The sequence below is a fragment of the Devosia yakushimensis genome (assembly GCF_030159855.1).
GTDB classification, from domain to species: domain Bacteria; phylum Pseudomonadota; class Alphaproteobacteria; order Rhizobiales; family Devosiaceae; genus Devosia; species Devosia yakushimensis.
In genome coordinates this window covers 1,190,105-1,245,662 of record NZ_BSNG01000001.1, presented here as the reverse complement: position 1 = coordinate 1,245,662, position 55,558 = coordinate 1,190,105, and the positions used below count along the sequence as shown (strand labels likewise).

General features: G+C 62.7%; 59 protein-coding genes and 2 tRNA genes (1 of these 61 only partly in view). 24 read left to right on the top strand and 37 right to left on the bottom strand.

Features of this window, described 5'->3' with window-relative positions:
- Both QQL79_RS06130 and QQL79_RS06125 read left to right on the top strand, forming a co-directional pair.
- Positions 1-476 carry the final stretch of a glycosyltransferase gene (locus QQL79_RS06130; RefSeq protein WP_284388925.1) on the top strand. It extends 520 nt beyond the left edge of the window, so 476 of the gene's 996 nt are visible here — the last part of the coding sequence; the start codon falls outside the window, past its left edge; it ends in the stop codon at positions 474-476.
- Positions 477-525: 49 nt separating this feature from the next.
- Positions 526-2,019, top strand: coding sequence for a lipopolysaccharide biosynthesis protein (locus QQL79_RS06125; protein ID WP_284388922.1), 1,494 nt, complete (start codon positions 526-528; stop codon positions 2,017-2,019).
- An 80-nt stretch (positions 2,020-2,099) separates the two neighbouring features.
- On the opposite strand, the gene QQL79_RS06120 is transcribed toward QQL79_RS06125, so the two are convergent.
- From QQL79_RS06120 to QQL79_RS06110, 3 genes are read right to left on the bottom strand one after another with little or no spacing between them, the layout of a single operon-like run.
- A complete protein-coding gene (locus tag QQL79_RS06120; protein WP_284388920.1) occupies positions 2,100-2,993 on the bottom strand; it encodes a polysaccharide pyruvyl transferase family protein in 894 nt (297 codons plus the stop codon).
- Between the two features lie 34 nt (positions 2,994-3,027).
- On the bottom strand, positions 3,028-3,807 hold the full coding sequence (locus QQL79_RS06115; protein WP_284388918.1) for a family 16 glycosylhydrolase: 780 nt from the start codon (positions 3,805-3,807) through the stop codon (positions 3,028-3,030).
- Positions 3,808-3,857: 50 nt separating this feature from the next.
- Positions 3,858-5,093 (bottom strand): polysaccharide biosynthesis/export family protein, encoded by a 1,236-nt coding sequence (locus tag QQL79_RS06110; RefSeq protein WP_284388916.1) that lies wholly within the window; start codon positions 5,091-5,093, stop codon positions 3,858-3,860.
- Between the two features lie 383 nt (positions 5,094-5,476).
- Between QQL79_RS06110 and QQL79_RS06105 the strand changes: the two genes are divergently transcribed.
- From QQL79_RS06105 to QQL79_RS06010, 20 genes are all read left to right on the top strand, one after another.
- A complete protein-coding gene (locus tag QQL79_RS06105; protein WP_284388913.1) occupies positions 5,477-6,421 on the top strand; it encodes a PAN domain-containing protein in 945 nt (314 codons plus the stop codon).
- A gap of 105 nt (positions 6,422-6,526) precedes the next feature.
- Positions 6,527-6,600, top strand: a tRNA-Gly gene (locus QQL79_RS06100).
- 168 nt (positions 6,601-6,768) lie between these two features.
- Positions 6,769-7,116 (top strand): hypothetical protein, encoded by a 348-nt coding sequence (locus QQL79_RS06095; RefSeq protein ID WP_284388911.1) that lies wholly within the window; start codon positions 6,769-6,771, stop codon positions 7,114-7,116.
- 77 nt (positions 7,117-7,193) lie between these two features.
- Positions 7,194-8,045, top strand: coding sequence for a sugar phosphate isomerase/epimerase family protein (locus QQL79_RS06090; protein WP_284388909.1), 852 nt, complete (start codon positions 7,194-7,196; stop codon positions 8,043-8,045).
- Between the two features lie 157 nt (positions 8,046-8,202).
- Positions 8,203-8,287: transfer RNA gene (locus QQL79_RS06085), tRNA-Tyr, on the top strand.
- Between the two features lie 108 nt (positions 8,288-8,395).
- On the top strand, positions 8,396-8,752 hold the full coding sequence (locus QQL79_RS06080) for a hypothetical protein (RefSeq protein ID WP_284388907.1): 357 nt from the start codon (positions 8,396-8,398) through the stop codon (positions 8,750-8,752).
- Positions 8,749-9,486, top strand: coding sequence for a hypothetical protein (locus QQL79_RS06075; protein ID WP_284388905.1), 738 nt, complete (start codon positions 8,749-8,751; stop codon positions 9,484-9,486). The genes QQL79_RS06080 and QQL79_RS06075 overlap by 4 nt, the downstream gene beginning before the upstream one ends.
- A complete protein-coding gene (locus QQL79_RS06070) occupies positions 9,483-10,709 on the top strand; it encodes a phosphoadenosine phosphosulfate reductase domain-containing protein (RefSeq protein ID WP_284388903.1) in 1,227 nt (408 codons plus the stop codon). The genes QQL79_RS06075 and QQL79_RS06070 overlap by 4 nt, the downstream gene beginning before the upstream one ends.
- Complete coding sequence (locus QQL79_RS06065; protein ID WP_284388901.1) at positions 10,706-11,401, top strand: hypothetical protein; 696 nt, start codon at positions 10,706-10,708, stop codon at positions 11,399-11,401. Before QQL79_RS06070 ends, QQL79_RS06065 begins: the two co-directional genes overlap by 4 nt.
- Positions 11,398-11,703 (top strand): P-loop NTPase family protein, encoded by a 306-nt coding sequence (locus QQL79_RS06060; RefSeq protein WP_284388899.1) that lies wholly within the window; start codon positions 11,398-11,400, stop codon positions 11,701-11,703. The genes QQL79_RS06065 and QQL79_RS06060 overlap by 4 nt, the downstream gene beginning before the upstream one ends.
- Positions 11,700-12,020 (top strand): hypothetical protein, encoded by a 321-nt coding sequence (locus QQL79_RS06055; protein WP_284388896.1) that lies wholly within the window; start codon positions 11,700-11,702, stop codon positions 12,018-12,020. The genes QQL79_RS06060 and QQL79_RS06055 overlap by 4 nt, the downstream gene beginning before the upstream one ends.
- Complete coding sequence (locus QQL79_RS06050) at positions 12,020-12,538, top strand: hypothetical protein (RefSeq protein WP_284388895.1); 519 nt, start codon at positions 12,020-12,022, stop codon at positions 12,536-12,538. The genes QQL79_RS06055 and QQL79_RS06050 overlap by 1 nt, the downstream gene beginning before the upstream one ends.
- Positions 12,535-14,142, top strand: coding sequence for an ATP-binding protein (locus tag QQL79_RS06045; RefSeq protein ID WP_284388893.1), 1,608 nt, complete (start codon positions 12,535-12,537; stop codon positions 14,140-14,142). The genes QQL79_RS06050 and QQL79_RS06045 overlap by 4 nt, the downstream gene beginning before the upstream one ends.
- Positions 14,143-14,173: 31 nt before the next feature.
- Positions 14,174-14,584, top strand: a complete 411-nt coding sequence (locus QQL79_RS06040; protein WP_284388891.1) for a Ros/MucR family transcriptional regulator — start codon at positions 14,174-14,176, stop codon at positions 14,582-14,584.
- Between the two features lie 9 nt (positions 14,585-14,593).
- Complete coding sequence (locus QQL79_RS06035; protein ID WP_284388889.1) at positions 14,594-14,833, top strand: hypothetical protein; 240 nt, start codon at positions 14,594-14,596, stop codon at positions 14,831-14,833.
- Positions 14,826-15,776: a hypothetical protein gene (locus tag QQL79_RS06030; RefSeq protein ID WP_284388887.1), complete on the top strand. Its 951-nt coding sequence runs from the start codon at positions 14,826-14,828 to the stop codon at positions 15,774-15,776. The genes QQL79_RS06035 and QQL79_RS06030 overlap by 8 nt, the downstream gene beginning before the upstream one ends.
- A gap of 296 nt (positions 15,777-16,072) precedes the next feature.
- Positions 16,073-16,345, top strand: coding sequence for a hypothetical protein (locus tag QQL79_RS06025; RefSeq protein ID WP_284388885.1), 273 nt, complete (start codon positions 16,073-16,075; stop codon positions 16,343-16,345).
- A gap of 462 nt (positions 16,346-16,807) precedes the next feature.
- Complete coding sequence (locus QQL79_RS06020; RefSeq protein ID WP_284388883.1) at positions 16,808-17,224, top strand: hypothetical protein; 417 nt, start codon at positions 16,808-16,810, stop codon at positions 17,222-17,224.
- Positions 17,217-17,627 carry a DUF7694 domain-containing protein gene (locus QQL79_RS06015; RefSeq protein WP_284388880.1) on the top strand — a complete coding sequence of 137 codons (411 nt, stop codon included), beginning with the start codon at positions 17,217-17,219 and terminating at the stop codon, positions 17,625-17,627. The genes QQL79_RS06020 and QQL79_RS06015 overlap by 8 nt, the downstream gene beginning before the upstream one ends.
- Positions 17,628-17,631: 4 nt before the next feature.
- The gene (locus QQL79_RS06010; RefSeq protein WP_284388878.1) at positions 17,632-17,832 is read left to right on the top strand and encodes a hypothetical protein; all 201 of its coding nucleotides are present in this window, start codon (positions 17,632-17,634) and stop codon (positions 17,830-17,832) included.
- 11 nt (positions 17,833-17,843) lie between these two features.
- Here QQL79_RS06010 and QQL79_RS06005 read toward each other — a convergent pair whose 3' ends face one another.
- Complete coding sequence (locus QQL79_RS06005; protein ID WP_284388875.1) at positions 17,844-18,374, bottom strand: hypothetical protein; 531 nt, start codon at positions 18,372-18,374, stop codon at positions 17,844-17,846.
- Between the two features lie 147 nt (positions 18,375-18,521).
- Here QQL79_RS06005 and QQL79_RS06000 point away from each other — a divergent pair, with 147 nt between their 5' ends.
- Entirely contained in the window at positions 18,522-19,397 is an 876-nt protein-coding gene (locus QQL79_RS06000) for a glycosyltransferase family 8 protein (protein ID WP_284388873.1), read from the top strand.
- On the opposite strand, the gene QQL79_RS05995 is transcribed toward QQL79_RS06000, so the two are convergent.
- The 22 genes from QQL79_RS05995 to QQL79_RS05890 all read right to left on the bottom strand — a co-directional run bounded on the left by QQL79_RS05995 (position 19,394) and on the right by QQL79_RS05890 (position 46,459).
- Positions 19,394-19,531: a hypothetical protein gene (locus tag QQL79_RS05995; protein ID WP_284388872.1), complete on the bottom strand. Its 138-nt coding sequence runs from the start codon at positions 19,529-19,531 to the stop codon at positions 19,394-19,396. The genes QQL79_RS06000 and QQL79_RS05995 overlap by 4 nt on opposite strands.
- 31 nt (positions 19,532-19,562) lie before the next feature.
- The gene (locus tag QQL79_RS05990; RefSeq protein WP_284388870.1) at positions 19,563-19,940 is read right to left on the bottom strand and encodes a DUF6107 family protein; all 378 of its coding nucleotides are present in this window, start codon (positions 19,938-19,940) and stop codon (positions 19,563-19,565) included.
- Between the two features lie 17 nt (positions 19,941-19,957).
- Complete coding sequence (locus tag QQL79_RS05985) at positions 19,958-20,458, bottom strand: hypothetical protein (protein ID WP_284388868.1); 501 nt, start codon at positions 20,456-20,458, stop codon at positions 19,958-19,960.
- Between the two features lie 2 nt (positions 20,459-20,460).
- Positions 20,461-21,540, bottom strand: a complete 1,080-nt coding sequence (locus QQL79_RS05980; protein WP_284388866.1) for an N-acetylmuramidase domain-containing protein — start codon at positions 21,538-21,540, stop codon at positions 20,461-20,463.
- An 88-nt stretch (positions 21,541-21,628) separates the two neighbouring features.
- Positions 21,629-22,315, bottom strand: coding sequence for a hypothetical protein (locus QQL79_RS05975; RefSeq protein WP_284388865.1), 687 nt, complete (start codon positions 22,313-22,315; stop codon positions 21,629-21,631).
- A gap of 62 nt (positions 22,316-22,377) precedes the next feature.
- Positions 22,378-30,432 (bottom strand): PLxRFG domain-containing protein, encoded by an 8,055-nt coding sequence (locus QQL79_RS05970; RefSeq protein ID WP_284388864.1) that lies wholly within the window; start codon positions 30,430-30,432, stop codon positions 22,378-22,380.
- A 99-nt stretch (positions 30,433-30,531) separates the two neighbouring features.
- On the bottom strand, positions 30,532-31,887 hold the full coding sequence (locus QQL79_RS05965; RefSeq protein WP_284388863.1) for a hypothetical protein: 1,356 nt from the start codon (positions 31,885-31,887) through the stop codon (positions 30,532-30,534).
- A gap of 11 nt (positions 31,888-31,898) precedes the next feature.
- Positions 31,899-33,311, bottom strand: coding sequence for a tail fiber domain-containing protein (locus QQL79_RS05960; protein ID WP_284388862.1), 1,413 nt, complete (start codon positions 33,309-33,311; stop codon positions 31,899-31,901).
- A 45-nt stretch (positions 33,312-33,356) separates the two neighbouring features.
- On the bottom strand, positions 33,357-33,818 hold the full coding sequence (locus QQL79_RS05955) for a GNAT family N-acetyltransferase (RefSeq protein WP_284388861.1): 462 nt from the start codon (positions 33,816-33,818) through the stop codon (positions 33,357-33,359).
- Positions 33,815-34,069, bottom strand: coding sequence for a hypothetical protein (locus QQL79_RS05950; protein WP_284388859.1), 255 nt, complete (start codon positions 34,067-34,069; stop codon positions 33,815-33,817). Before QQL79_RS05950 ends, QQL79_RS05955 begins: the two co-directional genes overlap by 4 nt.
- 1 nt (position 34,070) lies before the next feature.
- Positions 34,071-35,816, bottom strand: a complete 1,746-nt coding sequence (locus QQL79_RS05945) for a hypothetical protein (RefSeq protein WP_284388857.1) — start codon at positions 35,814-35,816, stop codon at positions 34,071-34,073.
- Complete coding sequence (locus QQL79_RS05940) at positions 35,816-36,046, bottom strand: hypothetical protein (RefSeq protein WP_284388855.1); 231 nt, start codon at positions 36,044-36,046, stop codon at positions 35,816-35,818. Before QQL79_RS05940 ends, QQL79_RS05945 begins: the two co-directional genes overlap by 1 nt.
- A 1-nt stretch (position 36,047) precedes the next feature.
- Entirely contained in the window at positions 36,048-36,683 is a 636-nt protein-coding gene (locus tag QQL79_RS05935; RefSeq protein WP_284388853.1) for a DUF4376 domain-containing protein, read from the bottom strand.
- A 3-nt stretch (positions 36,684-36,686) separates the two neighbouring features.
- Positions 36,687-38,018: a phage tail protein gene (locus tag QQL79_RS05930; RefSeq protein ID WP_284388851.1), complete on the bottom strand. Its 1,332-nt coding sequence runs from the start codon at positions 38,016-38,018 to the stop codon at positions 36,687-36,689.
- Positions 38,018-38,641, bottom strand: a complete 624-nt coding sequence (locus QQL79_RS05925) for a phage adaptor protein (RefSeq protein WP_284388849.1) — start codon at positions 38,639-38,641, stop codon at positions 38,018-38,020. Before QQL79_RS05925 ends, QQL79_RS05930 begins: the two co-directional genes overlap by 1 nt.
- The gene (locus QQL79_RS05920) at positions 38,641-39,348 is read right to left on the bottom strand and encodes a phage adaptor protein (protein WP_284388847.1); all 708 of its coding nucleotides are present in this window, start codon (positions 39,346-39,348) and stop codon (positions 38,641-38,643) included. Before QQL79_RS05920 ends, QQL79_RS05925 begins: the two co-directional genes overlap by 1 nt.
- 6 nt (positions 39,349-39,354) lie before the next feature.
- Positions 39,355-40,002: a helix-hairpin-helix domain-containing protein gene (locus QQL79_RS05915; protein WP_284388845.1), complete on the bottom strand. Its 648-nt coding sequence runs from the start codon at positions 40,000-40,002 to the stop codon at positions 39,355-39,357.
- A gap of 96 nt (positions 40,003-40,098) precedes the next feature.
- A complete protein-coding gene (locus QQL79_RS05910) occupies positions 40,099-40,566 on the bottom strand; it encodes a hypothetical protein (protein WP_284388844.1) in 468 nt (155 codons plus the stop codon).
- 68 nt (positions 40,567-40,634) lie between these two features.
- Positions 40,635-41,738 (bottom strand): N4-gp56 family major capsid protein, encoded by a 1,104-nt coding sequence (locus QQL79_RS05905; protein WP_284388840.1) that lies wholly within the window; start codon positions 41,736-41,738, stop codon positions 40,635-40,637.
- Positions 41,739-41,843: 105 nt separating this feature from the next.
- Entirely contained in the window at positions 41,844-44,066 is a 2,223-nt protein-coding gene (locus tag QQL79_RS05900; RefSeq protein WP_284388838.1) for a fibronectin type III domain-containing protein, read from the bottom strand.
- Positions 44,066-44,458, bottom strand: coding sequence for a hypothetical protein (locus QQL79_RS05895; RefSeq protein ID WP_284388837.1), 393 nt, complete (start codon positions 44,456-44,458; stop codon positions 44,066-44,068). Before QQL79_RS05895 ends, QQL79_RS05900 begins: the two co-directional genes overlap by 1 nt.
- A 75-nt stretch (positions 44,459-44,533) precedes the next feature.
- On the bottom strand, positions 44,534-46,459 hold the full coding sequence (locus QQL79_RS05890; RefSeq protein WP_284388836.1) for a cell wall hydrolase: 1,926 nt from the start codon (positions 46,457-46,459) through the stop codon (positions 44,534-44,536).
- A gap of 81 nt (positions 46,460-46,540) precedes the next feature.
- On the opposite strand from QQL79_RS05890, the gene QQL79_RS05885 reads away from it, so the two are divergent.
- Positions 46,541-46,882, top strand: coding sequence for a hypothetical protein (locus QQL79_RS05885; protein ID WP_284388834.1), 342 nt, complete (start codon positions 46,541-46,543; stop codon positions 46,880-46,882).
- A 2-nt stretch (positions 46,883-46,884) separates the two neighbouring features.
- Here the strand turns inward: QQL79_RS05885 and QQL79_RS05880 are convergent, their stop codons facing one another.
- The 11 genes from QQL79_RS05880 to QQL79_RS05830 form a co-directional block, all read right to left on the bottom strand.
- The gene (locus tag QQL79_RS05880; RefSeq protein WP_284388832.1) at positions 46,885-47,208 is read right to left on the bottom strand and encodes a hypothetical protein; all 324 of its coding nucleotides are present in this window, start codon (positions 47,206-47,208) and stop codon (positions 46,885-46,887) included.
- A gap of 63 nt (positions 47,209-47,271) precedes the next feature.
- Entirely contained in the window at positions 47,272-47,556 is a 285-nt protein-coding gene (locus QQL79_RS05875) for a hypothetical protein (protein WP_284388830.1), read from the bottom strand.
- 64 nt (positions 47,557-47,620) lie between these two features.
- The gene (locus tag QQL79_RS05870; protein ID WP_284388828.1) at positions 47,621-47,842 is read right to left on the bottom strand and encodes a hypothetical protein; all 222 of its coding nucleotides are present in this window, start codon (positions 47,840-47,842) and stop codon (positions 47,621-47,623) included.
- A gap of 9 nt (positions 47,843-47,851) precedes the next feature.
- Positions 47,852-48,793: a hypothetical protein gene (locus QQL79_RS05865; protein ID WP_284388826.1), complete on the bottom strand. Its 942-nt coding sequence runs from the start codon at positions 48,791-48,793 to the stop codon at positions 47,852-47,854.
- A 9-nt stretch (positions 48,794-48,802) separates the two neighbouring features.
- Positions 48,803-51,040, bottom strand: a complete 2,238-nt coding sequence (locus tag QQL79_RS05860; RefSeq protein WP_284388824.1) for a portal protein — start codon at positions 51,038-51,040, stop codon at positions 48,803-48,805.
- 3 nt (positions 51,041-51,043) lie between these two features.
- Positions 51,044-51,472, bottom strand: coding sequence for a hypothetical protein (locus QQL79_RS05855; protein WP_284388822.1), 429 nt, complete (start codon positions 51,470-51,472; stop codon positions 51,044-51,046).
- Between the two features lie 391 nt (positions 51,473-51,863).
- Positions 51,864-52,499, bottom strand: a complete 636-nt coding sequence (locus QQL79_RS05850) for a hypothetical protein (protein WP_284388820.1) — start codon at positions 52,497-52,499, stop codon at positions 51,864-51,866.
- Complete coding sequence (locus QQL79_RS05845) at positions 52,496-54,079, bottom strand: terminase large subunit (protein ID WP_284388818.1); 1,584 nt, start codon at positions 54,077-54,079, stop codon at positions 52,496-52,498. Before QQL79_RS05845 ends, QQL79_RS05850 begins: the two co-directional genes overlap by 4 nt.
- Positions 54,072-54,827 carry a terminase small subunit gene (locus tag QQL79_RS05840; RefSeq protein ID WP_284388816.1) on the bottom strand — a complete coding sequence of 252 codons (756 nt, stop codon included), beginning with the start codon at positions 54,825-54,827 and terminating at the stop codon, positions 54,072-54,074. The genes QQL79_RS05845 and QQL79_RS05840 overlap by 8 nt, the downstream gene beginning before the upstream one ends.
- Positions 54,824-55,135 carry a hypothetical protein gene (locus QQL79_RS05835; protein ID WP_284388814.1) on the bottom strand — a complete coding sequence of 104 codons (312 nt, stop codon included), beginning with the start codon at positions 55,133-55,135 and terminating at the stop codon, positions 54,824-54,826. The genes QQL79_RS05840 and QQL79_RS05835 overlap by 4 nt, the downstream gene beginning before the upstream one ends.
- Before the next feature lie 124 nt (positions 55,136-55,259).
- Entirely contained in the window at positions 55,260-55,526 is a 267-nt protein-coding gene (locus QQL79_RS05830; RefSeq protein WP_284388812.1) for a hypothetical protein, read from the bottom strand.
- Positions 55,527-55,558: the final 32 nt, after the last annotated feature.

Below are 55,558 nucleotides of genomic sequence, written 5' to 3'. Positions count from 1 at the left end.
TCTGGTCGCGCGATACGGCATGCCAGCTTGAAATCGGCTTTGGCTGCACCGCGACGCTACAGGAATATATGCGCTCCTTTTCCATCGTCGAGCCGATCTATGTGGCCATGACACCGCTGGCCGTCTGGGCGGAGAATGCCGAACAGACGACGCGCAATGCCGAGCTCAAGGCTTCCTATCTGCGGCGGGAGCTCGACCTCAAGCGGTCGGTGCAGGAATTGCAACGGCTGGCTTGGCGGAGCGCCCCCAAAGGGCTGCGCGATGGCTTCATGACCAACCCCAAATGGGCGCCAGAGGCCCCTGCCCGGGCGCGCGGCCTGGCCAAGGCCCTGATCATGGATGGCGCATCGTCGGCCATCGCTTTCACTGACGCGCTGCGCCTGCGGGCGCGCGGCCTTGCCATTCGCCTCTTCGGCCGGACAACGCCGGATTTCCACGCTTTCGTACAATCACGGCTACCGGCCGTGCAGCGTTGAGTATTCTCTACCCAACGGGCAGCAGTAAACCGGCCCGTATCGAGTAAACATGAGTGTTGCCAATGAGACCGGTCCGGGCCCTGTGCTCGACCATGTGCGCACCAACCGCTCCGGCGCGGCCATTCGTGGCGTGTTGTGGTCGGTGGTCAACAGCTTCGCGCCGGCGGCCCTCGGCATTCTCGTCTTCATGGCGACGTCGCGCGTACTCTCGCCGGCCGAATTCGGCATCGTCTCCTACGCCGCCAGCATCGCCATGCTCGGCACGGCCATCGCGCCCGCCGGGTTCAGCGAAGCCATCATCCAGCGCAGCAGGATCGAGCCGCGTCACCTCGATACCGTCTTCTGGCTCTGCACCGGAGCAGCGCTGCTGATCTATGCCGCACTGTGCCTGGTCTCATTGCCTTTGGCCGGCCGGCTCAACGAACCCATCCTGACAGCCCTGCTGCCGTTCATCGGCATAAGAGTGATCTTCGACATGGCCGCCGCCGTGCCCAATGCGCTGCTGGTCCGCTCCATGTCGTTCAAGAAACTGGCAATGCGGACCACGATCGCCTCGGTTGTCGCAGCCCTGCTGTGCCTGGCGCTACTCTGGATGGGATTCGGCCTCTGGGCGCTGGCATTTTCCCAATTGGCCACCGCCATCACCACCTGTATCGGTGCGCTGGTTTCGGTGCGCTGGTTACCTAGATTCCGCTTTAGTTTCCACGCGTTGGGCGAGCTGGGCAGCTTTGGTCTTTTCGCCTCCGGCAATCGCATCATCACTTTGGTCAGCGTCGATCAACTGCTGATCGGCACCCTGCTCGGCCCCGCAGGTCTTGGCATTTACAGCTTTGCCCGCCGCATCTTCCAGATCCTCACCGATCTCATTACCGGAGCGCTCAGCTCGGTATCCTATGCACTCCTCTCTTCGTTGCAGAACGAGCGCGAAAAACTGCGCGACGCCTATTTCCTCGGCACTTTCGCCTCATCGGTCCTGTCATTTCCGGTCTTCATGGGGCTGGCGCTGATCGCCGACGACTTCGTGCCGCTGGCCTTTGGGCACAATTGGGTCGAGGCGGTTCCGGCCGTACAGGCCTTCTGCCTGCTGGGTCTCATCACCAGCATCGGCGTGTTGCAGTCCTCGCTGGTCAAGAGCCAGGGCCAGGCCGATCTCTGGTTTTACTACCTCATCGGCAAACAGGTGACGACGGTGCTCTATGTGGTGCTGTTCTATAAATGGGGCGTCAACGCGCTGACGCTGGCCATCGTCATCCAGAACTTCATCATGTGGCCGCCATCCGTCCACATGGTCATCCGCATCCTGCGGGTGTCGGCCTGGGCCTATCTGGGAACATTCGCGACACCCGTGCTGGCGACAGCACTGATGATCGGCGCAGGGATTTTCGTGAAAATGGAACTGGCCGATGCCGATCCGGTGCTGCGGCTGGCGGCGACTATCGGCGTCTGCGCAGTGGTCTATGGCGGGGCGATCCTGATCCTGGCACGCAAGCGCCTGCTGGCCGTCAAGGGCATGGTGCTGAAGAAGCGCAAGGCGACGGCTTAGCCCGCTGAGTCAAAGGAAGGCTGGTGGGAGCCTTAAGTCCAGGCTCCCACTGTGTTTGGGTGCAATTCAAGTAGGTAAAGCTAGCTCACCGCCAGCCTTGACCGCACAAACCCGTCCACTGCCGCTGTGGCCTTCTCCGTCACCTCGGCAATCTTCGCATCGCTGCTGAGTTGCGGCTCATAGGTCGCCATTTTCTGCAAATGCCGGGCCGCGGAATGCGTCAACAACGCATTGGGGATAGCGGCAAGCGGGCTGCGGCTGAGGGCACCGATCTTGCCGGCGGGACCGCCGCGGCCGGTGCGGCCGATATAATATTCGAGCACGCTGGATGGCTTGAGTTCATGCATGCGTAGCTCGATATCGAGCGCACCGGACCAATCGAGCCATTTCATGTGGTGCCCGGCAAAGATCGGCTTGGCGCCGATCCAGGGGGTACGAAGGGCATCGGCGACGATGGCGCCGTGCATGGCCTCGGTGATCAGCACGCGAGCGCCCTTGATCTCGGCAATGACCTTTTCCAGCGGGTCGGTAGCGTCGATCAGCTTGATCCCCGCCAGCCGGCAGGCTTCATCCCAGGGGCCGCGCTCGAGGCTTTCGTAATGCGGCATGAAGGCAACATCGATGCCGGCGGCCGGCTTGGGCAGCTCCATCTGGCGCAGCAGGATGGCGCTGTCGCAAATCGCCAGATCTGGCGAGATCTTGAGTTTTTCCGCCGTCTTGGGGCCGCGCACGAAGCGGATATCCCAGCTGCCGTCATGCACATCGGGCAAGCCCATATAGCCGGCATAACCCGAGCCCATCACGAATTTGCGGGCCGTTTCGGGCAGATGGGTGCCGATGATGGATCCGATGCCGACGAATAGCTCGCTCTCGTCTTCATCGAGAAACCCCTCGGGGAGAATCTCGGGCCAGACATATGTGTTGAGCTCGTCACCGAAATTCGGCACCTCGCCGCGGAAGAACACCAGCTTCATTCAAAATCCCTTCGTCTGATTGGCCGGCGGCCAGCTATTGCAGCGTGCAGAGCACCGATTGCGGGAATGCACAGCTCTCGCCCTGCGCGGTAAAGGCAACCCAATCCACATCCATGGCGATCGGACCACTGGGCGGGGCAAAGGCCCCCATCCAGTCGCTGAGCGTATCGGTGCCCCACAGGCTGAAGAAAATACGCATGGGATTATTGGGCACCTGGTAGCTTTCGGTCATGGTGCGAACGAGCTGATTGTTGATGTAATAATCCAGCCGACCCGGCGTCCATGTGACAGCGAAATTGGTGAAGTCGGAATCCGATGGATAGGGAAGCTGGTGTGACATGCCGCTGCCCACTTCGCCGTCGCCACTGACGCCGTTGACGAAGCTGGTGGTTTCCATGTGGGTGGTGTCCTTGAGCAGGATTTCAAAATCCAGCTCGTCATGCGGCTTGCCCTGCTGCTGGCCGATATAGGTGAAAAAGGCCGCGTTGAGCCCCGAACCGGTGGGGGTCTTGAGCCGGGCCTCGAACGTGCCATAGCCGAAGGCCACCTTGGTCTGGATTTCCCCGCAGGCATAGCTGCGCCCACCGCCGCTGCCCGGCGCGAAACCGACCTTAAGCATGCCGTCCTGCGCCTTCACCTGCCCAGCCGACCAGGTGCAGTTCTGGTGCGCGCCATTGGCCCAGCCATCCGAGACATACCAGCGCTGACCGTTTAGCGTGTCGAAATCGTCAAAAAAGCTCGCGCTTTGCGCCATGGCCGGCGCGGCAAGACAGGAAAAGGCGATGGCGGAGACGGCAAGGCGGACGCTAGACATAGGCTTACTCCAATCAACAAACGCAAAAACACACGGCAGACGTCAAAAACTTACTCGGCAACAACCAGGCGAACCTGGACAACATCCCCGGACAGAACCGGGGTCGACATATCGGCGGCAATTTCCTCGCCATTCCGGATAATGCTGTAGGTGTAGCTTGCCAAAGAGCCCGCCGTGCCGGGGGCGATACCCGAATAGGCCACTGCCTCGCGCACCAGCCCTTGCTGGGTGGCAAGCTTGAGATTGACCTCGGCCAGCTTCGCCTCGACTTCCTGGCGTTCGACCGAAAGCTCCGCGGCGTGGCTATCGGCCAGGTCCGTGCGCCGGATTTCAGCATCGCCGATGGCCTGTTGCGCTTGCAGCTGGGCCATATCGATGTCGAGGAGACGGGTTTCGTAGTCGGCAACGCTGGTCTCGAGCGAGGCGACCCGCGAGACCACCGCCAGACCATCCTCGGCAAGCGAGCGCACATTGGTCAGCTGCTCCTGGGCAACGGACAATTGCCGCTCGGTGGCGGTGCGCTTCTGCGAAAAGGTCTCGATCTGGCGTTGCAGGACGGTGGTCTGGCTATCGAGTGCGGAACTCTGCGAATTGAGCGCCTTGAGATTTGCCACCAGCACGGCATGCTCGTCGGAAAGCAGGGGCTCGACGCCCTCGACGCCGGCGAATTGCTCGGGCGGTGTGATCGTCTCTTGCCCGGCCAGTTCGGCATCGATACGGGCGCGCTTGGCCAATAGCCGCAATTGTTCGTCCTGCAGCACCTGATAGGCGCCGGTAACGGTGACAACGTCGCGCTCGGCGCGAGAATTGGCATCGGCGCCACGGCGTTCGCCGCCGGCCAGGCTGAGTGCCTTGATCAGGGTCAGCCCGGGCAGAAACTTGTATTCACCCGGCGACTGCACATCGCCCGCCACATAGATCGGAGCAAATTCGGCAATCTCGATGCTGACATTGGGGGTTACGACCAGGCCAAGCGACTGCTTGAGCCCATCGGCCAGCTCGCGCGCCAGGTCCTGGGGGCTTTTGCCGGCGCTTTCGACATCCCCCACGAAAGGGAAGGCGGTGGTGCCGGCCGGACCGATCACATATTCACCGCCCAGCGCCGTCCACTCCGTAAAGGTGGATTCGGCCGCCTTCCATTCGACCACGCGAACATTGATCTTGTCGGAGACATTGAGCGTATAGGGTTCCGCCGCGGCGGACGCCGCGGTCAATGCGACGACCAGCCCCATTGCCAATGCGCCCTGGCGCAAGACATCGGGCAGGAACGGAGTCGCTTTCTTCATAGGCCAGGCCTCGTGATTGAGCGGGATCGAGTGGTAAAAGCCTTGTTCAGGGCCACACGCGACGGCCTCTTCTCGGCCGCGGGGAGGAAAAGCGGTGCCACGCACCAGTCCATCCCTAAAACGTTACCAGGCACCCTAGCACGGTTCGCGCGCTTGGCTCGCTCGCCCGGCTCAACCCAGCCTTGCGCTCAAAGGGAGACTGACGCCGCAAAAAAGCCGTGCTGTGCAGGACGAAAAATGCGTGATCGCTAAGCAACGCCAGACAAAAGAAAATTCCTCGCCCGCGCGCATTCTGGACTCACCGCCCAGCCTCGATTTAAGACAGTCTGCTTGGTTAAACGAGGCGTATCATGCGTATTGTGGTTGCCATTTTGGCACTAGTTTTGTCCATTGGACCCGCTTTTTCGGCCGGCATCCAGCGTCAGGGCGCCTTTATCATACCGGGCAGCGGCTTCGATTTCGCCATTTTGGCAGGGGAAATCACCGCCCAGGCGCCGGACGATTTCAAGGCCGTGCTGGCCAGCCAGCCCAATATCAAGACCCTGGTTCTGTCGAGCGATGGCGGCTCGATGGCCGGCGCCTTGCTGCTGGCCGATGAAATCCACCAGCGCGGGATCAACACCTACATCCCGCCCACCTATGGCTGCCAATCGGTCTGCGCCTTCGCCTTCCTCGCCGGCGCCGCTCGGCTCGACCAGGGCGACCTCGGCGTGCACCATTTTTATGCCGGTGACAGCAACGCGGCCTCCCAATTGCCCGTGACTACCATCATGGCTGTGTTGGCGGCGTTCGGAACGCCGCAGGAAGTCATCAGCCGCATGCTGCGCACGCCTGCGAGCAGCATGCATGTGTTTAATCCCGAAGAAATCGAACGCCTGGGGCTCAACCGCAACCCGCGCCAGCTCGACGGCACGCTCTCCCAATTCGGGCAATTGACCCAGGACGTCCTCACCGCGATGCGAACGCGGCCAGGCTCCCAACCGCAAACAACCACGGCGGGCAGCGGTAGCGCGCCATCGCAAAGCGCGCCGCGCTTCGCCATTTACGAAGGCCTCGATTTCTACGGCGCCGATATCGACAAGATTCGGGCGGAAACCCTGGAGCAATGTTTCCAGAAATGCGTGGACAACCAGCAGTGCTCGGCCATGACCATCAATCTCAACCCCGCCATCAAGAGCGGTCCCAATTGCTTCCTCAAGAGTGGCATGGGCCGGACCGAGCCCTATGAGCACGCTATTTCGGGCGCCTTCCTCGCCGCCGGCTTCGATGGCGTGCTCGATGTCAACGGCAACAAGGTCGAGCCTACCGAGGTGATACCATTGGAATAGGCGATCCACGTTCAGTTCTCCCCTTAAGGGGAGGGAGGCAGATCGGGGCTTGCCACCAAGCCCCTGTCGGGCTAATCGATCAATGCTTCGGATCGATCCGACCGGGCGGGTATAGCTCAGTGGTAGAGCAGCAGCCTTCCAAGCTGAATATGCGGGTTCGATTCCCGCTACCCGCTCCAATATCCCCTTGTAAAAGCTGGATATTTGGCGCGTTGGACAGCCAGACATTTCAAGCCATTCATAGGCCTTTTCGAAGAACGCCGATTCTCCGCCGACCGGCCCTATTCCCTTTCGCTGGCAGACAGGGATAACTACGGCATGAGCGCCCGCCCTGCCCTGGTCCTGTTATGACGAAATTCTATCTCGCTATCAGCTACGCCATCGCCATCGCATTTTTCGTCGCCGCCTTCTGGCTCACGCAGGACTGGCATTGGGCGGTCCGATTGCCCCTCTTGGGCTATCTCGCCTTGTGCAGCTTCGTGTTTCCGCTGTCGCGTATCCCGGCCGATATTGTCATCGCCTACACCACTGCGTGGTCCCCTGTGGAAATATATTGGCTGCTGGTATGGGCGGCGCTCGCGGTGTTTTACGGGGTCGTGTGGGCGCTCGGCATCCTGTTCGCGCCAATCGGGGCCCTGCTGCATTGGTCAAGAAAGCGCGCGCTCCCAGCGCCAGGTGGAGACGGTGCGCAGTAAACGGACCGCCCAGCCTGCCCGCTTCCCCAATTGTGTGGCAAGACTTGCCACAGTGAATTCCAGGTCACGGAGGAAACATGCAGGTCGGCATCAATTTGCTCTGCCTTAGCGGGTTTATCGAAGAGCAGCATCTGCCTCATATCCGGCGCCTCAAGGAGCTTGGCTATGACGGCGTGGAAATTCCGGTGCTGCGGGGCAGTGTCGCCCATTATGAATGGCTCGGCCGGGAGTTGGATGCCATTGGCCTGCGCCGCACGTGCACCTCCGTCGTCCCCTCGATCGCCGCCAACCCGATCAGCAGCGATGCCGCGGTGCGCCAGGCAGGCCGGGAACACCTCGATTGGGCGCTGGACTGCGCCACGGCCCTTGGCTCCGAAAGCGTTGGCGGCCCGTTTCATGCGCCAATCGGGCATTTTACCGGCTTCGGACCAACGGCCAACGAGCTGCGCTATGGCGCCGAGGCGCACAATGCCATGGCCGAACGCGCCAGGACCAATGGCATCTATCTGAGCCTTGAGCCGCTCAACCGCTTCGAAACTTACTTCCTCAACACGATGGAACAGACCCGCGCCTATATCGGCCTGGTGGACCACCCCAATTTCCACATCATGTATGACACGTTCCACGCCAATATCGAGGAACAGAGCCAGTCCCGCGCCGTCGCCACCCTCGGCAAGCATATGGGCGTGCTGCACGTTTCCGAAAACGACCGCGGCATTCCCGGGCGCGGGCACATCGACTTTGCCGAAATCTTTGCCGCCGTCCGGCAACAGGGTTTTGATGGTTGGGTGACGCTGGAAGCCTTTGGTGCCGGCCTGCCCGAACTGGCCGCCGCCACCTGCGTCTGGCGGCCACTCTTCCCCGATTTCGAGACCCTGTTCGCCGACGGGATAACCTTCATCCGGCAGGGCTGGGCGGCAGCGGGCTAAGAACCATCCCGTGGAAAAGTCACATACTTTTCCCCTGCCTAACCGATTTCTTGCGGGCAATGGCTGAAGGGGTGTTGACACTCCTGTCACAGACCACCATAAACCGCCCGACGAAACGCCTAGCGCTTCGTTGTCCCGCTCGCGCGACGTTGTCTGTGGAGGGGTGGGAGAGTGGTTAAATCCATCAGACTGTAAATCTGACCGCTTAGCGTACACTGGTTCGAATCCAGTCCCCTCCACCAACGCCCCGCGAGGCACCCCCGGAACCCCAGCGTTTCCGGGCTTCCCGCAAATCCCGTGTTACACAGTTTGTTACGCAGTTTCGGCCCTTGGGCTGAGGCGGTTGCGGCATGACTATGGAAGCGGAAAACAGCCTCCCGCTGCCGGCGGGTGACTATGCCATCGTCGAGCTGCTGGGCCACCGCACACTGATCGGTCGAGTTGCCGAGGTCGAGCGCTTCGGCACCAAGATGTTGCAGGTCGAGCCCATCTTTCAGGGTGCCCTGCTGCCGCCGATTCTGCACAGCGGCGGCTCCATCTACGGCTTCACGCCCTGCACTGCCGAGGTGGCCGCCCAGCGCGCGCCAAAGGAAGCATGGCAATTGCCTGGCGCGATCCGCGCCACCCTTCCGCCGGCACTGCTCCCCTCTCCCGAACCGGAGATCGTCGTTGATCACGGCGACGATGACGAGGAGAGGCCGTTTTGACCCGCGAACCGTCAGAGGAAGAATTCCTCAAGCACGTCGAGCGGCACCAACTCACGGTGGCACTCGACAATGGCCTGTACCGGCACCTGACCTTGAAGGAGCCCAAAAGCAGCAACCGGCATTTTCACATCACAACGTGGCCGGGTTACCTCACGATCAGCGGGGATATGGGCTGCTACGTCTTCGCGCGCACCCCGGACATGTTCGGCTTTTTCCGCGACGACAATCACTGCCGCATCAACCCCAGCTATTGGGGCGAGAAGCTGCAAGCGATTGGCCGGTCGGAAAGCTACCGCGAGTTTTCGAAAGCCGCATACCGCTCGGCCCTCGTTCGGGATTTCCGGGATTACTATCCACAGGGCACGCCGGACCGCATGCGCATCTGGAAAGATGTGCGCTGGACGCTACTTGATGATTTCTCGCCGTCCACCGCGGAAGAGGCAATCCGCGCAGTCGATAGCTACCGGGATCCGAACCGGGAAAGCAAATTCCGAGAGTTCTGGGACCACCGCCTGACCGACTATACCTATCACTATATCTGGTGTTGTCGCGCGATCGTCTGGGCCATCAAGCAATACGATGATCGGCAGGCATTGATCGGCGCCGGGCTGACTACCGCCGAAAAGGCCGCCCAGGCCAGCCGTTGCGGGTGCAAAGGCAGCGACGATCTGTGCCCCTGCCAAAACGCGCCAGACGCCCAGACCATCGCCGAGCGGCTGGCAGGTGCAGCATGAGCTTTCAGCCCACGCTCTTCGGCGGCAGTTCCCGGCTCAGTTATGACGACGCCATGGAGATGACGCTTGCTTCCATGCGAGCGTATGGCGCTGACCACGACCATTGGGCGATAGCCTATTCGGGCGGCAAGGACAGTTCGGCAACGGTCACGGTGATAGTCCACCTGATAGACGTCGGCCTGCTGCCGCCGCCCAAATCACTCACCGTGTTCTATGCCGACACCAGGCAGGAGCTTACCCCGCTTGCTATCGCTGCCGAGCGCGTCATGGTGCAGCTTCGTTCCCGCGGCATTCAGGTCGAGGTCGTGCGCGCGCCCCTCGACAAGCGTTTCCTCGTCTACATTCTCGGCCGCGGCGTCCCACCGCCGAACAACAACACCCTCCGCTGGTGTACCCGGCAGATCAAAGTCGATCCGATGACGGAAGCTCTGGCCGCCCGCATCGACGAGCTCGAGGGCAATGTCCTCATGATTACCGGCGTTCGGCAGGGCGAGTCCGCGATCCGCGACCAGCGCATTGTGATGAGCTGCTCCAAGGACGGCGCTGAATGCGGGCAAGGCTGGTACCAGCAGGTCCTCCCAAATGCCAAGGGCGTCCGGGGGCGCATTGCCACGCTGGCGCCGTTGCTGCATTGGCGGGTCTGCAATGTTTGGGACTGGCTGCGCATTCACGCCCCCAGCGAACGCTATGGCGCGTGGGCAACTGCCGACGTCGCCGATGCCTATGGCGGCGATGAAGCCGAAGAGATCAACGCCCGGACCGGCTGCATCGGTTGCCCGCTCGCCAGCCAGGACAAGGCGCTGGATACGATCATCGAAACGCCTTCTTGGGCTTATCTCGCACCGCTGAAAGGCTTGAAGCCGCTCTATCGCGAGCTGCGCGAACCGCAACATCGCCTCCGCAAAGAAGGGGCAGAGAAGCTCAAGGACGGCTCCATCGCAGCCAATCCCCAGCGCATGGGCCCGCTCACCTTCGCGGCCCGGCTGATGGCTCTAGATCGCATCCTGACCATCCAAGACGCTTGCAACAAGGCGGCGGCTCAATTGGGTCGACCTGCCATCGACATCATCAATTCGGAGGAAGAAATGCGCATCCGCGAGCTCATCGCTGCCGAGACCTGGCCCAACGGGTGGGAAGGCGATGAGCCCCGCGCCGATGTCATGCTGGACAAGGTTTTTCAGGACGGTTCCGTGCAGCCGCTGCTATTCCGGGGGCTCGCATGAGCCTGGCCCACCCCCTCCCCCTCAAGGCCTATGCCGTCACCGAGAACGACGAGAACACCGGCGCCGTCTATTTTGCTCGCCACAACATCGTCGCGCGGAAGGCCGGCGCGAACGAGTTTGCCGACGGTGATATCACCTATGTCACCTGTCGTCGGGCGGCATGGGCCGATGCCTATGCCGAAACCGGCCGCCTTCCAGCCCGCGTCTCGATCGAGCATGGCTGGCATTTCGAGTGCTGCGGCTGCGGCATGCGCATCGACGAAGACAGCCTGGCCGAGCACCACCTGCCCCTCAACGGGGTTATCGGCGGCCAATGGGATCCCGTGTTCTGCGGCAGTCGCTGTGCGCGGAAATATTGGAGCCTTCGCCGGCGGACCAAAGCCCAAGAAGCGGCCGCTATCGCCGACTTCAAGGCAATCGTGTGCACCCGGTTTCCCGACGTCGAATTTGCCGACGATGAAAGCCGGTACCGCACCCACCACGCCCATGTCGTTCCCGGGCGCGGCGGCTGGCACCGCCAGCAGGTCATCGTGGCATTCAACTTCCCCGGGATGAAGATCGGTCCGGCCCACTATCGGACGGTCGACCACCACCAGAAGGTCGGCCCGGCCGACGCTGGTTACACCTGCTGCAACGGCGATCGCGAGGCTTTCGAGGCCTATGCAGCCGCAACCAAGAGGGCCAGCCAATGACCAGCGCTGACGAAGCCCGCGTGCGGCGTGAAGAATTCATGCGTAGCTACATGGAAAGCAGCCAGCGCATGCATGAGGCCATGCGCAATGTCTATAGCCATGCGGCATCGGCCCGGCAGCAGGGCAAAACCCACGAGCTGGCCAACCCACCGCCATTGCATGGCGCAATCGACTTCACGCGCGGCGCCGACGGCACCTGGCGCATTCCAACCACATGGACTGACGGCGATGCCATTTACTTCGGCTTCGACTGGTCCCGGCCTGACAGCGACCAGGCTGCATTTTGGAGCTTTTCACGATGACCCAGCGGACGGGCAAAGCGACGATCCAATTGATGGTCACCGATGTGGTCAGCGGCAAGCAATGGACCATGGCCCTTGGTCACGAGGAATTTCCGATCTTCGCTTCGGTTGCCGAAGAGCCGCTGCCGGCCTTTCTAGCTCTGGGCCAGTTGCCGATAGATCAAACGACCTCGGTGAAGCACATGCGCAAGCTGCGGAGGGTGATACTAGCCAATGCCGCCGCGAACATCGCTGAGAAGCTGGCTGACCAGATCGAGAGCGAGGCCGCCAGCGGGTCGGCAACGGCGGTTAGCCGCTGGATCGAGGGGTTCAACTGATGCCCGAGCACTTTGACCCACTGATTGTATCGGCCCCTCAACGTCGCATCGACGAACGCCCCTCAGAGGCCATCAAACGGCCTGACCCTCCACTGCATTGGGTGCATCGGGTGGAAACCATCGGCGTCGAGATTACCGTGGACCATAGGTGGCGCCAGGCGCCGCCCCACGTTCATATCCACCAAGCTGCACGGGCCTTGGCAGAAAGACTTGTCGACCATTGCAGCGTTCAGTTCATTAGGCAGCCGGAAGACCCATTGATGCGGGCAGCACATCAATGGTGCATCTCGGTGGTCATGCCCGACGATGGTCGGAACTATTTTGCGGACCAGTTGGCAAGCGCGCGAGAAGATGGGTTCCGCGCCGGGATATCCGCGGCAGCGGCACGCCTGAAACAAGCTGCGGCAAACTACGCCAACAGCTCCGCTCCGCAAGGCCGCCTGCTCGCGTTCAACGTAGAGGCCCTGGCGGGGGACGTTGCGGGCATTACCCCACCCAAGGTGGAGCGCCCTGAATGATCGACCTCGTCCCGCTCCTCACCTCCCCCGCCGCCGTCGTCGGTGCCACCGGCACCGGTAAGACCTATACCGCTCGGGGCCCGGTCGAGCAGCTGCTTGATATGGGCCGCCGCGTCGTCATCATCGACCCGACCGGCGTTTGGTGGGGTCTGCGGAGCGCTCCAAAGGGGGCGGACGAAACCGCCGGCGGGTTCTCCATTGTCATCTTTGGCGGCGACCATGCCGACATTGAAATCACCGAGCACGACGGCAAGGCCATCGCAGAGGCAATGGCGGGCCGCCAGGTGCAGGCCATCATCGATGTGTCGGATATGACCGGCGGCGAGAAGACCCGCTTCCTGACAGATTTTTTCGAGACCCTTTACGCGAAGAACAAGAGCGCATTGCACCTGGTGGTGGACGAGGCCGACGAGGTCTGCCCGCAGAACCCCATGCCAGAAACGCGGCGGCTGTCCGGAGTGTTCGACAAAATAGTGCGCCGCGGCCGCGTGAAGGGCTTCCGCGTCCTGATGCTGACCCAGCGCCCGGCCGTACTCCACAAGAACGTGCTCAGCCAGATCGGCACATTGATCGCGCTCAAACTCACCAGTCCCCAGGACCGCAAGGCCATTGAGGAATGGGTGAAGGGCAATGCCGATATCGAAATGGCCAAGAAGGTCGTGAATTCCCTTGCCCGGCTCGATCGCGGCGAGGGCTGGGTCTGGTCGCCCGCCGCCGGCATATTGGAGCGCCAGCGCTTCCCCGCCATCACCACATTTGATTCCGGCCGCACACCGGAGGATGGCGAGACACTACTGGCCCCTGCCCTGGCATGGGTTGATATCGCAGAACTGACCACCGCCATGGCTGCAGCTCGCCCCACAACCACCGCCGCAACCAAATCAAATGGCGCGGGCGTGGCCGTCGAGCTCGAGGCAGAGCACCAGCGCGGCTATGACCTTGGTTATGAGGCTGGGCTGATCGAAGGCATCCAGCGCGGCAAGACCATTGGCATCGGTATCGGCATCGCCCGCGCCGGCCAGGCCATCGATAGCCTGCGGATCCCCGATTTGCTGGACGAGCCATCGCCGGCACCAGCGCCTGAGAAGGAAAAGGCCCCGGCGCGGGCCGAACCGCTTCCTACCCGCGATAGCCTCCGCCTGGTGGCCGAAGGTGTCAGCGCGCCGCAAATGCGGATCCTGCAATCGCTGTCAGTCTGGAAGCGATTGAATCAGGACACGCCGACAAAGGTCCAGATAGCCCTTGTTGCGGGCTACCGGCCAAATTCGGGCAATTTCACCAACCTGCTGAGCCAGCTGCGCGGCGCGGGCAAGATCGACTATCCGGCGCCCGGTCGCGCCAGGCTGTTGACCGGCTTGGAACCGATCACCTTTGAAGAGGGCCGCGACGCCATGCTTGGCGTGCTCTCAGGCCCGCAGCGCAAGTTGTTCGATGCGCTGCGCGGCGGCGAAATGAGCAAGGCCGATCTCGGCGCCGCCACCGGCTATTCCGCCAATAGCGGCAACTTCACCAATCTCCTAAGCCAGCTCCGTTCGCTTGGCTTGATCAGTTACCCGGCACCTGGGCGCGCGGCCCTTGAGCCATGGGTTTTCGACGTCCTGTAACGCCGCGCACCATCATCAATTGGAGGATATCATGACTGCCGCCGCATCAAACCTCACCGAAACCACCGCCATCGTGGCCGCTTATGTTTCGCACAATCCCGTCTCGGTGACGGGCATGGCCGACCTGATCCGCTTGGTTCACACCGCCCTGACCGGCTTGACGGCACCCGTGGTCGAGCCAGCGCCTGAATTGACCCCGGCCGTCCCGGTGCGCAAATCGGTGTCATCCGATTTCATCATCTGTCTCGAGGACGGCAAGAAGTTCAAATCGCTCCGGCGCCACCTGCGCACCCACTATGCCCTCTCGCCCGAGCAATACCGCGAAAAGTGGGGCCTGCCGGCGGATTATCCGATGGTGGCCCCGAGCTATTCGGAAACCCGGTCCGGCCTGGCCAAGGCCAATGGTCTCGGCCGGAAGCCCGGCTGGCAGCGGGCGGCGTAGGAGGCGTAAATGACTGCTGCCTCGACTTATCGGCCACGCCCCGTCATTACGGCCGACACCATCGCCGCACTCAAACTGGGCTTTGAGGTGCGCCATGCCGCCAATGGCGGCATGGTCGTGCTGCAAAGCCAGCCGGACAACGGCAGGATGTACCCTAGCAATGTGCTTGGCGCCTTCACGTCGCCACAGGACATGCTGGACTGGCTGGTCGATGCTCTCGTACTGCCCGACGAGGCGCAAAATGGTTGAGCCTCACCTGACCAACGAGCGCCTCCAGCAGCTCGTCCACCCCATCATGCAGGCTGTCCCTGTCAATCCTGTTTCGCCGTATTCGGAGATGCGAGGCGAAGCCGTGAACGGCGCGACGTGGCAGGAAGCAGCCGCCATGGCGGAGGAATTGCTCGCGCTGCGCGCCGCACTGCCCATGAGGCGAATGGTTCAACCGTGGGACACCCGCCCAGCCGGCGAAGAAGCTATGGAGCCTGACGAACTAAACGTCTTCGAGGGTTCGTGGGCAGTCGTCATGGGGACAAACGCCAAGCCTGCCGGCTGGGTCGACACTTATTCCCTATTTGCTGGCCAGACCTATCGAGACAATCTCAGCCATACCGATGCCGCCAGCCTACCCGCAAGGCCGGATATCCCCGACGTGCTGCCCATAGAAGATGGCCCGATGCGCTTCTTCTCCGGCACCGTCGACAACTGGAGTGCCGCCGAATGGTTTGGCCGACTGGCGGGCGCCGTGAGGGCGCAGGACGCTGCCGTTGTATCCGGCGATGACGGTTCGTTCGAAACGTACCGGATGATTGCGGCTTCTAGCGCTATGCGTCTTGTCCGTGACTTCGAACAGCAGGTTCGGCTTGCCCTCGACACCGGCGCGGGCGGGCAAGAGCCGGTGGCGTATATGTGGCGGTGGCTCTATGCCGAGGGTCGCACTGGCCCTTGGAACACCTGCCTCGCCGCCCGCGAGGCCCGCCCGCTGACCGACGAGCATGCGGGAATGCAGGTCATTCCCCTCTACGCGTCCCCCGAGCCCAAGGCAGGGGTGGTGGTCACCGATGAAATGGTGGCAGACATTGCGACAGCCCTTTGGCGCCCTGACATCCCCGCAGAGGTCCGCGTCGTCGCCCATGCCGCCTTAAGGAAGGCCCTCACCGCTGCCCTCAATGGAGCCGACCATGCTGACCGTTAGTCTGGCTGCCTCTTTCGCAGTGACGGTAATCGGGTGGTTCGTTATCGCGCCAGTCTCATTCGGGAAGCATCTGGCCAAGGTGCGGCGCGGCTTTCTCATGGGGCCCAAGCCATGATCGAGGCAAAGACCCGACCATGCCAGTTTGGGGCCAAATGCTTGGTGCAATGCCCCGAGTGCCGCGAGCCCCGCACCTTTTTCGGCATGCCCATCATAACCGATCCATCCGTCGAACTGGATGTGGTCGAGGTGCGCGTGGATGGGAAAACTGTCTATGTGTTCAGTCCGAAGCCTAAGCCATGACCAAAACGCCCCCCTGCCCCCACATGAATTTTGAGGCCAGTGTAACGGTCGCGCGGCTGGAGGATTCCGGCCGCTTCATGGCCGAGGTCAAAATCAAATGCGCCGAATGCGGCGAACCGTTCCAGTTTCTCGGCCTCGACATGGGCCTCAATCTGCGCGGCGCCACGGTCAGCGCCGACGGGCTCGAGGCCAATCTGGCGATTTCGCCCAATAGCCAGACCCTGTCGCCGTTTGCGCGGGCCATGGTCCGCGCCAAATCTTCCCACTAAGGAGGTACTGATATGAGCCAGCTATTCTATCTGGTGTTGACGTTCTACTCGACGTTCAATGGCCACGTGACGTCCCAAACCATACCGGACGCCTACCCTCAGCTCCAATGCGAGGCCGCCGGCAAAGCTGCCAAAGATAACTACAATGGCGGCTTCCGGATCGAGTGGACATGCGTTCCTGCGGCTTCATACTAAAGGTCGAGCAATGGCTGAGACCTGGCATGACAGAGCAATAGCGGTCATCGGCGCCGTCCATGCCGAGCTTCCGGCCGACGCGGACATTCGGCAGCGTAAGCGAGCTCTCGCCGCGGCCCGCCCTCTTGAGTTTCGCGCCACCAGCTGGGGCCGGAAGGTCTGGGGTAAGGCGGCGACACAGTATTTGAGGAAACACGGGATGAAGCCGCGCGGATCCGCAAAACTGCCTCTCTCGCCTTTGGAAAAGCTGATGCAGCGGGGGCAGCAATGATCCCACCCGCCGAAGACCTAATCGGCAACGTTCGCATGAAGCGCCTTATGCACGCCGACGGCCGGGACTTTTTCGTCAACATCGACGAGTGCGTGGAATATCCCCGGCTGAGCCGGCAGGAGACTGTGGATCGTCGAACGGGCGAGGTCGCGACCCTCTGGATGGTCGATCAGCACCCAGCAGGAGAATTGGAGGATGCCGTGGCAGTGATCAACGGCGACAATGAACATGTGCCAATCGCCGAACAGATCGACACGGTCGAAGTTCTGATAGCTGGTCGTGAGCTGACGGCCGACGAACAGATGGACCTCGGCCGTCAGTTGCGAGGGATCGAGCGCACCCTGCGATGGTGCCAGGACAATGTCGACGAGCTGCGGCGCTATCGCAAAATGAAGGCGGCAGAGCATGGCTGAGACATTCGAAGAACTGCCACGCAACCAGCGCCGGATTGCGCTTCGGAATGAGCAGAAGGCTCGGACCAGCGGCAATTGGGGGCCATGGAACGCTACCGAGCTGCCTATGGGCATGCCGGGCAGCATGCGCGGCTGGACGGCATCGGTGCGCCGCGTCCATGCCAACAGGGTGTGGAGCGTGTTGGAGCGCCCCCTTCCCGACGGCGCCGTACACCTGGCCGTATCATCATTGTCTGGCGCGCGCCCCACCTGGTGGGAGATGCAGCGCCTCAAGGACGAGATCGCCGGCACTGCCGCCACCGCCGTCGAGATCTACCCACCGCGGGACGAGGTCATCGATGGGGCCAATATGTACCATCTCTGGGTAGTGCCGGATGGCTTGCCCTATTCTCTGAAACGGTAACGCCATGGCGCCCTACACTATCGACCATCTCAAAAAGCAGGCCCGCGCCGTCATCGCGCGGGTGACTTACGACGAGTGCGGAACGAACGGCCAGGGTGGCAATGGCGGGATAATCTCGCGCGAGACCATCCGGGCCGTCGATGATTTGCGCCTGGTGCTGGATGGCCTGCGCGAAGACGACGTCCCCGGCAAAGCCAAAGAATGAAAACCAGCCCATCATCGGCTTGGAGGCATCCCATTCAGCTCCCCTTCCGCGTCGCGCATCTTTTGAAAATCCTCAGCTTTCATGAACTCCGGAACACCGTCTCTCTTGCTGTCCGCGATAAGGAAGGCACCCTGTTGCAGCGTAATGGCATTGTTCGGACGGACCAGCACCGCAGCGACATAGGCGGCCCTGGCCACCATCAGGCTCTGCGCCGTGGCGATCATGATGAACGTGTTGAACGGATAGGATCGTCCCCAGTCGAGCACCCGAAAGTTCGGCTCCGAAGTTGCTGCTGCGGGTGGTGGAATTCGCGGCTCCAGCCACAGGAACATGCCCCTTTGCTTGCAGAACGGGCACCGCAGGCGGTCCGAAAAATGCAACTGCCCACGTTCGGGCAAAAGCTGGGTCCAGCCGCCGGCATGAAGCATTACCCGGCGCAAGTCGACCGTACGTTGATAGCGACAGCGCACATCGCGGCAGACGGCGATCAGCTCATGCCCGCCGTTTCGCACATCTTCTAGGGTTTTGGGTGCGCCTTCCATGCCACCTCCAAATTGAGGCGGCGAGTCTTATGGCAGGAACAAAAAAAGAACAAATCACATTCGCCGGGCCGCAGGAGAGAATTCGCATGCTCTGGACGGAACCATACTTGGTCTGGTACTAGCCAAAACAATAAGCCGGGGGGCTCCATGAAAAATACTGGTGATGCCATTCATGTGGCATTGACGTTCGACGACGCTTTCTGGGCGCCGGCATATGCCACCATGCGCAGCGTCTGTGTCGCGACCGATCGCAAGGCCGATCTCGTCTTCCACTTGCTGAATCTGGGGTTGACGCCGGCACACCGGAAAGACCTCGACGCCATTTCCGAGGAGTTCGGGGCCACGCTGGTCTACCATCCGCTGGAAGGTACTGACCTGCTCGGTGAACGAATATCGCGGCTCCCGGCCGTGAAAACGCGGCGCCTGCACAACATCGTTTATGCGCGCCTCTTCATCCAGCATCTGCTGCCAGCGGACGCCGAGCGGGTGATCTATCTGGACTGCGACGTGATCGTACGCACCCCCATTGAGCACCTCGCGGAAATGGACATGGCGGGCCGTACCATCGCGGCGGTCCAACAGCCGGAACGCTTCAAGCAGGCGGGCGGCCGTGATCTACGAGAATTCAAGGCCATCAGCATGGCGAGGCCCTACTTCAATGCAGGCGTGATGCTGATCGACCTGGCACGGTACCGCCAAGTCGACATCGTTGGCGTCCTGCTCGATCGGGTCCCAGCCGATCAAATCGGGCGGCTCTATTACGACCAGGATATCATCAACATCGTTTTTGCCGACGATATCTTTGAGCTGGATTCGCGCTGGAACCTGCAAAATCCTGAGACGTCCCACGAAGCGTTCAACCCTCTGATCGTCCACTATTCCGGCTCAATCAAGCCTTGGGCGCTCAAGCCAAACGTTGCCTATGCCCGGACCTACCGCCACACGATGACAAACAAGCTGTTTTATCGCTATTGGCGCTATCGCGTGGTCAGAGCAACCAAACGAGCCTTCGGCCTGGCCTAGTCCTCGGTCGCCAACGTCATCGACTTAGCCAGATCGCCATGCTCCTGCCTAGCCTCGTCGATAAGGAGCTCGATGAACAGCGCCACATTGCGGCTCTGCACAAGCTCCGGATGACGCCGGCCGACCTTGGACATGAGCGCTGTGAGGTCCGAGAGAGCTACTGGCTTACTTGCCCGTCGCCGGGCCATCGCCACCGCCCTTGTCACCGCGCAGCCGCAACACTTCCTCGAGCAGGCGGCGCAGCCATTCCTCGCTCGACAGCATCCGCGCCGTGAATTCGAGGATGAACCAGCAGGAAAAGCCCGTGAAACAGGACGCTGCCATGTGGTGCTCTATCGTGGATCCTTGCAGAAACCACAGCACGCTCTGGGCCGCCGGTGCGAAGATCACCCCCGCAATGGGTGCCAGCAGGATGCGATAGGCGCCGTTGCGGGTGTTTTTCGGCGCCACCATCACCATGGAAATCAGCACCCCGACCACAGAGCCGAAGAACTTGGCCGCCCAAATACTCAAGTCCATTCGAATTGCCTCTTGGCTGCTCATGGTGTGACGCCCTTTTGCTACCGTTTACTGGTTAGTTTCCCGGCAATCAGCGCAGCACCGATGCCCGTTGGTGCGCCCATGGGGTCGTAGAGCCATTCGATGGACATCTGCACCCAGGGCTTTATGGATGGCGGATAATCGGCGATCAGCCAGCCAACCAGGCGGCCCGACCCATCGCGCGCCACCTGCGGCCAGAGGCCATTTTCCCACCAGAGGATATTGTAGAGGGTGACGCTCCAGATGCTCAGCGCGGGGGCGCCCAGCATCACGAGGATGATTATCCAGAAGATCGGCCAATTCATCTTCCCGGCCTGCCGCCCGTTCTGCGCGGCGATGACGGCGAGGATGCGTTGCGTATCCTCCCTGGCCAGCGCGGCCGCGCTGCCGGCGCGGATTTCCTCTAGCCGAACGGCACCATCGGCGCTGCGCCCCAGCATTCCCATGACGCGCGAGATGAAGTCGCCACTCACCCGGGAAAGGATGACACTCACCAGCCAGGCCCCGGCCGCAGCGAACATGGCTAGGCCTCCACCGTCTTACGGGAATCGAGCCAGCTCTTGACCGCCCAGAGCACACCCGCCACCGCCAGACCGGCAGCAACGAGCGAGAGCCCGGCCAGCGCATAGTCAATGATCGGGCTCACCACGGGGATTTGCTGCAGCTGCTCGGTTGCCTTGTCGACATAGGCGGTCGCTGTCTCCACGCCGAAGCCGGCCACGATACCGCCGGCGCCTTCGCGCACGCCCTTCACGTCGGCAATGGGCTGCTCACCGGGCCGCTCACCAGCGCCTTGGCGATATTCACCCAGCGCACCTTCTGTCTCGGGACCATAGACACCGTCGGGCCTAATCCCGGCCAGCTTCTGAAAGGCAACCAGCGCATCACGGGTTGCCGGTCCGAAGTCGCCATCGATCTCCAGCGCGGAGCCCGCCCGGATCAGCAGGGCCTGCAACTCGCGGACGCGAGCTCCCTTGCTGCCCAGCCGCAGCATCCCTTTCGGTGTCGGCGCCGGCGCTTCACCGCCATAGAGGGCGGCCGCGGCGGCGAGCTTGGTGTCGTAGCGGTTGGCCTTGTACTCGGCGCCATTGTAGCCCCGGGCGAAGCCGGCCCAACGACCATCGCGCAGCTCGTCGTCCAACTGGTTGACCACGATATAGCGGACCATAACGTCGATCTGGCCAAGAAGACCCGACTTCACCGTCTCGACGAACTCGGTGACACTGGCAAAGCCGAGAGCCTTCCAATGATACCCCATCACCTGGCCCACGCCATACGAGGCCGATTCGAGCGCCGCGACGGGATCGATCAGGCTGGCATTTTGCAGCTGCCGCCACCGTGCCGCCTGGCCCTTGGGGTAGAGCGCCTTGTTCCATTTGGCAGAGGCCAGGCCCAGAGCAACGGCGCGGTCCCGCTTTGCACCGCTCAGCCGCCGGTAAAAGATATGCGGTTCGAAGAGGATAACTGGCAGTTGCTCGTTGCCGACCGTGGCGAACACGATGCCGTTCGACTCGACGTCGACCACCGCGGCAAGATGTGCCGGTGGCAAGCCATGCTCTTTGGCGGCCTCGTCGATCTGGCGGATTACGGAAATGGGGAGCATGCGCGACGTCCTGTGCAAAGGAACAGCACGTCATGCGCTTGCGGCATTCATACCCCGATTGAACGATGCAGGGAAGTGGTCCGGTTGCTTACGGCGGCCATCCGAGACGCTGCGCAACCCAACTGGCAAATAGCGTGCTAATGACCCCGAGAACCAGCGTGGAGACGATGAGGGTACCCCCCAGCCACCTGCGCATTCCGCGTCGAGCTGCCCACCCTCGCTCGCTCCGACCAATTGCGAACTCTACCCGTTTGAAGAGCAAAAACCGGAGAAACAAAAAAACGGCAAAAACAGCCACCGGAAGTAGAGTCGCCCCAAGAACGGTGGAAGGAAGCCACACCGCCACCGGCAGAGCGCTGGCCAAGACGAAAAACTCGGTCCATGCGCGGTACAGCCACCAATACCACGGCCGACGCGCAATCATGTGATCAGATACCTCTTTCGCGATGCCTTCGCACGCCTCCCGACCCCCTACAACATCTAGGCCGCCCACGCTAAAGCCTCGCCGAACACGAAAGCTAACCCTTGTGCCAGCAGGGTTGAGATAGCTGCCACCATCGACGGAGACGCTCTCGATCGTATGGACGTCGAATATCGGCTCTTCAAGCACCTTGGCGATAGGGTCACTCCGGCTGATGGCAGCCCCACCATAAAAAGAGATGCGCCAATTCGCCTCGCCCGTCGCTTGTCTAACGCGACCGTCAAGGAACTCCAGCAGGCCTCGATCGACGACATAGGCGTCCTTCCACACGCGCGCAGCAATATCGGCGTTCACGTCTTCCCCCAAGCCTTCAGATGACGAGCAGCCTAGGCTAGAAATGGCACCACTGACAACGGTCAGTGCATCCGTGCCGGCATGGCCTCCCGCAGCATCGTGTTCAGATCCTTGTTTGCGATGATGACACCATCCTCGCGCTTGGCGGCGTTTCGGGCCCGGGTCTTCAATGACTGCTCGAGGCTGTCACTGGTGATCGGAATCGCGCGGGCATAGGGCTTGCGGTTCCATGTCCTGATGGCGTCGATCGCTGCCGTACGGGCCTCGATATCACCTTGGACATGAGCCATGGCAAACCGGTTCATCAGCATGCGCCGCTCGTCGAGCACATGCTGCTCGGCGTCCTTGAGCACCCCATTGCGCTCATAGGTTTCCGCCACCACCGCCGGCGTGAAACCCACCGCCTCCGCCAGCACATCCCAGACGTCGATCTGGCTCCGATCCACCACGACGTCGCCTTTCCGCGACACGACGCCCTCATTGGCATAGCGATAGGCCTGCATGGCGTCCTTGATCGCCTTGGGCGCCATTACCTCGATGCCGCGGGCAATATTGCCCTCAGAGATAAGCCCAGCGCCGTCGATTGCGCTAAGGAACGTCGACGGCACCACGCCGGTGGCGCCAACAATGAGGTCCTGAAACCAATCCTTGCCCTCGCTGCCATTGTCGGGCGCGCGCACGAAGAAATCGGGCATGCCCAAGCGGCTGGTCAGATCGATGCCAAGCAGATGGCCAGGCGCACCTTTGAGCACGATGCCGCCCAGGTCTGGCCCAAGCATGTCGATGACATAGCCATCCAGCTCCGCCTTGAAGGTGCGGGGATCATCGTCATCGTCGAAAGCCAGCCCGGCCAGCGCCACCAGCAGATTGTAGCCGAAGAAGCCGTTGACGCCGCCGAACAGGGCCATCATGCCCAGAATGCCGGCGAGCTGGTACCGCGCCTCTTTCCGGGCCTGCGGGCTCTCGCCCTTCACCGATTGATGAATATCCCGGAACAGGCGGTACCACATGTTGACCTGGTGACTTTGGAAGGTCAGCGCGACCTTGGCAAAGTCGCCCTGCATGGCGCGCGCCCGGCTGCTGTTGCTATAGTCGAAATGCGCCGCCCAGGTCAGTTCGTGGGCCGTATCGATGGCCGCCACCTCGTGCTGCCCGGCCTCGCGGGCAAGGCGATAGGCCGCCAGCGCGGTTATCTCGCGGTTCCAAACCTCAACATTGTGATAGGCCCACGAAATGACGGCCATGATCCGTTGCCGCAGCGGCGAATAGGCGACACCAACCTCGCCTACGCCGGCCAGGTCATGCGCCTGGGTCCGGTCGATCATTCCACTTTCGTAGAACGCTTCCATCGCCCGCTTCTCGTCTGCCGACAGGCGGGTGCGCAGCGCCGATCCCCTGCCCCGCGCCACGTCGGCGGACGCCCGAGCAATGGCGGCGGTGGATTTGCCAATGCCGCCCAGCCGCGCACCCAGCACAGGGATGGCCATCATCGGGGTCTGACTGAGGTTGACCAGCGCCGCCGCCGGCGTTGCGGCCAGGTACCAGACGAACATTGTCGACGTCACGGCCTGTATCGCGCGGGATCCCGTCGGGTTCATCACCCAATCGTGCCGCTTCTTGAGCTCATTGGCTAGGATCATGCCTCGCACAGGATCGTCGGCCTTCTTGGCCTGATCCACCGCCTGATTGGCCAGCTCCTGCAGCTCTAGCCCATATTTCAGCTTTCCGAGCTGGTGCGCGGCATGGAACTGGTTGCTGGCAAAGGTGCGCAGGGCGTCACCGTCGAACCCGGCAACGCCTTTGCGGTGGATAAAGCGCTTGCGCGCCGACAGGTCTGGCATGGTCTCCAGATACCGCTGCCAGATCATGTCCATTACATCGCCGTCAACGCCGGCTTCTCCAAGGATGGATTCGATCTCGGCCACGATACGGGGATCCATGGCATCGCGCATGCCACCGCGTTCAACCTGCAACCCTGCCTCGACCTTCGCCGTCGGATAAGCCGCGCGCATCTGCTCTGCCAGCCGGCGCATTTCGGCGGCGGATTCCCGCTTCGAAAAGCTGATAACCGTGCCGTCGAGATCCTTGACCGATACGAAGTAGCGGCCGAACCGCGCCAGCGGGAAGTATGGCGCCGGAACGCGGCTCGCCTCGAAAGCCAGCCGCAGCTTGGTGAGGCGGGCTTTCATGTTCCACGTCGCCCGGTTCATTTCATTCTGGTAGACGTCTTGCGCGTCCTTTTCCGCCTTCGACTTGTCGAGACCGGTAAGGCCAGATTGCGCAATGCGTTCACGCTCTTCGCGGTATTTGTTCTCAGCGCGCCGGAAGGCGATTTCCTGCGTTTTGCGCACATTGTCGAGGAGAATGGCGTCCATCTCGTCGGCCGTGGCCTTATAGACGTCGCGAACCTTGCCATAGAGCTGCTGCCCTGCCGGCGGCAGACCGAGATAGCGGGCGCGCAATCCGTCATAGCCGCGCTTATCGGTATTCTCTCGATCCGTCCGCGACGGGTCGATACCGGCCAGCGTGGTTTCGTGCATCAGGTCGGCCAAGGCGGCGGCACGGGTGCGGCCGTCCTTGTTCCATTTGGCGCCACCCAGACCCAGCCGCGCATATTTGCGCCACTCCTGGGCAATCTGGTCCATGTCGGAATGCTTCTTGCCGCGATAGGCATCCATGCTGCGCTTGACCTTGAGGTAGTGGTCAATTGCCACCATCCCCGGCCGTTTCAGCTCGGCGAAATAGTTGAGCGGAACAGCCGCCAGCAGAGCGGGCTTCAAATCGGTCAGCTTGCCGGCGATCTCCTCCCCGACCCTCTTCGGCGAGAGCTTGGTGCCCGCCGCCGCTGCCACCCCCGCGACACTATTGCGACGCGACTGGGCGCCCTGCGGCAGAGCGCCAGTGCCGACAGCGTCCCGCAATGCGGCTTGAGCGATCGAGCGGAGCTGCGACGGCGTCACGGCACCGATCTGGCGGCCCCAGCGCTGGAGCGCCCAGGCCTTGATCTCACCGAGTAGATCATCGATCCATTTACGCAGCGCGCCGGGTGCGGCGGCATATTCCTCGATAGCGTAAGCGGCAAACTCTTCCACGCGCAGCGGCTCGGAAAGCGGACCGCCCTGCCCTTCGGCCTGCTGGACGCGGGCGCGCGCAGCGTCGAAAAACGCGCGGGCACTGCCATTTGATTCCTCAAACTGACGATAGAGACCAGCCAGCCTCAACATCAGGGTCCGCCAATTGCGCGAGCCAAGCAGCGGCCGGGCGCCGCTATGGAAGGCCTCATGCAGCAGAACCGACCCTGCATCACCCTCAGCGATATGATCGGCGATCAGGGTGATGGTGCCGTCCGGATCGGTCCAACCCTGCACGCCAGGTTCCGCGTCTACTTCCACGGCCTCGACGATCAGCAGCCGGCCAGCCTGCTCAAGACCGTCGATCAGGGACCCGAAGCCCCGCCGGCGCAGCTCTGTGCGAACGGCCCCGACGGTCCGACCGCCCTGCCCTTCACGGCTGCTGGCCTGGCCCTGCTTGTCGGAAGCCTTCTTGATCGCTATATTGAGGCTGTCCGGCTCGGCGTCGCCTTCCAATGCCGGGTGAGGTACCTGACCTTCGGTCACACCTTCCGTCGGTGGTTTAATCGACCACCTTGCGCCGAGCCGGTTATCCTTCCGCAAATCGTAATAGAATTCGCCCTGCGGCGTTTCGCGGATGATCGCGACGACGTCGACGGTGCGACCGCCAAGCGACACACTTGCCTCCAGGCTATGCACTGCCTTGATATCAGGCCTGCCACGCCGGTCCACCTGCGGCTCACCGATGAAGCGGCCGCCCTCGACGATGCTGCGCAGCGCCGGCACCATGCGAACGATATCCTCGCCCTTGCCGTTGATCGACTTCTTGCCACCCACGCCGCCAAAGATGATGGTGCGGCCGCTCTCGGCATTCACAACCTCCTGACCTTGCAGATTGGCCCGGTACCAGTCCAGCGCGGCTGCGCGCAAAGCTGGCATATCGGCCGGGCCGTTGAAATCGACACCCAGTTCATTGCCGTCCAACGCCGCGACGGGCTCTGCTTTCCGGGAAAACAGCCTGCCCGCCGGTGCGCCCCTCTTGGAACGCACGGCCGTGGTGAGCTCCCGCGCCTTCTTGTTCCCTTCAACAGGATCCGCGTTCACTTCCGAGGTGATAGCCTTGGCCAACGCCATACGACCAGCGCGGGAGCCTTCATTTTCGAACGTTTGTACAATTTGCTCAGATTGCACATTCTGCAAATTGCTCTCGGACTGAGCGGGTTTTCGCAGCATGCGCGCCGGTACCATGCTCTCACCACCGCCATCCGTGAGCACGGTGAAGGTACCAAGATCAGCACTGTGGACCTGTACTATTGTGCCAGAGCGGTCGAGACCTTCCCGAGTCGAGCCATCGGCGTTGCGATAGGTGCCGGGATTGGTCCATTCGACCTTGTCGCCTTTTTTGAAGGCTTTCATAGCCTGGCGGTCAGGCTCGAATGCCGGATCCTCTCGAATCGGCAATGGCCGGGCAATGCGTTGCGCAGTTTCATGCGCCAGCGCATCGCGGATCAGGTCGGCCAGTTCCTTGCCCTTGAAGACCTTTTTGACAACCTCGGCGCCGTCCGGCGACGGCATGGTGACTTCGAGACCGTGGGGGCGCGCCTGCATCATGACGCGATCACCGCCCATCCCGGTGAGGTGCTGCCCCAAGGTATCCGCCCAAACGTCGAGCAACTCCTTATTGCTGCCGCTGGCGTCCACCACCGCGCGCAACGGGTCCAAAGCGTTGCCGGTGCGGATTAGTCGAAGGATTTGAAGCGGCAGCTCCTTCTCCATATTCCACGGCTTCGCCGCAGCCCCATCAGCGTCGTCGCTTTCGCGACGCTGGCTTGCCACCGGTTCCGCCGGCGCAAATGGCTTTCTCGTATCCCCGTCCGCGATCCACCGCTTGAAGTCGGCAAGCGTCGCGGCGCTGATCGAACCCAGCCCCTTCCATCCCTTCGAATAATTCGCCAGATAGGCGCGGCGGGCCTGCTCGCTCGAGCTGAACCCGGCCATGATCTTGTGCTCGTCGAACTTGCCATCGCCATTGACCTGGTCGACGACGAAGATAGGCGCGTCTTCGGCGAGTTCTTCCGTTCCCGGCCGAACGAAGATATCGATATGGTCCTTGTCCTTGCCCGTGGTGCCCCTGATGTAGCCGTAGTGGCTTTTCATGGTCACCGACCATTCCTTGCCACCCCGATCGACACCACGCCGTTCCGACCCGGCCGGGTTCTCAATCGAGATATCCATGCCGCCGATACGATGATGGCCAAGCTTGTAGTTTCCGGCCTCTTTCTGGGCCTGAGACGGCTCCGGCAGCTCATTCTGCGGCGAAGTGGCGGCCTCATTGGCTGCCGCGTCCAGCGCCCGCGAATTCGCACGGGCCTGGTCCAGCCCTTCCATTTCGATACGCAGCGGCGCCAACCGCCCCTGAATACCCCGGGAGAACTTCTCCCATGCCGATTTCTCACTGCGCTTCACGCCGGCAGACGCCAGCAGCGCTTTGCGCGCACCGAGCGGCAGACCATTCCACCATGTCGCATCATCGGGCCGTGCCGCGGGGTCAATTGGTGCTGGCGTGTCTACGGCAGGGGCAGAATCGGCGGGAGCCGCGCTCGTATCGGCCTTCAGTCCATCAATATCCGGCGAGGCCTCACCATTATCGGCTATTCCGCCATTGGCACGCTCCGCCTGCCATGCCTTGAGCCGGTCGGGATTGAGGCCATGCATGTTCTGCGGCAGGCCAGATTGCGTCCTCTTCGCCGCACGCTCGGCCCGATACCTATAGTCGTCAGCAATCTCATTGACGCGTTCCGGGAGCACACCGAGCTGGTCGGCAAGTTCCCGCACCCGATCGAGACCATGATCGCGAAGAGCAAATGCATTGCCGCTCCCGCCTGTCGCCCGCTCCAGCCGCTTGATCTGCTGCCGCTCGCGGCCAAGGTCGAACAGCGAAGCCAATGTTGCGTCGGGAAAAGCCAGCGCCGCAGGGCCGACCTGCCGCGCGGTGGGGCTCTCAGGAACAGGGTCGCGGTCAATGGGCGGGTTCTCCGCCCGTTCGGCTTCCTCGATCATCTGTTGGGTCAGCGCCAAGGGGCGCAAGTATTCAACGGGAAGCTGCAGGACCTCGCCGTTGTCATCGACGATGACAGCCTCGCTCGCGCCATCACTGGTAACATATTGCTCGATGCGCGCCGCGAAGGGCTCCATGCCGGGAGCTTCAACCATGGTGCGCGAACCGGCCGACGGCATACCGGGCATTGTCGTGGATGCAGTCAGTGGCGCAGTGGCGCCTTGCGGGTCCGGCGCAACGGGCTCGCCCGCCACGTTTTGCAGCAGCCGGGCACCAAGCACGCGGTCGCCGCCATCCGCCATCGTCACGCGGCGCATGCTGGGATCTATGCCGGATTGATCCGATGCCAGCGTGACGGTCTGGCCATGTTCCGGGCCAGCGCCAACACCGGGCAAGGCCGGATCGTTGACGATCAGCGTTGCCGCCGGCGGCGCTTTACTCAACCCGTAATCGAGAGCGCTGGCTAGCGGACCGGCCTTCGGCGGGGCAACTTGTGCAGAATTTGCACTGGTTGGGGTTGGCGCGGACGCCGGGGCGGGTGGCGCATCGGCCGGTTCCACCGCTGGCTGCGCCCCGCCAGCGCCAGCCGTAGTTCCCCCGGGAGACAGCGCGCCTGCCACCGCACCGGGACCAGCGCCGGCCAGCGCGCCCAGCAGGAAATCAGCGAATGTGCCGTCGGCCACGCCAACACTGGTCCCAGCGCCGGCGTTTACGCCTACATTGGTGGCGACGGATTCCGCGGCTTCCTGAGAACCTTCTTCCGCAGCCGACAGACCCGCCCGGCCGAGAATGCGAGCGACGATGCTCCGTCCAGCCAGGACGGCGGTGGCCGGATCGATGATTTTGGCGGTGGCAAAGCCACCCAGCCCGGAAATCGGCGCCGTGAGGATAAAGGCCGCCTGGCCCGCGGCCGCTTTCGTGGCGGCCAGCGCCTCCTCGGGCGTTTTGCCCGCCGCCAGCTGCTCGCGGTAGAAGGCGGACTCCTTCTCCAGTAGCCCGGGCTCGGCCGCCATCTGGTCGATGACGGTGGCGGCCTGCTGCTGCGCCGCACCACCGCCCTGCAAACCACCGGCGATTGCGCCACCAGCTGGACCGGCAGCGATGGATGCGGCAATCACAGGGGTCATCTGGCCAAAGACGTCCAGCGCCAGCGCGGCATATCCGACGAGGCTGGGCTTCTCGCCCAGCGTCCATGTCGACGGCTCAAGGATGTTGCCGCCCGGCGTGGAATCGGCAATGGCCTCTTTGGTCGCGAAAGACATGCCTTCCTGCGTTTTGGCGCCAAGGGTGTTGAGCCAATCGGCGGGAGCCTGCAACGGGTTCGCCTGGCCAAACTCGGTGCCGAAGATGGAGTTGATCACCGGTGTGGTGGTGGCATTGGTCAGCGCCGTGACGGCGGCTCCGACACCTTGGGTCAGCGCGCCCGTGCCCTTGGCCAGTGAACCACCAAGCAAGCGGGCGGTATCCTCGATCCATCCGGGCTGTTTGGCTTCCCAATCCTGGCGCCATTTGTCGAAGCCGCTCTCGTCGATGACTTCATAGCGGCCGGGATCCTGCTGCTCGAGCTGCTGCCAATTCTGCTGCACCTGCTGGTTGGCGGCCTGGCCAAACCTCTGGGCCTGCTCAAGACTGAGATTTTCGGCATATGCCGTGGCGCTCTGCGGATCGGAGAATTTGCCAAGGTGCTGGCCGGTCTGCCGATAGAGGGCCACGGCTTCGTCATCGCTGAGCCGCCGACCGTCGGGCGCAATGGTCGGCACCAGCACCTCATGCCCATCCTCGTTGAACGACATGGACGAAACAGTGCTGACCGAGCCGTCGGGATTGCGCACAACGGGGCGCTGGCTGAGATCGAGGGTACCCTGCTCCAGCAATCCGGTTTTGTTACCCGTGGCGCCTGGCGGTGTGGGCACAAGAGGATTGCCCCGCCCGGCATAGATGCCAAAGGGATCGGACGGCTTGAAATCGGCGGAGCGAATGACCGGCATATGACGCGACCCAACTTGGAGGGCAGCACGTCATGCGCAGCATGCGACTGGTTATAGGGTGATTGGCGCGGCAGGGAAAGAGACCCACCGCGCAGCTAGCTATTGAGCCTGTGCCAGACCGGTTGGTGCGCCCGAATTGAGGACCCGCAGCAGGCCGGGCGGCCATTGCGATTGCTCGACACCGGTCGCGGTCAGCATTCGGGCGACCTCCTGCGGCGGCTTGCCCTCAACCAGCATCTGCGCGGCCGTGTCCACGACCTGGCGCTTGCCGGGAACGGCAAGCCCTTCGTCGACCTGACCATTGAGAACGGCCGGTTCGGTATAGGGCTTCTGCGCCGGTGCCGGCGCGCTGCCCAGCCCCGGTGCGCTCGCCGCGGCAGGCGTCGTGGTCGGAACCGTCCCCAACCCCGTGGGCTGGCCCGCTGGTGATGCAGGAGGCGGGTTGAGGACCTGCCCGGACTGACGATCAACGATAACCTGTGGCGCAGGTGCCCGGGGCCGTGACGCGCCGGCCTGCAAGTCCATTTCGTTCTGGATCAGCTCTTCCTGCTCGTCGCGCGAAAGCTCATCGAATGGCGTGGCACCGTCCCCCAGCAAATCGCCAGAGAGCCGCTCGCGCAACACCTTGATGGCATCCGTCCGGCGCTTGGCGTCGGCGGATTCATCCTTGCCGCTGTGCCGGGCGTCGATTTCCTTCTTGGCCTCGTAGTCTTCGAGCTCCGTCTTGCGCACGCCTTCCGATGCCCGCGCCGCCATCTGGGACTGCCATGCCGCCTCGGGGTTGGCGAAGCTGGAAATGATGGTGGGCAGATCGTCCAGCGCGATATCCTGCACCAGCTCGTTCCCATCGCCGCCGGTAATGGTCAGCCGATAGCCCAGCAGGTTACCGGCCTCGTCCATGATCGGGTCTTTTTCACCAATGTCGAAGTCGCCGGCGATATAGCCCCGCAGCTTGCCGGCTTTGATGACATCATCCAGCGCGCCGCCAGGATCCCCGCTCTGCGCCTTGAACAAGGCCGACGAGAAGAGCCGGCCCCCCTCCTTGGCGGCCTGACTGTCTCCCCACTTTTGGAGAGCGTCTGCCCCTTCGATGTTGCCCTGCAGCAGCAGCTCATTCCGCATGCGCGGCATGGCATATTCGGTCCAGAATTTATCAAACTGAGCAGGGTCATAGGTGCCGCCCTTAACCCCTTCGGTGAACTTTTCGCGGGCTTCGTCCTGAATGGTGTTGATCGCCTCGCGGCTTTCCTGGGCACGGGCGCGCTCAGATCGCTGAAAAGCGCGCTCCTCCTGCGTGTAGGCGCGATCTTCCTCGGCCCATTTGCGCTCCAGCGCACGATCCTCCAGCCGCAGTTTCCGGTCTTCGGCAGCGATTTCGCGGTCTTCCTTCCGCTGCTGCAACCCGTAGCCGGTCTGAAACCCATCAATGAAGCCGCCAAGACCAAAACCGAGCATCGCCTACCTCCCTATGCCGCGCGCCGCATGCCGAGGCCGGGCATGGCAGCACCTGCCGCCTCGGCCTCCATCGGCTTGGCCTTGCGCAGCGGCGACACCTTTGGCGCGGCGCCGCCCAGCCCGACGATGGCGTCGGCGATCTTGTTGACCTTCACGTCGAGATCCTGCACGGCCTTCATGGTGAGGCCGATAGCGTCCTGCACGGGGATGGTCTTGCCGTCGCCCTGCCCGGTCGCCTGGTGGAAATCTTCGGCATAGGGCCCGACATGCTCGCCGCCATCGGCAACCCCCTCCTTATATTTCCAGCTCTCGACCGGCATTTCATTGACCGCATCGAGGGCCGCGCCCTCTTCGATCGGCTCCTTGTCCTCCTTCCATTCTTCGGAAGAGAAGATGAGCCCGGCGCCCAACCCGATGGCCTGGCCGATGCCGCCCCATGTGCTGTTGCTCTGATTTGCCTTGGTTTGATAGGCTTGCAACTGGCTGTTGAAGAGATTGTTGAAGGTGCTGGCCGCGCCGCCATAGCCGGAAATGGCACCGCCATAGCCTGTGTTCATCTGGCTGGTGCTGTTCAGATATGCATTGTTGGCGCCCAGCAGGCCGGTCAGAGCCGACGATTGCGCGCCCATGCCGAGACCGACGGCATTGCTGTTGTTGCTGATCGCGGCATTGCCGGCGCCCAGCCCCAACCCGGTTGTCGCCGTCGAGCCGCTGAGGGCATTGGACGAGGCGTTGAGCCCCATGGCCGTGGCCTGTGCCGACTGGGTGGGCAGGCCCTTGCCGAGATTGACCACATCGGCCTTGAGCGCCAACCCCTTGTCGCGCACCGTGGACCGTGCCGAATTGGCCGCTCCGGCCGTGGCCAGAGCTCCACCAAGCTCGCCCGCACGGTCAATGCCGGCATAACGGCCAGATGTGGGATTGATCCCCATCGCCGTCGCCTGCCGCAGCGCCGTTCCACGAGCGCTGGAGGCAGCGGTCTGGACGTCCGCCATGGCCTCGGCCGCCGCGGCGTCCTGCCGCTCTTCGGTGGCATAGTTGGAGGCCTCGTTTACGAACTGGTCTTCGATCGGCTTGAAGACGGTGTTGTACCGCTCACGGTCTTCTTTCGCGATCTGGTCGAGATAATCCGCCTGCTCGAGCTGCTTTGCGGTGACCTGTTTGCCGAGAGCCATCTGCTCTTCGGCCATGGCCATCTGCTTGTCGGTGATCTGCTTGGTGTAGGCGGCGTTGTCATTCGCAAGGGCGATCTGCGATTGCGCCACCTGCTTGGTCAACGCATCGATCTCGGCCTGCCGGGCCGTCGAAACGGCAAAGCTCTCTTTCGAGAAGTTCAGCCAGCTCGCACCAAGCTCTGCCTGCTTGTTCGCGAAATCTGCAATCTGGCTGCTCGGAGTCGGCGCACTGCCCGCACCACCGCTCATGACGTTACCCCCTATCGAGAGCGCATCATGCGCGGAACAAGGCTGTTATACCGTCCCTTGGCCCAATTGGCGAGACGGCACCATCAAAGTCTTCGGGATCCATGCGCATTCCCGGCGGAGTAGGCCATATATCAGCATGTCCTCGCCGTTGGGGCCGGCCCCCCGTTTCCGCCCCTCGAGCGAACAGCCGAAATGCTCACAGAACCGCTTTGAGGCAGCATTGTTGTCCGAAATTGTGCAGGTGATCCGGGGAAAAGCGCATTGCAGGAAAACATAGCTGGCCACCGCTGCGATGAAGGCGCGGTTCAGCCAGGCCCTGCCCTGTTCCGCTGCGACACTGACCATGCATTCCATGGGCCCGAATGTGTCGAACACCACCACCGCAATCAGCGCACCGCTTCGGGTCAGCCCAATGGCCCGGGCATCGGGCCGGAACTGGCAACCGATAACGGCTTCCGCCCAAGCAATCATCTCTTCCGGTCCGTGGTACCGAAGGGCGCGCGTCACACCAAGCGCGCCCGCAAAGCCTCGGCCACCGCCAGCAGTCGCTGCTGCAACTTGGCGGTATCGGCCAGCAAGGCGTCGTATTCCTGCTTGGTCGGCGTTGCCCCGGCCGCGGCCTTGGCCTGCATCTGAGGCTCCACTGCGAGCAGAGCGGCAATATCCTCGATACGGACGGCGGCCTTGCGCTTGGCGCGCGGCCGCGCCCCGTCCAAGGTTTCGATCTTCTCAACGAGCTGATCGGTTCCGAGCGCCATGTCAGCCTGCTGCCACGATATCGGCCATGGTGCGGCCCATGACAATGTTGCTGACGCTCACATCACCATAGACGTCGATCTCCCACGTCCGGGCCTTAAAGCCACCCGGCAGGCGCTCGGGACGGCCACTGGTGGTGATCTCAGCGACCCGGACACCATCAGCATAAACCCCGACCGTGAGCACCTCGTCGCTGAGCACGAGCGGGTGGAGAATATCGCCGGCGAATGCGACGCGATTGAGCGGCGCCGCATTAAGGTCTCCCAGGATGCTGCCCGCCGCGATCAGTGCTTCGTTCTCGGCAATGAGCAGTTCCAGTGCATCGGCCGCCGCAGCGGCCTCTTCCGGCGTCAGGGAAGTATCGGAATCGACAAGCAGCGCCCCGAAATTGTCGGGCTGGGGTAAGACAAAGGCCTTGCTGCGCCAGTACTGATAGTCGCGCGCTGCCTCGGGGTCATCAAAGCGCCAAATCTGATCGGTGCCCTTGCGCAGGAAATACAGCGCGCCTTCCTCCTCGTCATAATATGTGGCCGAAGCCATGGCCGACGAATTGATTAGGAATGGAGCCTGGCCCGCCTCGATCAGCATGGCGCCGGCTAGGACTTCATCATCGCTGGTCAGCGTGTCGTAGAAGCCGACATATCGGCCGGACAGCTGCGCCGCCACCATCGTGGCCGGGGATTGCCGCTGCCAGGTATCGCGGTTGAACAGAAGATTGGTCACAAGCTGCACCGATCCGTCCGCCAGCGCGATCGCCAGCCCGTCCCATGTCGGGAATGCGATGGCAAAGCCAAGGTCGACTACTGCCCGTTTATTGAGACAGGGCCAGTTCACCTCCAGCTTAGTCATCTGCATCGTGTCCGGCGTCGAGCCCATGGCGAAATAGGGTTTCGCCGTGGTCAATATGATCAGGGACGTGCCAATCGCCCCCAGCGCGACGATATCGCTTTCGACGGTGAGCACATACTTCTCAGGCCAGGCGTGCGGATGCCACGGTTCGCAGAAATAGACCTTTCGTCCCGAGAAAGCGGCCATCATGCCATTGGGCATTACCGTCAGGCCGCTGAGGTTGTCCGGCGGCGCATTCCAGTCGGCGGACGGCAGCGGTTCGGCGAAGGCATCCACCGCCACGGTGTCGCTGAAATTCGCATTGGTCGCGGAACGCTCTGCAATGAAATAGAGATAGGTTCCGCTCTGGCCGGTCTGTGAGCGGTATATCCGCTGCTTGGTGATCGCTCGCCCCGCCGGCGCCGACGCGAACCCCGAAAGCGTGACCGTGTTCCCCGGTTTCCAGTCGATCAGATTGCTGGCGGGATTGGGTTCGGACTCTTCACCGAAATCGGTCACCCACGTATAGACATAGGCCCGGGTGACGGTATCGCCGCTACCAGCGCCGCCCAATGTTGCGGTCAAGGCGACGGTCGGCCGGGGCACGGCAAGATCATAGACCGTACCAGCCTTGAGCATCTTGGGCGCACCGTCCCCAGTATAATAGAGACGCTCGTCGTCGACCGGACCCGGCGCTGCATCAACGACGGTGGCCCAGCTCAGCCATGATCCCACATGACGATAGATGGTCAGGTGGTCCGCGCTGGAGATCAGCTCCTTGAGCATGGGCCGGTGGATCGGCGTCAGGCCACCATCATCGAGTCGGCAATTGATCGCCGCCTGCGCGCCGGCATCGGGCAGCATGCGTGGCAGCACGCGAGGCTGGGCACCGCGAAAACCCATGATCTTGATGGCCGCCATTACTTTGCCCTCGCCTTGAGCCACTGGTAGAGCGGGCGGAAAACGACCATGAGGAACACGCAAAGCACGACGATGGGCAGGGCCCAATCAGGCGTGGCCGCCGCCAGGCAATCGAGCAACGTGCCGTCGCTTCCGCCGGCGTCATGTACGTCGCAGCATGCCCTGATCGGGAAATGCGCCTCGAGCCACTGAAAGCCCGTGCAGCCATCACCTTCCGCGGAAGAGGACATTTCAGGGTTCCTCCTCGACCGGTGGCTCCATCGGCGGCGGCGTGTCCGCAGGGAACCAGCCAGCGGCCAAGTCTATGGCGTTGATCGCCTCGATCGACGACGCGGTCAGCAGCAGGCCCGTCAGATACGCCTCATGGTCGAATGAGCGCTGAACGTGTGTGCTCACTGCCTCGGCGATAACGAAGATGGTCGCGGCGTCCAGTGTCACAAAGACGCCGTCGGCGACTTTCCAGTTCGCCACGACATAGTCGGGATTCTGCAGCGCCTTGACATAGGCGGCCGTAATTATCGCACTTGTCTGACGGTCGGTACGCACTAAAACGCCGCCAATTTCGACGCCGGCTGTTTCGACGATGAAGCGCCAATTGGCGAGCTCGGCAAGCTTGATAGCCCTCAGCTCTTCCAGCGTTGGGGGCGCCGGCTCCTCGACCGGCTCCTCGCCGGGAGGGATTGGCTCGATTTCGTACTCGCCGCCATGGTTCCGAACGATAAGCTCAACGATCCACGGCGCGGTTGGAGCGGGCACGTCCTCGGTGAGTTTGTGGTTTTCCAGTGCCTGGGCGAAGCCAGAAACGGCATTGGCAAACGCCTCCGCCGAACCAAACTCTGCAATGACCTGACGCGAGACAATGGGCATGGCCTAAACCCCCACAAAGATAGCGAAATTCATGATCATGGTTGGCTGCAAGTTGGGATGCGCCGCGCCACTTCCTCGGGTGTCGGTAGTAAAGCTGTGAGAATGCGTGTCCGTGGAGGTTCCAAATGTGTGAGCGTGGGAGCCGGCAAAATCGGTGAGGAAACCCGCCGTGCCGCCCTGATTGGTGGCACGGGGCCAGGCGCCCGACGAGGTCTGGTTGTTCAGCGTCATGCCGTGCTGATGGTTACCGTCCACGGAAGTCGATCCGCTGTGGGCGTGTGAATAGCCGCTTGTGCTGCCGGCATGCTGGTGCGCGGGCATCTGATTTGTCGTTAGCGCGACCGTCTCCGCACCGCCAACGGCGCCAAGAGTGGTGCCCGCGATTCCGCCGGCAGCCGTCAGCCTATTTGCAGGAGTGCCGCCCATGTCGTCACGGCCTGCGCGCGCCCGCCCGCGATAATCGGGGACACCGAAGGTGGTCGAGCCATTGCCCGCGCCGTACTTAGTGCCAACCGCAGCGAAGTATGCGGCATAGGTCGTGCGGCTAATGTTCTGACCAGCGGGCCAGATACATTTCGGCGGCAGGGCATCGCCCGTAAACTCGATCACCTGCCCTATCGCAGGCTCCAGCGCGCCTCTGACATAGGCCCAGTTGACGCTCTTCGTCTTGTTGGCATCGGCGCTGTCCATCACTGCGAAAGCGTCGCTGTCCACAAGCGTCGTTTTGGCGGTCCCGCTCGCGATGAGGGCGCCGAAAGCAGCCCAGACACCGGCCTTAAGGGCCAGCCATGTCAACTTCTTGGTCTTGTTGGCGTCGGCGCTGTCCATAAGCGCGATAGCATCGGCATCGACGGGTGCCGCCTTCGCTACCCCGGCGTTGATCAGAGCCCCGAGCGCCCCCCAAACGCCTGCCTTCACCGTGGACCAAAGGGTCTTCTTTCGCTCGTTGCCGGCCTCACTGTCCAGCAATGGAAACTGGTCGTTGTCGACAAGCGTAGCCTTCGCTGTGGGCGCCGCTAGAGCATAGTCATCAAGGCGCGTCCCGAACGCGGCAGCGGTCAGCCGAAGGTCCACCCGAGCACCTGCATTGAACGCTTTGGCGGCCGTACCCTCCTGGCCGCGCACAACGGTCAGCGTGCTGCCACTGCGCCCCGTGCAGCGCATGATTTCCAGATTGCCCGCGGCATCCACGACAGTGACCGGGAACCACTGGTCTGCCCCCAGCGCGGGGAACAAAGCGGCATGCCCCGATTGCACCGCAAGAGTGGTGGCGACATTGGAAAGGTTCGCCGCCAACGTGGAAGTCGCATTGTTGGAAAGCAGCAGTTGGGGCATCAGAGGTAGCTCCCCTTGGTACGCAGGCGCGCGCCTTGCTGACCCTTGCGGGCCTTGGTCTGCCAGCGATCGAGAATGCCCTGCCATTCGGCGACATAGGCCGCGCCAAGCTGGGGATTGGTATATTCGGTGCTGGGCAGCAGCAGGATGCGCCCGGCGGCGCCGCGGCCCAGGGCCTCGCCATGGTCCTCAATCAGGAAATCGGGGATTTCCAGCGCAGTGTCCGACGGCTGCAGCACGAGGCGCGCCTTGAGGGTGCCGGCCTGGCGTGGATAGACCGAAATGGTGTTGGGCTGAATCTGCGTAATGAACCGGGCCGGACCGGCCTCGGTCTCATCGGCCCAGCCGGGATAATGATCATCAAGCCAAAGGACGGTACGGGGCTCGATCTTGGGGCCGCCATCGATGCGACCTTCCTCGATCTCGATGATGCGAGCATCGGGGATGGTCGGCAGGGCCTGAAACTCCGGCGCCGTCAGAACAACGGTATCCCATTCCCGCCAGAGCTTGGTAGTCGCACAAAACTCACGCGCAGCATTGCGCAGATAGCGCAGCGCCACCGGTTCCGGGCAGCTCGGCGCCAATGGCATCACCTTGGGCAGCAGCTCGTCCAGGTCGCGCATTACGGCCCACTCCTGCGCGAATTGGTGCTGCTAGCACCCTCAACCTGAATTTTGAGGCCAATGGCAGAAGCGAAAGCCTGGTAATGCACCGATGCCCGGCCCGGCATGGCCGCCGTGTCATCCTTCGACTGGCACCGGAACAGCACGTAGTCGAGAATGGGAACGCTATAGGGCTCCGCCAGGTCGATCTCGGCCGCATAGGAGGTCAGTGCATCATCGGCACCGGTGGCCACCAGCGCGGCGGGCACGTGGGAGACGATGGCCTCAACAAACCCCGTGCCGTCATTGCCCGGATAGACGTAGAATTCGAGGGGCAGTTGCTCCTCGTAAACGATATGGCGGACTTCCTTGCGGAACGGCACGCGGTCCGCGACATGCCAGTAAGGATCCTGCGCATCGAGGATGGTCCGGCTGGTGGCACGCACGGTGCGGCCGCCGACGAGAGGCTCGGCCGGCCCTGCCACGTTCCGCACAACCTCGACCAGCGCAATGGGGGTCGGCAGACCGGAAACGGCCGCCACGTTTTGTTTTGTCCCGGCCTCCAATTGGAGCGTGCGGGTGTGGGTTTTGGCGGAGGGCTTGCCCAACACGATTGCGCGGCTGGCCTCATTGATCCAGCCGCACAGTTCGGGGAGCGACCAGCGGGTATGCTTCTCGTCATTGAGAAGGATACCGGCGTCCCGCATTATTTCAGCGCCGGTCCGCATGGCTCGCTATTCCTGCTGCTGCGCCTTTTCGGCGATCAGTTCCTTGGCCTGACCGATCCAGTCGTTGCGCACAATGCTGCCGCGCAGGTCGAGGTCGGTGTTGAGCTTTTCGATTGCTGTGGCGTCCAGCGCCACGATCTGCGCGAAGGTCGTAATGCCGGCGCCGTTCAGCTTCGCGGCGACGGATGGACCGACACCACCGATCAGCTCGAGGTTGTCGGGCGCTGGCGGCTCCGCTGCCGGTGGGGGCTCCGCCGGCGGGTTCGTCTCAGGCGGCTCGATCGGGGGCTTTGCGGGCGGCGGTATCTCGCTGACGGGCGGATTGACCACGCCACCGTAGAGGGCAGCGCGCTCGTCGGCGGTCAGTACGGCTGGTGCTGGCGGCACCACCGGGACCGGAGCAGGGATCAGGGGTGCGGGGATCACTGTCGCGGTCGGCGGGGGCGGCACGACGATATCAGCGGGAACGGCGGGCGGCTTGGGCTCGGCCAGCGGCTCGACTTCCTTATAATGCACCACGGCCAGCAGGCATTGGACATGGACCAGATTGTGCACCTGGGCAACGGCACGACGCTCGCGATCGAGAGTGAACACATAGGTGTCGCCACCAACGGTGGTTTCGGTGGGGCCGGGAAGGCATTGGATCAGAGGCATAGCGGTCGTTCCTCGGACATTGGATGAAATGTGAAAAGGCGAGGCGCCGGGAGGAGATTGGCGCCTCGCCCTGCCCCCTCGTTGCGAGTTGCCGCGTTACTCGGTGGCGAGGAGAACGGTGAGGCCAACAGTGCCGCCAGCAGCCGTGGCGGCAGCGGCGGCGATCTTGAGGCCGATGGAGCGTTCGCCGGAGGCTGCCGGGACGCGATACGCCTCCTTCTTCGTCGGGTGGGCCACGCCGCCGGCCTGGCCGACGGTGGAGGCAGCGAAGAATTCATTGCCGCAGGTCCGGTCCTGCGCCTGGTCACCGAACTTGCCGGACATAACGCCGACGTCGATGGTGAGCGTAGGGGCGCCGTTGGTGTCGAGATCATCACTGTCGAGGATCACGTCGATGGGACGGCAGCCCACCGGGATACAGGCCAGTTCGACGATATCGCCGGCGGCAGCGAGGATAGCTGGCGTCATGAGGAAGGAAAACCGTTTGGCGACCACCGCACCGGCGTCGCTGGGGTAAGGGAGCGGTTCGCCGCCCTTGGCGTAGAGGCTCTGGGTGATGGCCATGGCAGGCTCCTGTCACATGCTTGCAAGGCCTGCGCCGTGATCGGCGCAGGCGCGGATCGGATAGCGCACTAGGTCGCGTTGGGGTTCTTCGAGGCCGTGTCGATGGACTGAATGCCGAAATCCTTGTCGTTGAAGCGGGTCTTCTTCACGCCAATGATCACGCCGGCAGCCACGACATTTTCGTTGCCGTGGTCCTTTTCCTCTTCGGTCCAGGTGAAGCGCAGCCCGCCGGTCGAACCGTAGGCCACGACACCGGCCTGGCGGCCCATGAACAGCGCACGCCCGGCCTTGACGTCCCCGCCAGCGCCGTAGTCGTTGAAGCGGATCGCGCTTTCATGGCTGTGCAGAACGGTATCGTTCAGCATGCCCAGACCGCCCTTGAAGATCGGATTGTTCCGGCCTTCGGCGGTCGCGGCGGCCTTCTGCATGTCGAGCCAGCCCGCGGTATCGCCGGTGCGCAGGTCGTAGGCCTGGAACTCGTTCATCAGCAGGACGTAGTGCGATTCACCGTTGATCAGCACCGGCTGCATGTTGGCGGTGGTCGGATCCAGCGCGCGCATCATCTTCGCGGCGACACCGGCACGCTCGATGACAGCGCGGGTCATCTTGTCGTTGGCCGTGAGCGTGGCCTTGGACTCGGCCGCGCCGCCATAGAGGATGTGCCCGGCATCGGGGGCCTGAATGGCATTCTGGGCGTGCCCGGCCCAGGTGACCGCTTCGGTGAAGTCCTCGTTGATGCCGCGCCCGCCCGACAGGTAGATGAAATTCATCTCGTCGATGAACTTCGACCAATAGTCGGAGAGACGGTCGCGAGCGATGGTGCGGGTATTGTGCACCGTGCGCTTGCGGCTCATCTTGCCGCCGGCACTGACGCCGTGGCGCATCTGGTCGATGCTCACCTGGTCGGTGAAGAAGCGCAGGCTTTCTTCCTTGCCCTCGAGGCGATTGTCGCCATAGGTGGGCTTCTGGCGCAGCTGCACCGAGAGGTCGAAGGTGATGGTGTCACCGGCTGCCGACTCAAGGTCGGTCAGGCGCTGGATCACATGGTTCTGGCTTTCGCCGGTGAACTTGCGATCGAAGTACGACTTCTTGGTGATGTCGATAAAGAGCGAACCCGACCACTTTTTGGCCGCTTTCGGATCGCCGAACGGAATGGTCGTGGGACCGGCCATGACGTGCATCTCCTGGTTGAGGATCGTGCACGTCATGCGCAACTGACGAATTCATATGCGAAATCGGGCCGCCACGCAATGTTGCTTTATTGGCCGTCTTCTGGGCTATGGCGTATAGCCGGCATCCGAGCCGCAAAGGGCCTCGCCCTTGCGAATTTCGAGGACGTGCAGGATCGACGGCCCGGGGTCGGAATTGCCGGTGGTGGAGCCCGAGACGCGAGCAAAGTTGGTGCCGTTGTTCACATTCGGGCCAACAACTGGCGCGGCGGTTTTGCCGACCATGACGCCATCGACATACATGCGGATATAACCGTCCGCGTCCCGGTCCATCATCAGCTCACGCTGGCCGGCCGGGATTGGAGAAGGGGCCGAACCGTTGGCCACAGTATCGACGATATTCCCCGAGCCGCCCGCATTTGGGCAGAAGCGGGCATAAAGCTTGTTGTCGGGCTTGGTGGAAATCATCCATGCGCGCTGATTGCCGCTTGTGTTCCAGAACGTAAAGATGAAGTCCTCACCGTTGCGATTCCAGTTCGCTTTGGTGACCCGGATCTTGATGGTGAATAGGCCATCGAAGGTGAAGCCTTCGCGGTTCGGGAATTCGATGTAGTTGTTCTGCCCCCCAAACTGGATGCCTCCCGCCACCACGGCGGCAGTACCGCGCAGCACCATGGCTGGGGCGCCAACAGCGGTATCAACCGGCGTGTCGCCAGGATTAAGCGCCGAACCGTCAAAAGCCAGCCGCACGATCTCGGGCGCGACATAGACCGGCGTGGCCAACTTGATATCGCTCGGCTCGCCGAACCCGGCGGCATTGCCGGCCCGAACTTGTCCAGCATATTCAACGTCATTGGTCAGGCCGGAAAGCACACGCGGGCCGGTCCCGGTTCCCGCCATGGTCACCCACGCCCCACCGTCGAGCCGATATTGCAGAACAGTGATGGCAGACCCGCCATCGCCGGGCCGCGAAAGGATGTTCGCCACCAACTGGCCCGAAACATTGTTCGGGGTCAGCGTCCATTGCGGCGCCGTGAACTGCGCAGGCGCCATGGGCTCGTCCGGGATGCCCGTGATGACCGACCCTGCCTCGAGCGAATTGTGCATGACGGTACCGACCGGCAGGATGATATCTGGCGCATCGATGAAGGCCATGGTGCCGTTCTGACCCTCAATCTCCAATGCTGCCATGCCGGCGTCGCCACCAGTTGCGGTGAAGCCCAAGACATCAACGCTGCCACCTTGCGCGACCAGATCGTGGCCCTTGAGCCAGAGGTGATGAACCGAACCGCCACCGCGCCCGTGCGGATCCTCGGAAACGCAATCCACCATGCGGATCGGCTTCGTATACCCTGCCCCGCCTTTGACGCCGCCCCAGATGCGGAAGTTGCGCTTGTTGTCGCGCGCCGTCACCCGCCGGATTTCGGTGTCCTCGGATTTGAGGTCCAAGCCGCCATCCGTGCAGCCGAAGAATATCGAGTCCTCGACCAGAATATCTCGGTTGGTGCGCTCCGACGACATGCCGTCGCCGTTGAAATAAGTCCCCAAGGTCGAATGGGCGTTCCCGGCCGATCCGCGCCGGACGATCAGACCACGGGCGTTATTGTTGCACTCGATGCCGACGGCGAAATTGTCCTTGTCCTGCCACGCGCTATCGAAACTGTAGTCCTCGATCACCCAATCGCGGCACTCGCCATGGAAGCGTACGAACTTCTTGGAGAAGCCCGTCCCCTTCACCCGGCGCATGGTCAGATCGGTAATGGCGCTGAGATTATTGGTGTAGAAGCCGTCGCGGACATTGAAGCCCTCTATGTCTTCGAACAGGAAACCCTTGGCCGCGACGCCCGAGAAATCGATGATCCGCCCTACCCGTTCGGCGCGCAGGTTCATGAAGGCAAGGTTCCCAATCCCAGCCCCGGCAATGAACAGGGCATTGCCCCCGAACGCCGAAGAATCGACCCTTCCGCTCTCGTCTGCCGGACGGGACCACGGCGTTCGGTTGCCCACGATGTTGGCGGGGGACAAAAGACCATCGGCATCCATGCCGGTGATCACCACAGGGTATCCAGCGATGCCGGCGGCGTTCAGCGTTATGGACGAGGTCTGGGTATAGTTGCCCAGATGGGTTGCCAGCGCCACGACGCCGGCCGGGCCGGCCTGGGCGATGGAGATGTTGATATTGGCCAGCGGCGCGGCATCGTCCCACGACGAGCCATCGCCCGAGCCCTGCCCGCCGGGAGCGACATAGCGAATTGCCCCGGGAATGGCCTGGCTCAAAAGCCTGCTGGTTGGCAACAGCGGCCAGCCATGGCGGACGGCGCGCGAGCGCATTAGAGACCGCCGATGACGGAATTCATAGCGGAGGGAGCGCCACCAACCAGCTCGACCCGCACGACACTGCCCTGTGCGATGCCGACCGGCTTGGCGCCGCTTGCGGTCAGGGTCACGGGTGTGGTGCCATCGGTTTCCGTAGCATCGAACCACGTCACCCCATCAAGGCCGAGATATTGCAGAGTGGCGGTGGCACCGCCGAACGCACCTTCGACGCGCCACAGATAATCACCGCCGGTGACCGGCCCTGCCCCTAGCCCGGTCGAAGTCGCATCCTCGAGCAGTGTGAAAACCTGTTTGCCGACGGCGACACGCTCCGCATGGAAGCCGTCGCCCATGTCGAGGTCTTTGATCCAGGCGCCGCTGGCGGTATTTCGGGTGAGGTCGGACATGACGAGCTCCATTGCAGGTGCACGTCATGCGCATGGCGATTGGATACGCGAAAATCGGGAACGGCGCAATGCGACCTAGCGGCTGTTCTTGCCGCTGTCCTTATCGTCCTCTTCATCCTCATCAACCGGATCGGCCTCTTTCACCAGCGTTTTGCCCTCGCTGGCCGCCTTGTCGAGCGATTGACGGGTGATCGGCTCGCCCGTTGCCTCGCGATTGGCGCGGTACACGTCCATGTTCTGGCCCTCGTGATAGGTGGCGTCGAACGAACGTGATGGACTGCCTTCAGTGCGGACGAGGCTGACGGTGCGGGGTTGCCCATTGGTGATAGCGACGGCCGGGCTCCCCTCCCGCACCCTGCCCTCGATGATCGACGGGGCTTGGCCAATATTGGACTTCCCGATACCGGGCACATTGCCAAAGAACTCACGCGCCCGATCGCCGAGACCGGTGACGCGCTGGCCGAATTGTTCGAAGCGATCGCCCAGCCGGTCGAACCCCTGCTGGACCAGGTTGGGCTGCTGCTGTGCCGGCGCGGCCGCAGGCTGAACCTTTGTCTGCGCCGCTACCCAGTCAGGGTTGAGCCGTTGGATTGTCCTGGTCGGCGCTGGCTTGTTGGGTGCTTTCTCCGCCGGCGACCCTTTGACTGCCAGATCCTGCGCCGCCTTTGCGCCGGCCGCCGCATTCGCAACAGCGTCACGGGATCCGCCATGCGCTACGTCGCCCAGCGGTATTTTGCCATTGGACGGGGCGATGCTCGATGCACTCACCCCCGCGCCGCGCTGCGGAATCGGTTCGGTGACCGTTATGTATTTCGGTATGTCGCTGGGACTGGCGGCAAATGTGTTCATATCTGCCCAACGGGGCATAGCGCCCGGTGCGTCGGTTTTGGCGACGGGCGCGGAAGCCGGTGGCCCGGCCAGCCCGGGCGCACTAGCCGGAGCACCTGGCCCTGCCGTCGTCGGCTGCCCTGTGAGCCCCATGACCTGCTGGCGCGACGGCATGGTGCCGATATCATTGGCGCGAGCAGGCACGCCGGTGGGTCCAATCACCGGTAGCTGCCTGCCGCCTTGGCTGGCTGCAGGAGAGGTCGCGGGCTGCGACTGCGAAGAGCGTGGATACCGGGGATCGTCCTCGCTCATCAGATACCCGGTGTCCGGATCGATCGGTTTTCCGGCTGGGGTGAACGATATGCCGCCCAAGGGCGCCGCGGGGCTTACCCCGTCAGTAGGGTTTGGTGCCCCGCCCTGCCGGGTTGCAGCCATTTCGGGAGACATGGTCACCGGACGCGGGCGGTCCAGCTCAGCACGGGTCCGGGCCGCTGTTCCCTGCACCCGGGAAGCGGGGATTGGCGGCAGCGAATCCAGTACGGCATTGGTGCGCGCAGCGGCCCGGCGAGATGGGTTCGGCGGTTCGGAATCGGGGAAAACGGAGAGCTGGGTAGCAACCGTGTTTGGGATTTCGCCGGGCGGGAGCTTGATGCCATCGCCGTTGTAGAAATCACCGGAGATGACCGCTTCCACCGGCGTCCCACCCTTTGTGGTGCCGTGGTAGTGGACCGAACTGCCCTTGCCATAGCGCGGCCCGTCCAGCGCCTTGATCCAACCCTGATTGCTTTTGTCGCTAAAGTTGGGGTTGGCGTAATTGAGATGGCCGCCGACACTGCTGGGCACGCCGCTTATGCGGGCATTGACCCAGTCGTTCACTGCCGATTTCGCCGCTGCGGGCACGACGTTATTGGGAACCTTCTCGACCGAACCCCAGACGGTATAGTCCCGACCCGTCGGCCCATTGATCGCCGAAAACTGCCCATACTGGTTAGCCACGCCGGCGATGGTATCGGGGTAGCTTGGGGAGACAACCCGATTGAGCACCGTGTCGACGATGCCCGCCACCTGCTGCTGATAGGCATCAGGGTCAGTCTTGGCCAGGCGGTGGTCTGCTTCCGTCGCGACGATCCTGGTGAGGTAGTCGCGATCCTGCGGGGTGATCGTAAATGCCATGACGATAGGTCCAAGATTGGAGGCCACGTCATGCGGCAGGTTTGCCGTAAACTACACCGATGGTCGCCGCTTGGCGAGCGCATGGGGCAGCGCTATAACTCCCCCATGATCCGCGTTCTGACCAGCACTATCGTCCTGATCCTCGCCATATCGGCTGCAACAGCGGCCGAATGCCGCTTTATGGACCAGAGCGGTGCCGAGCTGGTGCAACAGCCCGGGGCGCTGACCGTCCTGAATGCCGACGGCAGCGTGGACACGACCTGCCAGCTCAAGGGCAACGGGCCGGGGAACCCGGTGATGACCGGGCTTTGTGACGATGGGTTTGATTGGCCCTATTTCATGATTGCCGCGACCCCATCGGAAGAGCCCAGCATTGCCATTTTCATCAATACCGCTTGGTATCCGACCGGCGATTGCCGATAGTCCTATCGCAGGACCTTGCAGCCCTGGGCATGGCAAAGCGTCACGCCGCCGGTCCAGCGATCGAGCAAATACACGATGCCAGGACTATCCCCTGCCGCCGCCGGCGTCACATCATAGCGGGTGATCCAGCCCACCGCGAAAATCAGCGCGACTATGCCAATGACGGCTAAGCGCGCAGGCATGGATGACAGCCGATGCCAAGGTGTTTTGATCCCGGCAAGCTGCGCCCCACCTGTTCCCACAACCTGTGGCCGCGTGCCAATGTAGGCAACGATGGCGATGAATACTGCCACCACCGCGAACCCAACCACCAAGCTCGTGTTCATTTACGCCCCCCAAGCCGCCCCATAGGTTGATGGGATCGTATTGCCGACGTCAAGGCCGAGAGCTCACAGGAACTCTAGCTGAGTATCCTTGCTGAAGGTCTGGACGTGCGTGGGCTGGACGGAGCCATCCGCGAGCGTCATCCAGGTAGCGGCGACGAGGTGATTGCCGCGGTCATCTTCGCCGAAGTAAACCCCAACGTGATGGACAAACTTCACGCCCTCTGGCGGGCGCTCGAACATATAGTTCCACGGGCCGTTGCCACCGAACGGATAGGTCACCAAGCACATCTGCCACCTGCCACTAATCTCAACAATGGCAGGGCTCGGAATTGCGGTTAGTTCGCTCAATTGATCATCATCCTTCCCAGCTCGCCCCCAACAATGACGCGGACGGCCCCGGATAGCCCGTCGGCTATCCGACAGGCGCGAGCATCGGCCGAGCCTGCTGGTCACCTGTAATGCCGGTGACATAGCGCGGCGGGATGATGCCGGTGGGTATCAACGTGATGGGGCTGAGGCTGGTGGCGAATTGGAGGCCAACCCGCCGGCCATTCTTTTCCGTCACCCGCACCACCGCGACGCCGGCGATATCCACCGCCTGGCCCACCTTAACCGTCAAAGCCAATAGCCCCATGGCGGTCTCCTATGATGCCAAATATGTGTCGCGATCGGCGTCGGACAGCTTAGCCATGGCCTGCTCGTAAGCCTCACCCTGCAAGCGATCGAGATAGGCGAAGCGACTGCCTTCTTCGAGGTCAGTGGCATCGGCCGCCGGCACGCTGCCCAGCGATGGAGGAATGACCCGCTCGCTGGCCGGTGCGGGCGTCCTGGCCGGGGGCGTATCCGTCTTGGGCTGCTCCTCCTTCGGCGCCGCCGGCGTGCCGAAATCGGCGGCGACGATTTCATGGGCCTGGTCGAGCAATTGCGGGTCGAAGGGATCCCGGCCTTCCCTATGCGCCAGGTCCTGGAAGCGCCGCACTTCGAGATCGAGCGCGTTGTAGCGCGGGGAGCCCACGCGATACTCGGTATGATCGGCAAGCCAGTCCGGAACGACATTGGTGACATAGTTATGGCGCACCGCTTCTTCGCTCATCGTGGCTTTGAGGCGCACGTCCCGCAGATCATGCATCTGGTCATCCAGCGCGCTGTTCTGCGCGTTGTATTCCTTGGCCGTCAGTTCGCCATCGTCAAAACGCTGGGCCAGCGCTTCCTTCTGGCTGCGCAGGTCCTGCATCGACTGGTCGAAATTCGCCGGCAGCTTGTATTCCGGCAAAGCCGACCCGGCGCGCCGTGGCGATGCCTCGGCCTCATCGGTGGCGACCGGTGCCGCAGCATCCGCGGCGGGAGCCACCGCCGGCGTTTCCGCCACGGCCGGAGCTTCTGGCTTTGGGTCGGGCTTTTCGGCGACGGGTTCCGCATCGGACGCGCCTTCAACGGCAGCGGCCGCCGCGTCGTCTTCATCGCCCTCCTCTTCTTCATCGAGCGGGATTTCGCCCTCATCGACAAGGCTTTCGTCGAGCAGGCCGGCGCGCTCTTCTTCGGTCAGGAATTGCAGTTCTTCTTCGGTAAACTGGTGCTTAGCCATCATGGCCTCCTACGGCATAGGTGCGGCGCCTAGGCCCGGTGCCGGTCCGGGTGCTGGCGGTTGTGGGGTTGGCATGGGCTGCTGCGGCTGGGCGGCGGCCTGCTGCTCGGTGGCCTGGGCAGCCGCGAGCTGATCCGAAGCACTGGCAAAGCCAGCCTCGGCAAGAATGTGATCGGCGATATGTGCCGCTGCCGGCGGAAGAGCGAGCGTTTCGCCGGCTGTTGCCAGCGCCCTGCCCTGCGCATCGACCTTGGTAACCGCGAGCTGAGCAACGATGCGCTCGGCCTCGGCCTCGCTCTTCGCGGCCGTCGCGATGGTCTTGCGCAGCTCGGCCACTAGCTGGGCGCGCTGGAACTGGTCGAGCTCCGCCTTGGCCTGCTGCTGCGCCAATTCTTCTTCGGTCGGCTCTTCGGCATCCGGATCGCGCTGGCCCGTGACGGAGCGAATGCGCTTGACCAGCTCGTCGCGGTTGGAAATGTCCATGTTCTCAACGACGAGATCGAGCAGCAGCAGCGAGACCTGTGGCGGCAGCCTGGTCATGAGCTCGAGTAGCTCGTCGACGGCGGCTTGCCGCAGCGATGCCCGCCAATCGGCGTCGGTAATGACATAATCCGCCTTGGACCGAACGATATCATTCTCGGGCAGCCCGTCATTGACGCGGACATATTGGGGATTGCCCCGCATATTGGTGATGCGGAACGCCTTCTTCTCGCTGACGAACTGCTCGATATTGGACAGCAGCTTTTCGCCGCGGACCTGGCTGCCCAGCCGCAGATTGTCGAAATAGATGGCGGTGGCCATCGATCCCTGATCCTGCCGGCGCTGGATCGCCACGCCCGACGTGGCGTTGGTCTTGCGGCCAAGCAATTCGTCGGTGACGCCGGAGGCCTGCTGGATCATCGCGATGTTCCGCGACATGAGCTCGAGCTGGTACTGGGAGAGATCGCGATCGCTTTCAAGGTCAAGGCGCTTGCCCGGCTTCGTGACGATCAGGGCATCGGGCCGGCTGACCTCCTCCATGAGCGCGTCGACGTCCTCGACCGCGCCCTCCTCCATGATGACTTTGTTGTTGCTGAGGATGGCCAGCGCCTTGGAAGCGCGTTTGTTGATATCCTCCTGGATATCGCGCAGGCCCCGGATCATCCCATAGGGCAATCCGTCGGCGGCGCGACGCTTGCCCCAGATCGGGGTGAACGGAAACTGGTTGTGCCGATATGGCGATTCACTGAACCAGAGCATGCCGGCAGTGGTGAAGATGGCCACATGCATGCGCATGGTCATCTTGGTGACCAGCTCGGCCTCGCCACTATTGAGCGCTTCGACATGGCCGGGCGAAAACTTGTCGTAAAGCTCACCGTGGAACACGCCGCCCTTGATGCGCTGGGTTTCGAGCGGCAGGCGTATCCATCCCTCAATCAAGCGGACGCGCTGGCGGGAATAGCCGGAAAGCCGATCAGCTGCGCGAGCACTATTGTACTCGAGCATGGTTTCCTGGCTGTCCATGGCCTCATCGCCATATTCGTCGGTGCCCAGCAGGTCCTCAGTGGTCGCGGCGGCCTGCTCCAGCATCCCGCGCCGCTTCTTGAACATGGCGCAGGCAATATCGAGGTCTACCCATTTCGACCGGAAAATGTACCGGCCATCGGTCAGGTCGAGCTTGGTGGCGCTGCTGTCATGCAGCATGTTGCGCCAGTTTTCGTATTGCGCGGTGAGCGGCTCACCATCGCCCTCGTCATTGATGGCGTCTTCTATCCAGCCCAGCCCGGATTTTACCGAATCCTCGAAGGCACGACTGATATCGAACGGTGTCCGGTTGACGTCGGACAGGTATTTCATCAGCTCGCTTTTGCGCTGGGCCGGTTGCGAGTCTTCTTTGCGCCGCGGCAGGATCTTGTAATCGGCCCGGGCGCGCTTCTCAGTGCCGGTCACCCAATCGACGGATGCCGAGATGACGTTGTAGACGATGGCCTTTTGCCCGCGCTCCTCGAGCGTGGCGATATCTTCTTCGGTCCATTGATGATTATCGTAGAAATCATCATCAAGGGCCCGCTGCATGCGGTTCTCGTACTGCTTGTCGAGCTCCTTGGTGTAGGTGCCCATGAGGTGATGATGCAGCCGAACCATCCGGGGCTTATCAAGCTCCGCGACGGGCACCGCCTTGGCGCCATCGCCCTGCCCGCCGCCCGGGATCGGGGATTTGTATTCCTTGCGGCTGACAGAACCATCATCGGCATTGAGATCGAACATGGCCTAAAGCTCCACCTCTGTGGTGCGGCCGGTGCGGTGATCCCTGATGGTCACCTCGGCCACGGGTTCAGCGGCAGCTGGGGCCGAAAGGGCCATGTATGGGGGGATATGCAGAAGGTCGTGCAGATGGTCAACGATGAGGCCGACCAGCCGGAAGATATTGCTTTGGTGCGTCGACATGCGGAGGGCTTGGCAGAACCGGAATGCGGTCTGCGCCGCCTGGCGCGGGTCGCCTATGGTCTCTTCCCATATCCACGCCTTATCGGACGTGATGATGCAGGGCCAGGTATGCTCGTTGAGCTCCTCGCCGGTCCGGATAATGACGATGCAGGGGCGGATGCGATCGCCCATATCGGCCCATGTGCCGATGACGGTGAGGTCACCACGCACATGGTAGAAATGGCGCAGGCGAAGGTCGAGGATGGACTTCATGCACAATCCTCGCGCTCGAGGAGGTGCGGCAAGGCCAAGCTAGTGATTCTGGTGCCGGTGTAAATAGCGGGCATGATTATCCCCGCCCTGCGGCGCGACGTTTCCGCCAGCGCCGATGGGCCCGCTCGCCGCCGGCACGGTTCTTGTGGGCAACGGGCAATGACCGGCCGAACCGGTACCGGTCCACACGCTCCTCGCGCATGGCGACACGCTCATGGGCCTGTTGAGGTGCAGGGGCACGTTCCGGGCCGGCAGGCGGTGTCGGGGTGACCTTTACCTGCCCAGATAGCTCGGCGGGTGTGGGCGCCATGGCTATCATTGCGCCAAGCGCCATGGCGCTAGCAGCGACTATCCCACCGAAGCCGAAGAGTGAGCGCGAGCGTTTCATAATCTATTCCCTCTGGAGTTTGTATTCGGCGCGGGCGAGCAGCCCGAGCGCCGTGAAGGTGTCGGGGCAGGCGTTGCGGTAATGGTGCTCGAGCGAGCCATCGGCGCCGGTTGCCGAAATGCTCACCACAATGGCCTTGGGGCGAATGCGGCCGCTGTCGATCTCGCGCAGCAGCTCAATGAGGACATCGCGTGGGGACCATGCCGCCGCGCTGCTTTTCGCGGTCGCGCGGCGTTCCCCGATGGTCTCGGGGTGATCGGCAAAATTGTCGGGATGCGGCGGCAAGATCGAGCGGTGAGGTGTTCCCGCGGCTCGACTGAGGGGGCTGCTGAACGACGCCGTGGCCGTGCCGCCGCGCGAGCAGGTGCAGGTGGGATGGGTGTATTGGTCCCCGAGATTGCCGCCGCAAATCGTGCACGTTATTGGCAGTTGCTCCTCGGGTTGGGGCACCCGAATGACGACGCCAAGCTTGGGCCACTCCACCTCCCTGCCCTCATCCAACAGACGCCAGTCGTTCCAATCGTGGATAGATGCATCGTACAGCGGGCGCGGCGTAGGTGTTCGGAAGGTCGCCCCATTGGTCAGCACGATAAGAACCGCTTCGAAACTGACGGCAATATCCTGGATGACATTGGTCATGCTGCCATTGCTCCCTTGTTCCGGCGCTTAGGCCGTGTCTGCCCGCTATTGGCGGCCATGATGATGCCGCCGGCCTTGGCCTGGGCGTGCTGCCGCAGCGCATCGGTGGCGTGCTGGTGGCCGTTTTGCGCGACCTGCGAGGTGTAGGTGGACGTCCGGACGTTCCAGACCTTGCCGTAGCCATCGAGGTGCTTGATGCCCTCGGCGCATTTGGTTTCGTCGATCCAATAGGACGACATGGCATTGCGCAGCTGTTGGATGCCGGTGATCAGCTCGTGGATGCGCGGCACGATTTCGATATTGCGGAAACCGACTTCCCCGATCATGTCGGCGGAAGTTTTCAGGATCTCGGCGCCGGGCCGGCGATGCGCGCCGTCATGGGGCAGATAGCAATGGCCCAGCGCATAGCCGCGCTTGTCCACCTCCGCCTTGAAATAGGCATAGGGCTCGCCGGAAGCCTCGATATAGTCGATGAAGCGGTCCTGAAGCCCGACCTGCTGGTGGAACCAGATGGCAATGTCGTCGTCGACGCCCAAATCCCACCAGAGGTTGACAGGATAGGCCGGGTCATAGGGCACATGGGTGATGCGGTTCTGTTTCCGCATCGTGGCCATCTGGTTGGCGAGCCACTTGCCCTCGGTGGATATCGTGAATGCCTCGTCCAATGTGGACGGGTACTGCATCCACATCTTCTCCTGGTCGCCACCGAACTCGACGTCGCGCTTTTGCACGTACCATGCGCGTTTGGGCAGGCTGATGTCGCGGCCAATGGTGGCTTCAAGCCGGGCGAAATAGGCATGGTCCTTGGGCGAGATGACGATGCCCGTGGGGTCGGTCTCATATTCGGAAGCGTCCCACCAGCTGGCAAAATGCAGCCGGTAATCCATCTCCCCCAGCGGCCGCCCGAGTTGCGCCGTGGCGCGGGCCTTCAACACCAGTTCGGTGAAATTGCCGTCCAGCCCTTCCACCGTGCTCTCGACGACGACAATGCCGGTCTTGTCGACGGCGGGGATAGAGCCGGTCTGGATTTCCTTGGCCTTGATCGGCGCGACCTGGCAGATTTTGCCGTATTCGGTGACGTGCAACCACTGGATCGTGCCACCGCGCACCGATGTGGCGCAGCGGATCGACGAATTGTTGGCCAGCACGATCTTCTTGAGCGTCATGCGGGCCGGGACCATTTCGCGGATCAGCGGCGGCAGCCGGTCATAGGCGAACTTGATCTTGTCGCCGAAAATCTGCTCGGCCAGGGTCGTGGTCTCGGCGATGATGCCGCAGCGCTGGTTCGGTTCGAACAGCGCATGGTCGAGCATCAGGATCTGGACGACGGTGGAGAACCCGCGCTGGCGGGCCTTCGGCACGACGTTGCGAAACCAGATTTCCCGGATAAACTTGTCCTGCACCTCGTTGGGGCTGAACAGGACGGGGTTACCCTCCTTGTCCATGATCCAGTAGAGGTTCCGCAGCCGCCAATGCGGGTCTTGCAGGTTGATGAACAGGGTGAGCTCGTCAGTGGTGAGCACCCGGCCCAGCTGATGCTGGAGCGCTTCGACCTTTTTCGAAAGGATGACGTCACTCATCGTCGCCCTCGTCATCGTCGATCAGGTCGGGATTCGTGACCGGCAGCGATATCGGCGGCGCCTGGGTGGGCCGGATCGATGTGCCCTGCAGCTGGGTCAGCAGCTGGGCCAGCGGGCCACCCTCGGCCACGTCGAGCTCGCGCTTTTCCTTGAAGGCCTGCACGTCGACGTGCTTGCCGATCATTTCCTTGAGCTTGCTGCGGCTAGCCGTCCGGTATTCGACGATCCGCGCCGACACGACTTCCCCGTCAGGTGTCAGCTCCTCGCGGACCTTGAGGCCTTCGACCAGCCCCTGCCGAAACACCAGCGGCCAGTCGGCAATGGGCTTCATTGACCCGTCAGGATTGTGGATATCGTTGATATCCGCCTCGAGCTCGTCCCCCAGCCGTTGCAGCAGCTTGTCCGCATCCCATTTCGTCCGGGCCGACCGCTCTTTCATCAGTTCGGTGATGCAGCGGCGGATATGAGGTTTTCTCAGGTTCTCATAGGCGATGGCGGCTGCGGTCTTCTCGCTGTACCCGGCGCGGATCGCGGCCTGTGTCCCGTTGAAGTCCACCAGATATTCCTGGCAGAACAGGAACTCTTTCGGGGTCAGCTTCTTCGTCGCACCACCGTCAAGACCGGGCGCGTGCTCCCGATCCCCCAGACCAATGGGCTCGCCATCGGCCTCGAAATACTTATCGGCTATCGCCCTAGCCTTGGCCCGGGCGATCTCCTCTTTGGTCTGGGCGGGGGTGCGCTTCCTCATTGCTCGGCCGGCACCTGGTCGAGATGATGCTTGAACAGGGCAATGTCCTGCTCAACCGTTGGTTTGATGATGGGGCGGAAGCTTGTCGAGATGTACCAGATGTCAACGGACCGCTGACCGTCGCAGCTCTGATCGTCAGGAATCTCGCTGAACTTGAGCCATACTTCCCCGCGCTTGGCTTGGACAGCTGCAACGGTAAGCAGCTCATTGAGCATGGGTAGGCGATGCGGAACCTTATAGAAGGCCGGCATGTCCCATGCGTCATCGATGCAAACACATTCCGCACCGGGGCGCGCCCATGAACTCATGGCGACCATCCAAACCGTGCGGCTCCGTCATGGTATCGCGGCCGGGCCGCAATTCCCATGACGGTTTGCCCGCCGGCGCGGTGCCGGCGGGTGGGGCAGAACCGCGACTGGGCAGTTGCCGCGATCATCCCAGGCGCTGCTCGATGCGATCGAGCGCTTCGTGGATGGCCTGGATCGTCACAAGCAGGTGGCGGCCGGCGCCTTCGACCAGATCGAACTCGCCTGCGTCTTCCCCAATGGGGTCGCCGGTCCCGCGCGCCACGTTCCGCGGTGCGGCGCCAGAAAGCCGGTCGGCCAGACGGTCGACGCGCTCGTGCAGCGACGACAATTCGCCGGCGGCGTTGAGAACTGGGGCAGAAAACTTGATCGGTGGGGCGGCGTTCAACGACATGGCACTTTCTCCGTTCCCGAGATGCGGCCCGG

Excerpts from the sequence above, each read along its gene's own strand:
- QQL79_RS05915 (WP_284388845.1), bottom strand. The coding sequence starts at position 40,002 with ATGCCTCTGATCCAATGCCTTCCCGGCCCCACCGAAACCACCGTTGGT.
- QQL79_RS05895 (WP_284388837.1), bottom strand. The coding sequence starts at position 44,458 with ATGTCCGACCTCACCCGAAATACCGCCAGCGGCGCCTGGATCAAAGAC.
- QQL79_RS05985 (WP_284388868.1), bottom strand. The coding sequence starts at position 20,458 with ATGTTCGCTGCGGCCGGGGCCTGGCTGGTGAGTGTCATCCTTTCCCGG.
- QQL79_RS05960 (WP_284388862.1), bottom strand. The coding sequence starts at position 33,311 with ATGAGCGGTGGTGCGGGCAGTGCGCCGACTCCGAGCAGCCAGATTGCA.
- QQL79_RS05980 (WP_284388866.1), bottom strand. The coding sequence starts at position 21,540 with ATGCTCCCCATTTCCGTAATCCGCCAGATCGACGAGGCCGCCAAAGAG.
- QQL79_RS05910 (WP_284388844.1), bottom strand. The coding sequence starts at position 40,566 with ATGGCCATCACCCAGAGCCTCTACGCCAAGGGCGGCGAACCGCTCCCT.
- QQL79_RS06060 (WP_284388899.1), top strand. The coding sequence starts at position 11,398 with ATGACCAGCGCTGACGAAGCCCGCGTGCGGCGTGAAGAATTCATGCGT.
- QQL79_RS06055 (WP_284388896.1), top strand. The coding sequence starts at position 11,700 with ATGACCCAGCGGACGGGCAAAGCGACGATCCAATTGATGGTCACCGAT.
- QQL79_RS05840 (WP_284388816.1), bottom strand. The coding sequence starts at position 54,827 with ATGAGGAAGCGCACCCCCGCCCAGACCAAAGAGGAGATCGCCCGGGCC.
- QQL79_RS06065 (WP_284388901.1), top strand. The coding sequence starts at position 10,706 with ATGAGCCTGGCCCACCCCCTCCCCCTCAAGGCCTATGCCGTCACCGAG.
- QQL79_RS06015 (WP_284388880.1), top strand. The coding sequence starts at position 17,217 with ATGGCTGAGACATTCGAAGAACTGCCACGCAACCAGCGCCGGATTGCG.
- QQL79_RS05935 (WP_284388853.1), bottom strand. The coding sequence starts at position 36,683 with ATGCCCATTGTCTCGCGTCAGGTCATTGCAGAGTTTGGTTCGGCGGAG.
- QQL79_RS05850 (WP_284388820.1), bottom strand. The coding sequence starts at position 52,499 with ATGACCAATGTCATCCAGGATATTGCCGTCAGTTTCGAAGCGGTTCTT.
- QQL79_RS05990 (WP_284388870.1), bottom strand. The coding sequence starts at position 19,940 with ATGAGCAGCCAAGAGGCAATTCGAATGGACTTGAGTATTTGGGCGGCC.
- QQL79_RS05945 (WP_284388857.1), bottom strand. The coding sequence starts at position 35,816 with ATGGCGGCCATCAAGATCATGGGTTTTCGCGGTGCCCAGCCTCGCGTG.
- QQL79_RS06110 (WP_284388916.1), bottom strand. The coding sequence starts at position 5,093 with ATGAAGAAAGCGACTCCGTTCCTGCCCGATGTCTTGCGCCAGGGCGCA.
- QQL79_RS06030 (WP_284388887.1), top strand. The coding sequence starts at position 14,826 with ATGGTTGAGCCTCACCTGACCAACGAGCGCCTCCAGCAGCTCGTCCAC.
- QQL79_RS06045 (WP_284388893.1), top strand. The coding sequence starts at position 12,535 with ATGATCGACCTCGTCCCGCTCCTCACCTCCCCCGCCGCCGTCGTCGGT.
- QQL79_RS06035 (WP_284388889.1), top strand. The coding sequence starts at position 14,594 with ATGACTGCTGCCTCGACTTATCGGCCACGCCCCGTCATTACGGCCGAC.
- QQL79_RS05855 (WP_284388822.1), bottom strand. The coding sequence starts at position 51,472 with ATGAAGTCCATCCTCGACCTTCGCCTGCGCCATTTCTACCATGTGCGT.
- QQL79_RS06120 (WP_284388920.1), bottom strand. The coding sequence starts at position 2,993 with ATGAAGCTGGTGTTCTTCCGCGGCGAGGTGCCGAATTTCGGTGACGAG.
- QQL79_RS05860 (WP_284388824.1), bottom strand. The coding sequence starts at position 51,040 with ATGTTCGATCTCAATGCCGATGATGGTTCTGTCAGCCGCAAGGAATAC.
- QQL79_RS06050 (WP_284388895.1), top strand. The coding sequence starts at position 12,020 with ATGCCCGAGCACTTTGACCCACTGATTGTATCGGCCCCTCAACGTCGC.
- QQL79_RS06115 (WP_284388918.1), bottom strand. The coding sequence starts at position 3,807 with ATGTCTAGCGTCCGCCTTGCCGTCTCCGCCATCGCCTTTTCCTGTCTT.
- QQL79_RS05870 (WP_284388828.1), bottom strand. The coding sequence starts at position 47,842 with ATGGGGCTATTGGCTTTGACGGTTAAGGTGGGCCAGGCGGTGGATATC.
- QQL79_RS05830 (WP_284388812.1), bottom strand. The coding sequence starts at position 55,526 with ATGTCGTTGAACGCCGCCCCACCGATCAAGTTTTCTGCCCCAGTTCTC.
- QQL79_RS06020 (WP_284388883.1), top strand. The coding sequence starts at position 16,808 with ATGATCCCACCCGCCGAAGACCTAATCGGCAACGTTCGCATGAAGCGC.
- QQL79_RS05865 (WP_284388826.1), bottom strand. The coding sequence starts at position 48,793 with ATGGCTAAGCACCAGTTTACCGAAGAAGAACTGCAATTCCTGACCGAA.
- QQL79_RS06005 (WP_284388875.1), bottom strand. The coding sequence starts at position 18,374 with ATGGAAGGCGCACCCAAAACCCTAGAAGATGTGCGAAACGGCGGGCAT.
- QQL79_RS05920 (WP_284388847.1), bottom strand. The coding sequence starts at position 39,348 with ATGCGGACCGGCGCTGAAATAATGCGGGACGCCGGTATCCTTCTCAAT.
- QQL79_RS05930 (WP_284388851.1), bottom strand. The coding sequence starts at position 38,018 with ATGCCCCAACTGCTGCTTTCCAACAATGCGACTTCCACGTTGGCGGCG.
- QQL79_RS06010 (WP_284388878.1), top strand. The coding sequence starts at position 17,632 with ATGGCGCCCTACACTATCGACCATCTCAAAAAGCAGGCCCGCGCCGTC.
- QQL79_RS05965 (WP_284388863.1), bottom strand. The coding sequence starts at position 31,887 with ATGCTCGGTTTTGGTCTTGGCGGCTTCATTGATGGGTTTCAGACCGGC.
- QQL79_RS06000 (WP_284388873.1), top strand. The coding sequence starts at position 18,522 with ATGAAAAATACTGGTGATGCCATTCATGTGGCATTGACGTTCGACGAC.
- QQL79_RS05995 (WP_284388872.1), bottom strand. The coding sequence starts at position 19,531 with ATGTCCAAGGTCGGCCGGCGTCATCCGGAGCTTGTGCAGAGCCGCAAT.
- QQL79_RS06095 (WP_284388911.1), top strand. The coding sequence starts at position 6,769 with ATGACGAAATTCTATCTCGCTATCAGCTACGCCATCGCCATCGCATTT.
- QQL79_RS05970 (WP_284388864.1), bottom strand. The coding sequence starts at position 30,432 with ATGCCGGTCATTCGCTCCGCCGATTTCAAGCCGTCCGATCCCTTTGGC.
- QQL79_RS05885 (WP_284388834.1), top strand. The coding sequence starts at position 46,541 with ATGGGGCAGCGCTATAACTCCCCCATGATCCGCGTTCTGACCAGCACT.
- QQL79_RS06070 (WP_284388903.1), top strand. The coding sequence starts at position 9,483 with ATGAGCTTTCAGCCCACGCTCTTCGGCGGCAGTTCCCGGCTCAGTTAT.
- QQL79_RS06080 (WP_284388907.1), top strand. The coding sequence starts at position 8,396 with ATGACTATGGAAGCGGAAAACAGCCTCCCGCTGCCGGCGGGTGACTAT.
- QQL79_RS05940 (WP_284388855.1), bottom strand. The coding sequence starts at position 36,046 with ATGTCCTCTTCCGCGGAAGGTGATGGCTGCACGGGCTTTCAGTGGCTC.
- QQL79_RS05845 (WP_284388818.1), bottom strand. The coding sequence starts at position 54,079 with ATGAGTGACGTCATCCTTTCGAAAAAGGTCGAAGCGCTCCAGCATCAG.
- QQL79_RS06090 (WP_284388909.1), top strand. The coding sequence starts at position 7,194 with ATGCAGGTCGGCATCAATTTGCTCTGCCTTAGCGGGTTTATCGAAGAG.
- QQL79_RS06025 (WP_284388885.1), top strand. The coding sequence starts at position 16,073 with ATGACCAAAACGCCCCCCTGCCCCCACATGAATTTTGAGGCCAGTGTA.
- QQL79_RS05890 (WP_284388836.1), bottom strand. The coding sequence starts at position 46,459 with ATGGCATTTACGATCACCCCGCAGGATCGCGACTACCTCACCAGGATC.
- QQL79_RS05880 (WP_284388832.1), bottom strand. The coding sequence starts at position 47,208 with ATGAACACGAGCTTGGTGGTTGGGTTCGCGGTGGTGGCAGTATTCATC.
- QQL79_RS05835 (WP_284388814.1), bottom strand. The coding sequence starts at position 55,135 with ATGAGTTCATGGGCGCGCCCCGGTGCGGAATGTGTTTGCATCGATGAC.
- QQL79_RS06040 (WP_284388891.1), top strand. The coding sequence starts at position 14,174 with ATGACTGCCGCCGCATCAAACCTCACCGAAACCACCGCCATCGTGGCC.
- QQL79_RS05950 (WP_284388859.1), bottom strand. The coding sequence starts at position 34,069 with ATGGCGCTCGGAACCGATCAGCTCGTTGAGAAGATCGAAACCTTGGAC.
- QQL79_RS05900 (WP_284388838.1), bottom strand. The coding sequence starts at position 44,066 with ATGCGCTCGCGCGCCGTCCGCCATGGCTGGCCGCTGTTGCCAACCAGC.
- QQL79_RS06125 (WP_284388922.1), top strand. The coding sequence starts at position 526 with ATGAGTGTTGCCAATGAGACCGGTCCGGGCCCTGTGCTCGACCATGTG.
- QQL79_RS05925 (WP_284388849.1), bottom strand. The coding sequence starts at position 38,641 with ATGCGCGACCTGGACGAGCTGCTGCCCAAGGTGATGCCATTGGCGCCG.
- QQL79_RS05905 (WP_284388840.1), bottom strand. The coding sequence starts at position 41,738 with ATGGCCGGTCCCACGACCATTCCGTTCGGCGATCCGAAAGCGGCCAAA.